At 54.9% G+C, this 57,671-nt stretch carries 45 protein-coding genes, 1 tRNA gene and 1 pseudogene (1 of these 47 running past the window's edge); 26 read left to right on the top strand and 21 right to left on the bottom strand.

The window, feature by feature from the left end:
- Nucleotides 1-1,100: the 3' portion of a S41 family peptidase gene (locus ACR0CW_RS11150; protein ID WP_155145562.1), read on the top strand. The gene continues 241 nt to the left of window position 1, outside the view; the window shows 1,100 of its 1,341 coding nt (coding positions 242-1,341); the start codon falls outside the window, past its left edge; the stop codon is at nt 1,098-1,100.
- A 45-nt stretch (nt 1,101-1,145) separates the two neighbouring features.
- Here ACR0CW_RS11150 and ACR0CW_RS11145 read toward each other — a convergent pair whose 3' ends face one another.
- The 3 genes from ACR0CW_RS11145 to ACR0CW_RS11135 all read right to left on the bottom strand — a co-directional run bounded on the left by ACR0CW_RS11145 (nt 1,146) and on the right by ACR0CW_RS11135 (nt 3,917).
- The gene (locus ACR0CW_RS11145) at nt 1,146-2,672 is read right to left on the bottom strand and encodes an MFS transporter (protein ID WP_480787841.1); all 1,527 of its coding nucleotides are present in this window, start codon (nt 2,670-2,672) and stop codon (nt 1,146-1,148) included.
- Between the two features lie 109 nt (nt 2,673-2,781).
- Entirely contained in the window at nt 2,782-3,144 is a 363-nt protein-coding gene (locus tag ACR0CW_RS11140) for a hypothetical protein (protein WP_480787840.1), read from the bottom strand.
- An 11-nt stretch (nt 3,145-3,155) separates the two neighbouring features.
- Nucleotides 3,156-3,917, bottom strand: coding sequence for a DUF6478 family protein (locus tag ACR0CW_RS11135; RefSeq protein WP_480787839.1), 762 nt, complete (start codon nt 3,915-3,917; stop codon nt 3,156-3,158).
- A gap of 247 nt (nt 3,918-4,164) precedes the next feature.
- Here ACR0CW_RS11135 and ACR0CW_RS11130 point away from each other — a divergent pair, with 247 nt between their 5' ends.
- The 4 genes from ACR0CW_RS11130 to ACR0CW_RS11115 are packed head-to-tail and all read left to right on the top strand — an operon-like array spanning nt 4,165 to nt 10,411.
- A complete protein-coding gene (locus tag ACR0CW_RS11130) occupies nt 4,165-7,260 on the top strand; it encodes an ABC transporter transmembrane domain-containing protein (RefSeq protein WP_480787838.1) in 3,096 nt (1,031 codons plus the stop codon).
- On the top strand, nt 7,250-8,149 hold the full coding sequence (locus ACR0CW_RS11125; RefSeq protein WP_480787837.1) for a CPBP family intramembrane glutamic endopeptidase: 900 nt from the start codon (nt 7,250-7,252) through the stop codon (nt 8,147-8,149). Before ACR0CW_RS11130 ends, ACR0CW_RS11125 begins: the two co-directional genes overlap by 11 nt.
- A 58-nt stretch (nt 8,150-8,207) precedes the next feature.
- A complete protein-coding gene (accD, locus tag ACR0CW_RS11120; RefSeq protein ID WP_170333767.1) occupies nt 8,208-9,140 on the top strand; it encodes an acetyl-CoA carboxylase, carboxyltransferase subunit beta in 933 nt (310 codons plus the stop codon).
- Nucleotides 9,137-10,411: a bifunctional folylpolyglutamate synthase/dihydrofolate synthase gene (locus tag ACR0CW_RS11115; RefSeq protein ID WP_480787836.1), complete on the top strand. Its 1,275-nt coding sequence runs from the start codon at nt 9,137-9,139 to the stop codon at nt 10,409-10,411. The genes accD and ACR0CW_RS11115 overlap by 4 nt, the downstream gene beginning before the upstream one ends.
- A gap of 53 nt (nt 10,412-10,464) precedes the next feature.
- Here the strand turns inward: ACR0CW_RS11115 and zapE are convergent, their stop codons facing one another.
- Nucleotides 10,465-11,523 carry a cell division protein ZapE gene (zapE, locus tag ACR0CW_RS11110; protein WP_480787835.1) on the bottom strand — a complete coding sequence of 353 codons (1,059 nt, stop codon included), beginning with the start codon at nt 11,521-11,523 and terminating at the stop codon, nt 10,465-10,467.
- Nucleotides 11,524-11,668: 145 nt separating this feature from the next.
- On the opposite strand from zapE, the gene ACR0CW_RS11105 reads away from it, so the two are divergent.
- Nucleotides 11,669-12,910, top strand: coding sequence for an MFS transporter (locus ACR0CW_RS11105; protein WP_480787834.1), 1,242 nt, complete (start codon nt 11,669-11,671; stop codon nt 12,908-12,910).
- Between the two features lies 1 nt (nt 12,911).
- Here the strand turns inward: ACR0CW_RS11105 and ACR0CW_RS11100 are convergent, their stop codons facing one another.
- The 6 genes from ACR0CW_RS11100 to mbfA form a co-directional block, all read right to left on the bottom strand.
- Nucleotides 12,912-13,532: an HAD family hydrolase gene (locus tag ACR0CW_RS11100; protein ID WP_480787833.1), complete on the bottom strand. Its 621-nt coding sequence runs from the start codon at nt 13,530-13,532 to the stop codon at nt 12,912-12,914.
- A gap of 155 nt (nt 13,533-13,687) precedes the next feature.
- Nucleotides 13,688-14,143 (bottom strand): YaiI/YqxD family protein, encoded by a 456-nt coding sequence (locus tag ACR0CW_RS11095; protein WP_480787832.1) that lies wholly within the window; start codon nt 14,141-14,143, stop codon nt 13,688-13,690.
- Complete coding sequence (sthA, locus tag ACR0CW_RS11090; protein WP_480741799.1) at nt 14,140-15,618, bottom strand: Si-specific NAD(P)(+) transhydrogenase; 1,479 nt, start codon at nt 15,616-15,618, stop codon at nt 14,140-14,142. Before sthA ends, ACR0CW_RS11095 begins: the two co-directional genes overlap by 4 nt.
- A gap of 3 nt (nt 15,619-15,621) precedes the next feature.
- The gene (fghA, locus tag ACR0CW_RS11085) at nt 15,622-16,455 is read right to left on the bottom strand and encodes an S-formylglutathione hydrolase (protein WP_480787831.1); all 834 of its coding nucleotides are present in this window, start codon (nt 16,453-16,455) and stop codon (nt 15,622-15,624) included.
- Nucleotides 16,456-16,557: 102 nt separating this feature from the next.
- Entirely contained in the window at nt 16,558-17,487 is a 930-nt protein-coding gene (locus tag ACR0CW_RS11080) for an AEC family transporter (RefSeq protein ID WP_480787830.1), read from the bottom strand.
- Between the two features lie 43 nt (nt 17,488-17,530).
- A complete protein-coding gene (gene mbfA, locus ACR0CW_RS11075) occupies nt 17,531-18,505 on the bottom strand; it encodes an iron exporter MbfA (protein WP_480787829.1) in 975 nt (324 codons plus the stop codon).
- Nucleotides 18,506-18,633: 128 nt separating this feature from the next.
- Here mbfA and ACR0CW_RS11070 point away from each other — a divergent pair, with 128 nt between their 5' ends.
- Nucleotides 18,634-19,251, top strand: a complete 618-nt coding sequence (locus ACR0CW_RS11070) for a TetR/AcrR family transcriptional regulator (protein WP_155145592.1) — start codon at nt 18,634-18,636, stop codon at nt 19,249-19,251.
- 12 nt (nt 19,252-19,263) lie between these two features.
- Here the strand turns inward: ACR0CW_RS11070 and ACR0CW_RS11065 are convergent.
- Nucleotides 19,264-19,348: transfer RNA gene (locus tag ACR0CW_RS11065), tRNA-Leu, on the bottom strand.
- A gap of 693 nt (nt 19,349-20,041) precedes the next feature.
- On the opposite strand from ACR0CW_RS11065, the gene ACR0CW_RS11060 reads away from it, so the two are divergent.
- The 13 genes from ACR0CW_RS11060 (at nt 20,042) to ACR0CW_RS11000 (ending at nt 38,227) form a co-directional block, all read left to right on the top strand.
- Nucleotides 20,042-20,536 (top strand): hypothetical protein, encoded by a 495-nt coding sequence (locus tag ACR0CW_RS11060; RefSeq protein WP_209016150.1) that lies wholly within the window; start codon nt 20,042-20,044, stop codon nt 20,534-20,536.
- Nucleotides 20,537-20,538: 2 nt separating this feature from the next.
- Nucleotides 20,539-22,551 carry a dynamin family protein gene (locus ACR0CW_RS11055; protein WP_155145594.1) on the top strand — a complete coding sequence of 671 codons (2,013 nt, stop codon included), beginning with the start codon at nt 20,539-20,541 and terminating at the stop codon, nt 22,549-22,551.
- A gap of 8 nt (nt 22,552-22,559) precedes the next feature.
- On the top strand, nt 22,560-24,353 hold the full coding sequence (locus ACR0CW_RS11050; RefSeq protein ID WP_480787828.1) for a dynamin family protein: 1,794 nt from the start codon (nt 22,560-22,562) through the stop codon (nt 24,351-24,353).
- 126 nt (nt 24,354-24,479) lie between these two features.
- Nucleotides 24,480-24,881 carry a hypothetical protein gene (locus ACR0CW_RS11045; RefSeq protein ID WP_480787827.1) on the top strand — a complete coding sequence of 134 codons (402 nt, stop codon included), beginning with the start codon at nt 24,480-24,482 and terminating at the stop codon, nt 24,879-24,881.
- Between the two features lie 23 nt (nt 24,882-24,904).
- Nucleotides 24,905-25,795 (top strand): hypothetical protein, encoded by an 891-nt coding sequence (locus ACR0CW_RS11040; protein ID WP_480787826.1) that lies wholly within the window; start codon nt 24,905-24,907, stop codon nt 25,793-25,795.
- 72 nt (nt 25,796-25,867) lie between these two features.
- Nucleotides 25,868-27,910, top strand: coding sequence for a dynamin family protein (locus tag ACR0CW_RS11035; protein ID WP_480787825.1), 2,043 nt, complete (start codon nt 25,868-25,870; stop codon nt 27,908-27,910).
- The gene (locus tag ACR0CW_RS11030; RefSeq protein WP_480787824.1) at nt 27,907-29,193 is read left to right on the top strand and encodes a dynamin family protein; all 1,287 of its coding nucleotides are present in this window, start codon (nt 27,907-27,909) and stop codon (nt 29,191-29,193) included. Before ACR0CW_RS11035 ends, ACR0CW_RS11030 begins: the two co-directional genes overlap by 4 nt.
- A gap of 340 nt (nt 29,194-29,533) precedes the next feature.
- Nucleotides 29,534-31,726: a serine/threonine-protein kinase gene (locus ACR0CW_RS11025; protein ID WP_480787823.1), complete on the top strand. Its 2,193-nt coding sequence runs from the start codon at nt 29,534-29,536 to the stop codon at nt 31,724-31,726.
- A 213-nt stretch (nt 31,727-31,939) separates the two neighbouring features.
- Nucleotides 31,940-33,010, top strand: a complete 1,071-nt coding sequence (locus tag ACR0CW_RS11020) for an FHA domain-containing protein (protein WP_155145604.1) — start codon at nt 31,940-31,942, stop codon at nt 33,008-33,010.
- Nucleotides 33,011-33,013: 3 nt separating this feature from the next.
- Nucleotides 33,014-33,799, top strand: a complete 786-nt coding sequence (locus ACR0CW_RS11015; protein WP_155145606.1) for a PP2C family protein-serine/threonine phosphatase — start codon at nt 33,014-33,016, stop codon at nt 33,797-33,799.
- A gap of 27 nt (nt 33,800-33,826) precedes the next feature.
- A complete protein-coding gene (locus tag ACR0CW_RS11010) occupies nt 33,827-35,089 on the top strand; it encodes a transporter substrate-binding domain-containing protein (RefSeq protein ID WP_155145609.1) in 1,263 nt (420 codons plus the stop codon).
- Between the two features lie 44 nt (nt 35,090-35,133).
- A complete protein-coding gene (locus ACR0CW_RS11005; RefSeq protein ID WP_155145610.1) occupies nt 35,134-36,243 on the top strand; it encodes a transporter substrate-binding domain-containing protein in 1,110 nt (369 codons plus the stop codon).
- Between the two features lie 412 nt (nt 36,244-36,655).
- The gene (locus ACR0CW_RS11000) at nt 36,656-38,227 is read left to right on the top strand and encodes a carbamoyltransferase C-terminal domain-containing protein (protein ID WP_480787822.1); all 1,572 of its coding nucleotides are present in this window, start codon (nt 36,656-36,658) and stop codon (nt 38,225-38,227) included.
- Nucleotides 38,228-38,246: 19 nt separating this feature from the next.
- Here ACR0CW_RS11000 and ACR0CW_RS10995 read toward each other — a convergent pair whose 3' ends face one another.
- The 10 genes from ACR0CW_RS10995 to ACR0CW_RS10950 form a co-directional block, all read right to left on the bottom strand.
- Complete coding sequence (locus tag ACR0CW_RS10995; RefSeq protein ID WP_480787821.1) at nt 38,247-39,407, bottom strand: glycosyltransferase family 4 protein; 1,161 nt, start codon at nt 39,405-39,407, stop codon at nt 38,247-38,249.
- 70 nt (nt 39,408-39,477) lie between these two features.
- Nucleotides 39,478-40,761, bottom strand: coding sequence for a lipopolysaccharide biosynthesis protein (locus ACR0CW_RS10990; RefSeq protein ID WP_480787820.1), 1,284 nt, complete (start codon nt 40,759-40,761; stop codon nt 39,478-39,480).
- 834 nt (nt 40,762-41,595) lie between these two features.
- Nucleotides 41,596-42,696: a glycosyltransferase family 4 protein gene (locus ACR0CW_RS10985; protein ID WP_480787819.1), complete on the bottom strand. Its 1,101-nt coding sequence runs from the start codon at nt 42,694-42,696 to the stop codon at nt 41,596-41,598.
- 156 nt (nt 42,697-42,852) lie between these two features.
- Nucleotides 42,853-43,944 carry a glycosyltransferase family 4 protein gene (locus tag ACR0CW_RS10980; RefSeq protein ID WP_480787818.1) on the bottom strand — a complete coding sequence of 364 codons (1,092 nt, stop codon included), beginning with the start codon at nt 43,942-43,944 and terminating at the stop codon, nt 42,853-42,855.
- Nucleotides 43,945-44,155: 211 nt separating this feature from the next.
- A complete protein-coding gene (locus ACR0CW_RS10975; protein ID WP_480787817.1) occupies nt 44,156-45,118 on the bottom strand; it encodes an NAD-dependent epimerase/dehydratase family protein in 963 nt (320 codons plus the stop codon).
- 242 nt (nt 45,119-45,360) lie between these two features.
- Nucleotides 45,361-46,488 carry a CDP-glucose 4,6-dehydratase gene (gene rfbG / locus ACR0CW_RS10970; RefSeq protein ID WP_480787816.1) on the bottom strand — a complete coding sequence of 376 codons (1,128 nt, stop codon included), beginning with the start codon at nt 46,486-46,488 and terminating at the stop codon, nt 45,361-45,363.
- A 7-nt stretch (nt 46,489-46,495) separates the two neighbouring features.
- Nucleotides 46,496-47,305, bottom strand: a complete 810-nt coding sequence (rfbF, locus tag ACR0CW_RS10965) for a glucose-1-phosphate cytidylyltransferase (protein ID WP_155145625.1) — start codon at nt 47,303-47,305, stop codon at nt 46,496-46,498.
- Between the two features lie 87 nt (nt 47,306-47,392).
- Complete coding sequence (locus tag ACR0CW_RS10960; protein WP_480787815.1) at nt 47,393-47,833, bottom strand: hypothetical protein; 441 nt, start codon at nt 47,831-47,833, stop codon at nt 47,393-47,395.
- Nucleotides 47,834-47,838: 5 nt separating this feature from the next.
- Complete coding sequence (locus ACR0CW_RS10955; RefSeq protein WP_480787814.1) at nt 47,839-49,953, bottom strand: polysaccharide biosynthesis protein; 2,115 nt, start codon at nt 49,951-49,953, stop codon at nt 47,839-47,841.
- Nucleotides 49,954-50,755: 802 nt separating this feature from the next.
- Nucleotides 50,756-51,925, bottom strand: a complete 1,170-nt coding sequence (locus tag ACR0CW_RS10950; RefSeq protein ID WP_170333710.1) for a polysaccharide biosynthesis/export family protein — start codon at nt 51,923-51,925, stop codon at nt 50,756-50,758.
- A 722-nt stretch (nt 51,926-52,647) separates the two neighbouring features.
- On the opposite strand from ACR0CW_RS10950, the gene ACR0CW_RS10945 reads away from it, so the two are divergent.
- The 6 genes and pseudogenes from ACR0CW_RS10945 to ACR0CW_RS10920 all read left to right on the top strand — a co-directional run.
- Nucleotides 52,648-53,274 carry a sugar transferase gene (locus ACR0CW_RS10945; RefSeq protein WP_480787813.1) on the top strand — a complete coding sequence of 209 codons (627 nt, stop codon included), beginning with the start codon at nt 52,648-52,650 and terminating at the stop codon, nt 53,272-53,274.
- Nucleotides 53,271-54,182 (top strand): methionyl-tRNA formyltransferase, encoded by a 912-nt coding sequence (locus ACR0CW_RS10940; RefSeq protein WP_480787812.1) that lies wholly within the window; start codon nt 53,271-53,273, stop codon nt 54,180-54,182. Before ACR0CW_RS10945 ends, ACR0CW_RS10940 begins: the two co-directional genes overlap by 4 nt.
- Complete coding sequence (locus ACR0CW_RS10935; protein WP_480787811.1) at nt 54,182-54,877, top strand: PIG-L deacetylase family protein; 696 nt, start codon at nt 54,182-54,184, stop codon at nt 54,875-54,877. The genes ACR0CW_RS10940 and ACR0CW_RS10935 overlap by 1 nt, the downstream gene beginning before the upstream one ends.
- 13 nt (nt 54,878-54,890) lie before the next feature.
- A complete protein-coding gene (locus ACR0CW_RS10930; RefSeq protein WP_480787810.1) occupies nt 54,891-56,072 on the top strand; it encodes a DegT/DnrJ/EryC1/StrS aminotransferase family protein in 1,182 nt (393 codons plus the stop codon).
- Between the two features lie 46 nt (nt 56,073-56,118).
- Entirely contained in the window at nt 56,119-57,273 is a 1,155-nt protein-coding gene (locus ACR0CW_RS10925) for a glycosyltransferase (protein ID WP_480787809.1), read from the top strand.
- A gap of 11 nt (nt 57,274-57,284) precedes the next feature.
- Nucleotides 57,285-57,671, top strand: a pseudogene (locus ACR0CW_RS10920) (N-acetylglutaminylglutamine amidotransferase); the annotation flags it as partial.

Genomic DNA, 57,671 nt, shown 5'->3' with positions numbered 1-57,671 from the left:
GCTACTTGTCGCCTGATGACGCTGAGCAGATGCGCGTTCAGACTCGCGGAGAGTTCGGTGGTCTGGGCATCGAGGTCACGCAGGAAGAAGGTTTCGTCAAAGTGGTTTCGCCCATTGACGACACACCAGCGGATGAGGCCGGGATCGAAGCCGGCGATTTCATCACCCATGTCGATGGTGAGAGCATTCTTGGCCTGACGCTTGATAAAGCGGTTGACCTGATGCGCGGGCCGGTTGGGTCCGAAATCGTCATCACAGTGGTTCGTGAAGGCGAGCAGGAGCCATTCGATGTCACCATCATCCGTGACACGATTAAGCTGACCGCGGTGCGCGCCCGTACCGAAGGCACCAGCGTTGTTCTGCGCGTGACCACCTTCAACGATCAGACCTATCCGAACCTTCAGGCCGGGCTGGAAGAGCAAATTGAAGAAGCTGGTGGCATCGACAAAGTCAACGGTTTCGTTCTGGACCTGCGTAACAACCCTGGCGGTTTGCTGACACAGGCAATCAAGGTGTCTGACGCGTTTCTGAACGAAGGCGAAATCGTCTCGACCCGTGGCCGCAACCCCGAAGAGGGTGAGCGTTTCAACGCGACACCAGGTGACCTGGCCGAGGGCAAACCGATTGTGGTTCTGATCAACGGCGGTTCTGCGTCAGCGTCCGAGATCGTTGCCGGTGCTCTGCAGGACCATCACCGCGCGATTGTTGTCGGCACCAAGAGTTTCGGCAAGGGATCGGTGCAGACTGTCATGCCTCTGCGTGGTGATGGAGCAATGCGCCTGACGACCTCGCGCTATTACACCCCTTCGGGTCGCTCGATCCAGGCGCTTGGTGTCAGCCCCGACATCATCGTTGAGCAGCCGCGCCCGACGCCGGAAACCGAAGAGGAAGAGACCAACACGTTCTCGCGCTCTGAGGCCGATCTGCGCGGCAGCCTGAACAATGACAGCCTGAGTGAAGACGAAATTCGTCAGATCGAAGAAGACCGTGCCAAGGCCGAAGCAACGGCTGAACTGCGGGAAGAGGATTATCAGCTGGCTTACGCCATCGATATTCTAAAAGGTCTGTCCGCCTTCAACCCGAACGGGCCATCGCAGTAAGACAAAAAGGGCCGCGCCACTGTCGCGGCCCTTTTCATTTCCAGGTCAGCTTTCGACTTTGTGCAGTTTGTTTTCGTCCAGCATCAGGGCCAGCAAAACGCCGATAGATACGGATACAGTCGCAAAGATAAACGCCATATTCATACCGCTGTCGAAGGCTGCATTTATCGCGTTTCGAACCTGTTCTGCCTCAGTGGTACTGAGCTTGTTTAAAACGTCCCGAGCAGAAGCTGTCGAAAGTGTGCCCCCATTGATCGCGCGTTGGTCAGCCTCGGACATGCTAATGCCCGCGGCACTCAGTCGTTCGCGCAGTGATGAAAGACTGGTGACATACATAATCGCAGTCGCACAGGCGACAGAAATGGCACCATAGACCAGATGAGTCATGAAGCTGAGGCCGCCAACCAAGCCCGCGCGCTCAGGCTTGACGGCACACACTGCTGCAGTCCCGGAAGGACCAACGGTAAGCGTCGCACCCAGGCCAATCATCGCCATTCCGGGCAATATCTGAAAATACCCTAACCCTGCAGGCAAGATCACCACGCTGGCCGCTCCGAGCGTTGCGCACATATAGCCCCAAAACAACAACCGCTTAGGACCAAAATCGTTGTAGAGAGTGCCAGAAATAATCGATCCGACCGCCAGCAATACCGTAAGTGGAGCCAATCCAAGCGCAGATTGAAAAACCGACCAGCCCAGAACCTTTTGCATGTATTGGGGAAAGTATAGCAAGCCAACAAAGGCAGCTGACACATTGAACATATTCAGACCAAGGGTGATCAGAAACTCTCGGTTCTGCATCATTTGGGGCAGCAGCAGCGGTTCCTTCACCCGTTTTTCGACCCTCGGGAACAGCAGGAACAGCACGGCACTTACGAAAAACAACAAAAGCAGCGGAACCGAAGTCCAGCCCCAGTCCGCGCCCACATCCAGCCCATAAAGCAACAGCAGAACCGCAAAAGACAGGATGCCCATTCCAGCAAAGTCGATGTGTTCACCTTGTTTGTGCGTCTTTTCGCGCTCCATAAGTATAAGGGCGGTCGCCATCGAAATGCACGAAAACACAACGTTGGCCAGGAAGAACAGGCGCCAATCTCCGAGATTGACGACAAACCCGCTGATCATCGGCCCAAAGACGTTTCCGGTGGTAACACCCGCAAGGATCAACCCCATGACCATGGCGCGGTGTTCCTCTCGGGATACTTTTGTTGCACCAAAGGCCAAGGTGCAGGGCCAGACGCATCCGGCACCGATGCCTTGCAGGGCGCGAGCTCCAACCAGAAAATCCAGACTGGGCGCAACAAAACACATAATGGACGAAAACAGGAATATCGAAAGGCCGATGATCATCATCTTCCGGTGTCCGAACATGTCACCCAACCGACCACCAGCAACCATGGTCATGGCAAAGAACAGGGCGTAAATGTTCAAAACCCATTGCGTGCTGGTGATGTCTGCGTCGAATGTGTTTTCGATGGCCGGAACCAGCATAAGCGCGCCCGTGAAATCGATACCGATACCAAAGGCAGTCACCATCAGGGCGATGACCTTTACAATGCTGCTGCGTTCCATGGGGTCACCCGAAATGTGCTGGATGCCCGTTATGATGCATTGTTCCGGCTAAAAAGATAGAAAAATCGGTCAATTACCGCTTTCTACCTAGTGTCATGTCCAACCCGGATCAGGGGTTGTTTTCGCCGTGAAGCCGGCGAAACGCGCGTTTCAACATATCCAGTTCAGCACGTAGCAGAGACAATTCAGCCCGCATGTCTTCTGCGACTGGTGAGCCAGAGATAACTGTGAAATCACCTAGTTTGTGGTTGGAACGCTGATCCCAAATAACAACGCTATGTACACCTTCGGACAACAGGCTCGAGGGGACCGGGACGCGCAGCGTCCATCCACCTTCGGCCTCTGCCAATTCAACATCCGGCAAGGTTTGATCCCGATAGCGCACTTCAATCTCAGGCGTATCTTCCGAGGCCAGATGCCCTTCCCAGATGGCATTTTCAAAGCGAATAGGGGTCAAATTCGTTTGTGTCATTTATTGAACTCTCACAAATCAGCCCGATGATGGCGACACAGGGTCAGGTCGCGCAGAACGATCCGGTTCATTCTTGGATCGTTTATGATGAGATCCAACCAGATTTTCTCGACCCGGCGTTCATTCAGATGGAGATGAGCCAGATCGAAATCTACCGACATAGAAGAATCAGAGTGGCTCAGTTCACGCAGCACTTGTTCAGTGTTGGGCCCGTGCTGAATGTTGAGGCGTGCGAACATGCCTGTTGGTCTTTCACACTCGATCTGGGCACTGGCGCGTATTAGATGCTGCCGTGTAAGGCCAAAAGTGGCTTCGGCAGGCAATTCAATGGACAGAGACAGGAACGAACCGGTGAATTCAAAAATCTCCAGTGCAAGACTGAAAGGTGCCAGATCCTTGTCCGCAGTGTTTCGGGTTTGCCGGATGGCGATTTCGCCAAGATCGCAGTCATGAAACAGGGTAACCTGCTTATCCATTGACGTTTTGCGCGAAAGTGATGCGTGGCCATGCTTTGCCAAAGGGCCTCGCCATAGATCTGGTCGCCACGCCCAGTCGGTACCAAGTGGTTTGGGAAAACTCGTCGATCCGATCAGGGGGCGGGTTAGTCTCCCATCCGCAACTTGGATCAACCGCTCCAGATGCAATCTGAATTGACGGGCTTCATCTCTCTGCCGTCGCAACAAATGCAGCGCGGTAAATGGCGCCGATTGCGCTGCTTTGCGCCAACGCCCCAATACCTTGCGGCTTACATATTGATCCAGAATCTTGCCCATGGCTCCAACGTTAGAAACTGCATCTGTTTAGTCAAAGATAACGGGTGGGATAAACCCATGTTTCGACTCCGACTTCAGAATTTTGTGATTTGTTAAGGTCACGACCAGAGGACGGGCTTTTATTCGAAATTTGTAGCTTCTGCCATTCTTGAAATAGTCGAACCCAGAGCTTACCGTCAGGCACCCGGTCGCAGTGGATCCCCCGCAACGTGCCGAAGATCACTCAAGTTCATGGCGAGGCCGGGGTATGGAACCCACTCTATTCGCGTTCATCTGGAAACACTCAAAAAAGCAGCAATTAATCCTGCTGTTACTGACAGTATTGTCGTTTCCGTTTCTGTACGCCTCGCTTGAACTGCCCAAGCAGATCATCAATGACGCAATCGGTGCACCGGGTGATACCGTCACCAAATTTGGCATAACTGTTACCCAGATACAGTATCTGCTGGTCTTGTGTTTCGCATTTCTGGCGACAGTGATTGCCAGCGGCCTGATGAAGATGCGCATCAATACGATGAAGGGCATTCTGGCCGAACGGATGCTGCGCCGGTTGCGATTCACGCTGATCAGCCGGTCCATGCGGTTTCCAAAGTCATATTTTGCCACCACCAGCCAGGGTGAGCTGGTGTCGATGATCACGTCCGAGGCCGAACCCATGGGCGGGCTCATGGGTGATGCCATTGCACAGCCGGTGTTTCAGTTCGGACAGATGATGACCATCGTCACCTTCCTGTTCATGCAGAGCGTTTGGTTCGGGCTGGCCAGTATTGCGCTGATCCCGCTACAAGCTTGGCTGATCCCCAAGCTGCAGCGGCAAATTAACCTGCTGAACAAGGAACGTATTCAGGAAGTCCGCCAGCTTAGTTCGGAGATTGGGGAAAGCGCAGCTGGGATCAGTGATCTGCGCACAAACGGCGGTTGGCGGTATCGTCTGGCGCAATTCAGCCATCGGCTTGGGACTTTGTTCGAGATCCGGTTCCGGATCTACAACAAGAAATTCTTCATGAAGTTCCTCAACAATCTGATCACTCAGATGACGCCGTTTCTGTTTTATTCGGTCGGCGGCTATCTGGCGATCACAGGTGAGGTAACGGTCGGAGCGCTGGTCGCCGCACTTGGAGCCTACAAGGACCTGAGCGGGCCTTGGAAGGATCTGCTGACCTATTACAACCAAGTACAGGACATGTCCCTGCGCTGGCAGATCGTGACCGAGCGTTTTGCCCCGTCAAACATGATCCCCGAAGATCTGTTCGAGAATGAGCCCGAGACGATCCCACACCTGAAAGGAGATATTGAGCTGCGGAATGTGACTGTCCGCGACGATGACGGCAAAACTGTTCTGGAAGATATCGACCTGACCATACCCAGCGGTGCGCGCGTCGCGATTCAGTCGACCCACGCCGCGGAACGCAATGCGCTGGCTCAGTTGCTGACCCGTGAGCTTTTGCCAACTCAGGGCGAAGTCGTTTTGGCTGGGCATAATCTCAGAGAATTGCATCAGGCGGTGATCGCTGCGCGGATCGGCTACGCATATTCCAGACCCTATCTGTTCGACGGCACATTGGGCGATAACCTGATGATGCCACTTCGCACCCACCCGCAACACGAAAGCGATGCAATCAAAGCCCCCACGCGACGCCAGATCGAGGCCGTTCGTGCGGGCAATCCACCGGACTCGCTATCGGATGAATGGGTTGATCCTGGCCTTGCCGGGCTGGATGATATTGACGAAATTCGCGACTGGTGGTTCCAGCTGGTTGAAGCAATGGGCATTGACGAGTTCATGTTCCGGCGCACTTTGCGCTCGCAATTTGACCCTGAACTGCATCCGGATCTAGCGGGCGAAATCGTTAGGTTGCGAAATACGGTTGCCGAGCGGCTGCAAGAGCGTGATCTGGACCAATACGTCTACCGATTTGATCCGGACCAGTTCAACCCGGCCGTACCTTTGGGTGGAAATCTGTTGTTCGCTTCGCCTTCGCGGGATATTTCGCCTGACATTCTGGCCGGTGATGGCCGGTTTATGGCGATGCTCAAGGCGCATGATCTGGATGATGATGCGATGGGAATCGCGAATGCGGTTCTCGACACGCTTCACAAGACATTTGGGCGTGATGGCACCGATCACCCGCTGTTTTTGCGGCTGGGCATGGCCAAAGACATGTTCCACCGGCTTCTGGATATTGAAGAGCGGCGCAAATCCAAAGGGGATGCAGACCTGAGCGATCAGGAACGTGCTTTGCTGCTGACAGTACCCTTCCTTCTGACGGCTGAACAAATTGGCCCAAGCTTCCCAGAGGAATACAAAGAAAAAATCCTCTCAATCCGGAAAAGCCAGGCTGAAAAGCTCCATGCGTCTCTTAACGGGCTGTTCATTCCTGTCACACCTGACGTCTACGTGCCGCGGCTGACTGTCATTGAAAACGCTCTGTATGGCCGGATTTCAATCATGGCCGGTGCCCACGCGGATGAGATTGAAGAGGTCGTAGCCGAAGTCCTGAACGAAGCCGGCCTGAGACGTCGCGCGGCCGCCATTATCTATGACCTTCCATCGGGCTTAGGCGGGAACAACCTGCCGACAGTGTTCCAAGAGCGGGCAGCGTTCTCGCGCGCAGGCATCAAGCGCCCAGACATTCTGATCCTCGATAAAGCTCTGGCCAGCCACGATTCCGAGAGCCGCCTGAGAACGCGCCTCAGACTGCGCGAGCTGCTGCCGGATTCGATCATGATCTTCATGGAGGATCATTTTGCGCATCCCGAGGCATATGATCTTTTTGTCGAAGTCAAAGATGGCCGCATTGATGGCATTTCACGTACACAGCTCGAAACCGAAGAGGAAACCTCAGACGACCTGAGCCGCAAGCTCAAAATCATATCTTCGACCGAGTTGTTTTCGCGCATCGACGCAAAAAACCAGCGTTTGTTGGCGTTTTCAGCCCAATGGTACGATGCTGCGGCCGGTCAAACCATTTTCGCACGCGGTCAAAACCCGGACGCCGCCTATCTGTGTATCTCAGGTCAGGCCAGTCTGAACTGGACACAGGGTGACGGAGAAAAAGGATCCATCTCGATCGTCGAACCGGGTCGGCTGATTGGTGATCTGTCCATCATCACCGGAGACCCGAGACAACTGGATCTTGTCGCGTTGACCGATTGTTCGTTCCTCAGAATCGGAGCAGAGGAACTGCGTGCCGTGGTCGAAAGTGATGCAACGGTGGCGGTAAAGCTGCTGGAAACCGTGGCGGGATACCTGACAGAACTTGCTGAAATCATGCGAGAATCCAACACACTGATACCTACGGATTCGGTCACTGCAACCACCGAGCAAGTCAATGAAGGATGAGCGAACGATTGGCGCTTATGCCAGCCATGAACAGCTGGTGGCAAAGGCCCGACCATATCCGGAACTCTGGCGCCTGTTGGTCGGTCTGGCGATTGTTGTTGCAACCTATACAATTCTGAACCTGATCTTATTTGGGCTTGCCGCCGGGCTGGGGCCAAACGGGTGGCAGACAGGCCTGCAGAATGGCTCATCACCGCTGGCTATGCTGGTATTGCTGGCAAGTTTTGGATTTGTGACCTTTGGTGTCACACTCGCTGCCAAATGGATGCAACACCGTACCCTGACCTCAGTAATCGGCCGGTGGTCAGCGACGATTCCGCAATTTCGTATCGTTTTGCGCGCCTTGTTGATTCTGGGCGCGGTTATTTTTGTTTTACCACCCTACGACTACGGCGCACCTCTGGTGCCGAACCTGGCGTTTTTTACTTGGCTGGCGCTGCTCCCGCTGTCAGTGCTGGCGGTTCTCATCCAGACGAGTGCCGAGGAGATTCTGTTTCGCGGCTATCTTCAACAATGTCTTGCCGCCCGTTTTCGGTCTCCGCTGATTTGGATGGGTCTTCCGTCCTTGCTGTTTGCTATTGGTCACTACGCACCCGCGGCTGCAGGTGACAACGCAATGCTGGTTGCGGTCTGGGCCTTCATATTTGGACTATTGACGGCAGATTTGACTGCAAGGGCAGGGACATTAGCACCCGCTATAGCACTGCATTTCTTTAATAATGCGGTGGCTCTTCTGGTCGTGTCACTGCCAGATAGCCTCAGCGGCCTCGCGCTCTATCACCTCCCATATGACATGACGGACACTGGGGTTCTCAGACAATGGCTCATCGTTGATTTCGCGGTGATGATTGTCAGCTGGCTGACAGTACGTCTTGCACTCAGGCGTTGATTGCATTTCCTTCCGTTGCGTCTTATTTGACGTCAACGCCGCATAACAAGGTTCCGACATGAACTGGATCACAAACTACGTCCGCCCCCGGATCAACTCGATCTTCTCGCGCCGGGAAGTGCCTGAAAACTTATGGCATAAGTGCGATGAGTGCGGAACGATGCTGTTCCATCGTGAATTGGCGGAAAACCAGAATGTCTGCACCCAGTGCGATCACCACATGGCGATCACGCCTCGTGATCGCTTCAAGCATTTGTTTGATGGCGGTATATTTACCGAAGTCGCGGTTCCGGCACCCAAAGATGATCCGCTGCAATTTCGCGACCAGAAAAAATACCCCGATCGCATGAAGGCGGCCCAGAAAAAGACGGGCGAGAAAGAGGCGATGCTAGTGGCAACCGGTGAAATCGGGCGTACACCCATTGTGGCAGCAGCTCAGGATTTCTCGTTCATGGGCGGATCGATGGGCATGTATGTCGGCAACGCCATCATCGCGGCTGCGCAAGAGGCGGTGAAGCTTAAACGCCCGCTGATCCTGTTTTCTGCCGCAGGCGGTGCCCGGATGCAGGAAGGCATCCTCAGCCTGATGCAGATGCCACGCACCACTGTTGCGGTGGAGATGCTGAAAGAAGCAAACCTGCCTTACATCGTTGTTCTGACCCACCCGACCACGGGTGGTGTGACCGCTTCTTATGCGATGCTGGGCGATGTTCATATTTCAGAGCCAAACGCCCTGATCTGTTTTGCCGGTCCTCGCGTGATCGAACAGACCATCCGTGAAAAACTGCCCGAAGGTTTCCAGCGCGCCGAGTATCTGCTGGATCACGGCATGCTGGACCGTGTGACCAAGCGGACCGAGATGCGGGATGAACTGATTACCATCACCCGAATGCTGATGGGGATGTCCCCTGCGGTCAAAGGCGATCTGCCTGCACCCGCAGCCGAAGAAACCCCGGCCGAGACCGCTGCTGAAGACGCAGGCGAGAAATGACCACTCAGACCTCGGACGTCATCCTTGATCGGATGATGGCGCTGCACCCCAAGATCATTGATCTGACCTTGGATCGTGTGTGGCGTTTGCTGGCCGCGCTCGACAATCCGCAAACCAAGCTGCCTCCGGTGATCCACATTGCCGGGACCAATGGCAAGGGGTCAACGCAAGCGATGATCCGGGCGGGTCTGGAGGGCGCCGGTCTATCGGCACATGCCTATACCTCACCGCATCTGGCGCGTTTCCATGAACGTATCCGTCTGGCGGGTGAACTGATTTCCGAAACCGACCTGACTGCAGTTCTGGATGAGTGCTATGCCGCCAATGGCGGTGAGAACATCACCTATTTCGAGATCACAACCTGCGCAGCGTTGCTGGCCTTTGCCCGCACAAAGGCAGATTACACGTTGCTTGAGGTTGGTCTGGGCGGGCGTCTGGATGCAACCAACGTCATCGAACAGCCTGCGGTGACGGTTATCACGCCCATCTCGATCGATCATGAGCAGTTTCTGGGCGATACACTTGGAAAAATCGCGGCTGAAAAAGCTGGCATCATCAAACCTGGTGTTCCATGCATCGTCGGGCCACAGCAGGATGAGGCACTGGAAGTCATCGAGTACACAGCCGCTCGTCTGGGTGCGCCGCTGCTTGTGCATGGTCAACATTGGCACGTTCACGAAGAAAACGGACGTCTGATTTATCAGGACGAAACTGGTCTGCGCGATCTGCCGCTTCCCAACCTACTTGGTGCCCACCAGATCCAGAACGCAGGCGCAGCTGTCGCTGTTCTGCGCCACCTCAAACTGGGTGATGACGCCTATGAAGCAGCCGTGAGCAAAGCCGAATGGCCGGCCCGGATGCAACGGCTGAAAACCGGTCCCTTGGTCGAACAGGCCCCTCAGGCTGAGCTTTGGTTGGATGGGGGTCACAACGCGGCTGCCGGGATCGCCCTGGCGGACGTGCTGTCGAAACTGCCCAAACGACCGACCCATATGATCTGCGGCATGCTTAATACCAAAGATGTCACGGGTTATCTGGCACCGCTCGCTGCACAGGCAGAAAGCCTGACGGCAGTTTCAATTCCGGGTGAGGCCAATACGCTCAGCGCAGAAGACACATCCGATGCCGCAAACCGGGTCAACTTGCCTTCTGATACGGCTGACAGTGTTGCAGATGCTTTAGCGGCGATCACTGCCAAGGATCCGCAAGCACGTGTTCTGATTTGCGGCTCGCTTTATCTGGCGGGCAACATTCTGCGCGAAAACGGATAGACTGCATCCTGCTGGATGGGTTCTGAAGCGTTGCCCATGACTGGGCAGTGTCTTTACTTGCCCCAATCCTTATCCTGCATCTCACGCAGGCGCGAGGCGGTACGTTCAAACTCAAAAGTTCCCTCACCTTCGACATAGAGCATTTCCGGCTCTGCGGCGGCAGAACAGATCAGCCGAACTTTGGCCTCATACAGCGCATCGATCAGAGTCACGAACCGCTTGGCTTCATTGAAGTTGTTCCGCGATAGGCGAGGAACATCTTCAAGTACCAGAACCTTCAGTGCGTCTGCGATCGCCAGATAGTCGCCCGGACCCAACATACGCCCACACAAGTCATAAAATGATGCCCGAGCGACCCCATTCCTGAATGCCGGCAGCACCACTTCACGGCCCTTGACCTGCAAGCTGAGCGGTTCTGCGGGCCCGCCAGCCAGATCATTCCAGACAGACCGGATCTTCTCTCTGGCTTCGGGTCCGATTGGGCTGAAGTAGACCGGCGATCCCTCCAGACGGTTTTGCCGATAATCGGTCGGGGAGGTCAACTCCCATATCACCAACTGCTCTTTGATGTGATGGATAAAGGGTAAAAACAACTGGCGGTTCAGACCGTTCTTGTAGAGGTCATCAGGATGCCGGTTCGAGGTCGTGACAATCACGACACCGCCATCATGCAGCATATCAAACAGGCGACCGACGATCATCGCATCGGTGATATCGGTGATCTGCATCTCGTCAAAGGCGAGCAACCGAACGGTTTTGATCACCCTCTCAGCAACCGGGGCGAGCGCGTCCTGAACGCCATCTTCTCGCGCCTTGTGCATTCCGGCATGGATTTCCTGCATGAAGGCGTGGAAATGAACGCGCCGGGCAGGGATATCACCCAACGTCTCGACGAACATGTCCATCAACATCGATTTGCCGCGCCCCACACCGCCCCACAAATACAAGCCTTTTGGTGGCGGGGGTGGCTTGCGGAACAATCCACGCTTTACCGGTGTGGCCAGAGCCGAGCGAATGCGTTCGAATTCAGGAAGAACAGCCTCTTGCGCGTCGTCCCGCGTCAGGGTGCCATCTGCAATGCGGGCTTCATAGAGCGAAATCAAATCCGTCATAACCGAGCCATAGCGCTAGCTCAGCGCCTTGAAAAGCAGACAATTTCGGCACGCATCAAAAATGGTTAAGCGTAACCGCAAAACTCCTGAATTGACGCGATCAGCATTCCGGATAATTTCTGTCCCGATATGTAACGGAGGCCCCATGCCGCAATCAGCCAGCTTGCTGAACCCTGTTCTGATCGTTGGATGTATCATCATCACGGTCAGCTTTGCCGTGCGTGCCTCCTTTGGGGTATTTCAGATTCCGATTGCGGATGAGTTTGGTTGGTTGCGAACCGATTTCTCTATGGCAATCGCGATTCAAAATCTCGCCTGGGGTATCGGGCAGCCGATATTTGCAGCCATCGCCGAAAAGGTCGGCGACAGACGCGCAGTGGTTCTGGGCGCGCTGACCTATGCAGCAGGGATGGTTCTGTCTGCCTGGTCGGTTACGCCATTCGGCCATCAGATGTATGCATGGCTGGTTGGCTTTGGCATCGCAGGTACCGGATTTGGCGTTGTACTGGCCGTGGTTGGGCGTGCGTCATCGGACAAAAACCGATCCATGTCTCTGGCAATTGTCACCGCCGCTGGCAGTTTCGGTCAGGTGATCGGCGCGCCAACGGCGGAATGGCTGCTGTCCTTCCTGCCGTGGCAGCAAGTCTTTGTTGTCTTTGCCGTATCGATCCTCGCACTCGTGCTGACGCTCCCTTTCATGCGTGCACCTACGCCGGTCAGCAAAGCTGAGTTGGAAGAAAGCATGAGCCAGATACTGGGCAAGGCTTTCCGTGATCCATCCTATGCGCTGATTTTTCTTGGTTTCTTCAGCTGCGGTTATCAGCTCGCATTCATCACCGCGCATTTTCCGGCTTTCGTGACTGAAATGTGTGGTCCGATCCAGCCCGGTGGCGTTCTACACTCACTGGGCATCACAACGACATCCGCACTGGGCGCAGTAGCAATTTCATTGGTTGGGCTCGCCAATATCGGGGGCACTCTGCTGGCGGGCTGGGCAGGCAATCACTTCCCAAAGAAGTATCTATTGGCGGCCATCTACACAGCCCGAACGATTGCAGCGGCCGCGTTCATCATGATGCCGATCACACCCATGTCGGTCATCGTATTCTCGATTGTCATGGGCTCGCTCTGGCTTGCGACCGTTCCACTAACCTCCGGTCTTGTCGCCCATCTTTATGGCCTTCGCTACATGGGTACACTCTATGGCTTTGTATTCCTCAGCCACCAGATTGGCGGGTTCCTCGGCGTTTGGCTGGGTGGTCGGATGTATGATCTGTACGGGGATTACACCATGGTATGGTGGATCGGCGTAGCGGTAGGCGCCTTCAGCGCCATCGTCCATCTGCCAATCCGCGAGAACCGTACGGCTGAGCCTGTTGCCGCCTGAGTCAGGCGGCTTCTTCAGGGCTCAACAACCCTTCGGCAACCAACCGGTCCGCCCACCCCTGTGGCCCATTAAAGTGATGGGTCTGCCAGCCACGCGCTTTGGCCGTTTCGATATTGTCGATACGGTCATCAGCAAACAGCAGTGTTTCAGGTGAATGCCCGCAATCCGCCTCGACCATCTCGTAAATTGGAGAATGAGGTTTCACGTTCTTCATCCGACCCGAAACATAAAGACGATCAAACTCATTCAGAAACGGGTAGACGGTCGTCGCATAGTCAAAATTCTGCACACCGAAATTGGTCAGGGCGAACACCGGAACGCCCTTTTCGCGCAGGGCACGTTGCAAACGGACTGAATGCGGAATCTCAGGCGAAGCCAGCTTGATCCAATCGTCATGCCACATACGGATTTCATCACGCCATTCCGGGTACTTGTCCGCCCAGTTGTAAATTGTGTCAGTGAAATGATGACCTTGATCGACCAGATCGTTCATACCGTGCAAGTCAACCTCCGAGAACATGGCCCGGCGGCGGTCTTCTCCAATCACACGATCATAATAGCGCTCGGGCTGCCATTCGATCAGAACATTTCCGATATCAAAAATCACGGCTTCAACGGGCATGGGGCATTCCTGTCTGCTCGGGTTTGATTGCGATAACTGAAGCAAGCTCTGTCGCCATATTCAAGGCGGAACCGCACCGCGCGGGCTTTACCCGGACGGTGCCATGCCCAACAGGAAAGGGGGCATCAGTGATACCTCCTGCGCTGGTGGGAGCCTCAGCTTCGCATTGCCGCGCGGATTTCCCGTTCCAGGGCATCCAGAAAGCGTGACCTGTCCGCTTTACCAAACGGTTTTCCACCACCGCCCGCACCCAGCGGATTGGCGGCGCGCAGGTCCGCCATCAGATCGCGCATTGCGAGCTGCTGCCCGATGTTGGCGGCTGTGAAGGCCTCGCCATTGGCGCGCAGGACTCGCGCGCCAGCTTCAACGCATTTTGCCGCCAATGGTATGTCGGAGGTCACGACCACATCTCCAGGGCCACAGCGCTCGGCTATCCACTTGTCCGCTTCATCTGCGCCTTCCGCCACAATGATGACCTGAACCAGCGGGTTCGCGGATGGCCGCAACCCGCCGTTCGAGACCAGAACCATGGGCACCTTATGTCGCGTAGCGACCCGTTCAGACTCGGCCTTGACCGGGCAGGCATCACCATCGACATATAGGGTCGTCACGCTTTCTTCGCCTCTTTCTTGGCGGGTTCGGCTTTGACCTCAGCCGGCTTAGCCTCTTTCTTGCGCACCTTGAACTCGTCCGGGATCGGCATCCGGTTGAAGGCATCCAGTCCGGCGATTTTATAAGCCTCGGCCAATGTCGGATAATTGAAGGTGTTCTGAACGAAATAATCGACCGTACCTTTGAGGTTCAGCACCGCCTGAGCAATATGGATCAGCTCAGTCGCGCCTTCACCAACAATCTGTACACCCAGAACCCGGCGGGTTTTCAACGAGAACAGCATCTTCAGCATGCCATGCTCCAACCCCATGATGTGGCCGCGCGACGTTTCGCGGAACCGCGCCACACCAACTTCGTATGGGATGCCACGTTCCTGCAGTTCTTCCTCGGACATGCCGCAGGTCGAAATTTCAGGAACGGAATAGATACCGTAAGGGTACCAGGGGCTCTCGGGCAAAGTGGGAGTCTCAAGGGCGTGACAAGCAGCAACCCGGCCTTGCTGCAGCGAGGTCGAGGCCAGCGAGGGGTGGCCGATCACATCACCCGTTGCATAGATATGCGGCACCGAGGTCTGATAGGTCTTCCGATCCACACTGATGCGGTTCCGGTGATCCGTCTCAATACCCACTGCATCCAGATTGAGAGCCGAGGTCGCGCCCATACGCCCGGCTGCAAACAGCAGCATCTCAGACCGAACGTGACGCCCGTTTTCCAATGTGATCTCGACGTGACTTCCTGCGTCTTCGATCTTTTCAACGGCTGAGCCCAGCCGCAAATCCACGCCATTTTCACGGATCTGGTGCGTGAATTCGTGGATGATCGTGTTGTCGATGAAATCAAGAAACGAGTCGCGTGGTTCGATCAGGGTCACCCGGACATCAAGGGCCGAAAACATCGTCGCATACTCTACGCCAATCACGCCCGCACCGACCACACACAACGAACGGGGTATTTCCGCCATCTCAAGGAAGTCATCTCCATCCACAACGGTCTTGCCGTTGAAGGGAACATATTCCGGCCGATAGGTTTTAGTCCCGGTGGCGATCAGGAACTTTGCGCCCGTCAGGCGCGTCGTCTCGCCTGAATCGGTAGCCACCTCAACCTCGTGCGGACCAACGAATTTGGCCAGCCCTTCCAGCGTCTCCACGTGGTTACGGTTGAACTGGTGCTCCAGCACATCGACCTCATAATCGAGGGTCATATGCAGACGCGCCTTGAGGTCCTCTGCTCGGATCTGATCTTTGACGCGGTAGGACCGGCCGTAAAAGCTGCGCTCACGCCAGCCCGACAGGTTGAGAACGGTCTCACGCAAGGTCTTTGACGGGATCGTACCGGTATGTACCGAAACACCGCCCAATTTGTCCTTGCGATCAATGACAAGTACCCGACGCTTGAGTTTACCCGCCTGAATCGCAGCGGACCGTCCCGAAGGGCCGGAACCGATGATGATCAGATCATAGTCGTATTTGCTCATGCATCAGTCTCCGTAAAGAGCATCTGCGTGGAAGGACACGTGGTCTTCCATGAAGGTCGAAACAAAGAAATAAGAATGATCATAGCCAGGTTGCAGACGATTTGTTGCTTGCTGGCGACGCTCGGCGATGGCCTGCGCGAGTGCTTCGGGGCGCAACAGATCGATGAACTGATCATTGGTGCCAGTATCGATCAGGATCGGCCCGTCAAAACCTTTTTCCTTCATCATCAGCGTTGAATCGTGCTTGGCCCATGCAGCCCCGTCATCACCTAGATAGGCAGACAGCTGCTTGCGGCCCCAGTCGGAACCTGTCGGGTTCGAGATCGGAGCAAAGGCCGAGACGGAGCGGAACCTGCCCGGCAGGTTCATGGCGAGTGTCAGGGCTCCATGACCACCCATCGAATGACCCGTGATTGACTGGCGCTCACCATCTATGGCGAATTTCTCGGTCAGCAAGGCGGGCAGCTCATCTGCCACGTAGTCCCACATATTGAAATGCGGCGCCCACGGCTTCTGCGTGGCGTTCACATAAAAACCGGCACCCTGGCCAAGATCATAATCATCATGATCTGCCACATCAGCCCCACGCGGAGAGGTATCGGGAAACACCAGTGCAATCCCTTGCTCGGCGGCCCAGCTTTGCGCACCGGCCTTGGTCATCGCGTTTTCATGTGTGCAGGTCAGCCCGGACAGGTACCACAGCACTGGAACCGGGCCATCCTTGGCCTCGGGCGGAAGGAACAGGCCGAAAGTCATGTCACATTGGCAGGCCGACGAAGCATGGCGATAAACGCCCTGCACACCGCCGAAACATGCATTTTCCGATAGGGTTTCCATCTGGCATTGTCCTTGCGTTAGGTCTGGCCCATGGCTAACGGTCCGCGGTCCCGGCGTAAAGTGCGCGGGCTTGTTACAGCGGCTTTTTTCGAGGGTGACACCCTAGTTTGCACTCACCCAGGCGATCACAAACGGTAAAGTGATGATGCTGGCGATGGTGGACAACAAAATTGCAGCCGAAGCGCGATGCGGTGCGATCCCATAATGCGCCGCCAGCATGTATACGTTACCCGCAACCGGCAGCGCGGCAGCAGCGATGGCAACGGACGCGGGGAAGGGTTCAATCGGGATAATCCAGATCAAAACGATCGCCACGCAAACCGGATGAACAATCAGTTTGCAAAAGCTCAGCCAGGCGGCAATCTGCACTCTTTCAGCAGACTTGGTGGCCAGCGAGGCGCCGATAGCGAACAAAGCACCCGGTGTTGCCGCCCCGCCAAGAATGGTCAGAAAATCATTGAGAGGCGCGGGTACAGGCAACCGCAGGGCTGACCAAATCAGACCCGACGAAATCGACACAATCATCGGGTTCTTCAGCAGGCCAACACCGATCAGTCGCATCGTGCGCAGCGTTAGGCGACCATCGCGACCGCCGTTGATCAGGATGACGATCAAGGACGAAAACACCACCAGATCGACGGCAAGCACCAACATAACCGGACCGATTGCCGCCTCAGTGAACAGCAGCGCCAACATAGGCAGGCCAAGAAAGCCGACATTACCAATAGCCGCACATTGCGCCTCAACCGCAGCCGTCGGGATGTCGAGACCACGAAGGTAAGCAACAAGCGTCGCCAAACCATAAACGCAAAGCGTTCCGATCAGATAACCGATCACCAGTCTTCCATTGAAGATATCGGCAAAGGGCAGAGTGGCCGCAAAACGAAACAGCATTGCGGACAGTGCAAAATAGAACACGAATTTGGTCAGGTAGGCAGTGGCTTCTTCACTGAAAAAACGACTGCGACCGGCCCAGTATCCAAGGCCGATGATCGCGAAAAAAGGCAAGGTGCGCAGAAAGATATCGACCATGGGCGAATTGGTAACATGAATTTACCGCACCGCAAGCAGGACATCAGCCACTGCCGATAAGAATACCTGCAGCCAGCACCAGTGAGCCACCCAGCACCACCTGGAATGCCGCGCGGAAGAACGGAGTGTCCATGAAGCGGTTCTGAATCCACGCGATCGCCCAGAGCTCGCAGAATACGATCAGGAAGGCGATGCTGGTGGCCGTCCAGAATTCTGGGATGAGGTAGGGCAGGGCATGCCCCAGTCCTCCGACAGTAGTCATGACCCCCGATGCCAGGCCGCGCTTTACAGGAGAACCCCGCCCGGACAACTCTCCATCATCTGACGCCGCCTCGGTAAATCCCATTGAAATCCCGGCACCGACTGAAGCTGCAAGACCAACAAGAAACGTGGTCCAGGTATCCTGCGTTGCAAAAGCGGTGGCAAAGATCGGTGCCAGTGTGGAAACGGATCCATCCATCAGCCCGGCCAGTCCTGGCTGGACCCATGTCAGCACAAACTGACGACGTGAGACCGCCTGTTCGGATTCCTGACTGTCGGGATCCAAATAGGTTTGCTCCAACTCGGCAGCGGTGGCCTGATGGCCTGCCTCAGCCACGGCGAGATCGCCCAGCAGCTTGCGGGTTGCGGTATCGCTGCTGCGCTCAGCGGCGGTCAGATAAAACCTTTCGGCATCGCGCTCCATCATTTCGGCTTCTTCGCGGATACGTTCGATGCCCAAATTTTCGATCAGCCAAATGGGCCGTCGCGCATAATATCCTGCGACATGCTCGCGACGGATCAATGGGATCACTGATCCGAACCGATGCTCATGTAACCCGATCAGAAGGGACCTGTGCTGATCCTCTTCAGCAGCCATGCCGTCGAACACCTTTGCACTCGCGGGATAGTCACTTCGCAGCATTTCAGCATAGGACCGATAGATGCGCGCATCGTCTTCTTCGGACGAGATGGCAAGCGCAATGATCTCCTGTTCGGTCAGGTCGCGAAAGTGTTTTCGCTGGGTGAAAAAACGCATTAGCGCCTCACTATATTAGAACGATTCCAATTTACCGAACGTAACGAAGCTTTCAACCAGAACCGAAAATCGTTGAAACTAAACCGAACGGTTTATAGATTTGGAATACGTCAAGCCAAGGAGACAACATGACCCAAGCCGCCACCATTCTGCGTACAGGCCGAAAATTCGATCAGGTCTTGCGCGGAGCCCGAGAGGTTTTCATGGCGGATGGCTTCGAAGGTGCCAGCGTGGACGATATCGCCCGCGCTGCAGGCGTCTCAAAGGCAACGCTCTATAGCTACTTCCCCGACAAACGGCTGTTGTTTATGGAAGTGGCTCAAACCGAATGCAGCCTGATGGCTGAACGTATCATCTCGATGATCGACGAGACCAAACCAGCGCGTGAGGTCCTGACAATCGCAGCGACTCAGCTGACTGCCTTTCTGGTGTCGGATTTCGCGCAGCAGGTGTTCCGAATCTGCGTAGCCGAAAGGGATCGGTTTCCTGAGCTTGGTAAGGCTTTTTATCAGGCTGGTCCCGAGAACGGTCAACGACAGCTCGCAGAGTATCTGGAAAAGGCCGTCGCCAATGGCGAACTGGTCATCGAGGACATTCACATCGCTGCGGAACAGTTTTCTGAACTTTGCAAAGTCCGACTGTGGGGCAGAGCAGCTTTTGGCATCCAGTCAAGCTTTTCGCAGGAAGAGATCGATGAGGTCGCCCTGCAGGCGGTGGACATGTTCATGGCCCGCTACGGGACCTGATATACAAATCTTTGGTGCGGGTGGAGGGACTTGAACCCCCACGCCTTGCGGCGCCAGAACCTAAATCTGGTGCGTCTACCAATTTCGCCACACCCGCAACCCGGCGCCAATGACCCCGGAATGTGGCGCTGCATAACAAAGCTTCCAGACAAGTGCGAGAGGTAAATTGCGGTGTGATGGAGTTTATTGACCCCTACATCGCAACAATACATCGCATCCACTCAGGGAACTTCTGGCTCGAGCTAGCGAACAGCAGCTAGCACTCTCTCGAAGCGCATCGAAACAACCTACATGATTTATTGGAATCTAGGCGCACTCATATCCTAAAAAACCTGTCAAAATCTCATTAGGAAGGGGCTGCCACAAATTGCCTCTATTGTTGCCAATTAAGAGACATTAAAATTTATCTGCCAGATTCTTTTAGCCCGCTTACGTTGAGTAATGTTGAATCAACAACGTTCCGCACAATGCCCTTCAAAACCCTCGAAAATTTCACTCCAGATCAAAATGCGCTGAAGAACAACTAAAGGGAGAGTCGTATTGGTGTCGACTATGTATTATTAATGTTTATTATCATGTTTTTAGATGGAATATGAGCTACATTGCGCAGCCGGCGTATAAAAGGTCAGACGCTCGTCCGATCGATGCCGACATTATCGAGCACTCTCCCATTGGTTGAGGCATTAATAAGTAAGTGCAAACACAATTGCGCCACAATTCAACCGCCAAAAAATCTTATTCACGTCAAAATAACACCGCCTTATAGGTTGTTATTTCTAGCAAGGAGTTAATGAGTCTTTTCGCCGCGAGGCATTGTTACGAGTTCCTGCTCAACTCCAACACAAGGGTCTCCGTCGTGACCGAACAGATCAACTCCGCTGCCGCCGAGCAAGACGCTGTCTTTCTTGCACGTGAGAGCTTTATCGGCGAGCTCAAAACTCTGAACAAACAACACCCTGATACGGGCTTTGGTATCGCGCTCAAGACGCATTCAGGCGAACAGTATCTGCTGGCCAATACCCGGATGCCGCTGCCATCCAGCAAATCCGATGGCTTCCCGACAGGTCGGCGCGTAGCCTGCCTTGAGAATGGCGACCGGTTCAGCTCAATCGAAGTTCTGGCTGACTCACAGGCCTACGAATCGATCTCTCCGCGCAAAGAAGCCGCGATCCTGGGTAACGCTCTGGATCTGATTGCGCGGATCGACACACTTACCAGTATTCCGGCTGGACGTCTGTCTGACGTTGCAGAGGCACAGATTCCCGCTACTGGTACCGGAGGCTAAACATGGCGCGTAACGATCACCTTCTGTCTGTAGGGAACGAAACACTTGCGCCGATGACATCGGCCATGTCTTCGCTGACGACGCAGATCGACCAATTGACAGAGGTGGCGGATGCGCGCTCCTCGGCCCGACTTGCAACGCTCAAGACGCGGATGGAGAATTTCACTGCCAGCGTCACGATGGTGGGGCAGGTCAAAGCCGGCAAATCCTCGATTGTGAATATCCTCGCGGGTCGCCCGGGCTTGCTGCCATCGGACGTAAACCCGTGGACCTCGGTCGTTACCACGCTGAACATCAACACCCGCACACCGGGTGATACCAAGTCTAAGTTTACTTTCTTTGAGCAGGAAGAATGGGACAACCTGATGGTTGGCGGCGGCCGCTTGGGTGAGCTGGCCAACCGCGCCGGCGCCGATGACGAAATGGACGATATCCGGCGTCAGATCGGCGAGATGAAGGCCAAGTCCGAAGAACGGCTGGGCAAGCATTTCGACCTCGTGTTGGGCCAAAGCCACCAATACGACTATTTCGATGAAGAACTGATCCAGCGCTATGTCTGCCTGGGTGATGAAGACGACCCGGACATCGACCCCAAGACCGGACGCTTTGCAGATGTGACAAAATCTGCGGAACTGTACATGGATATTCCGCAATATCCTATTTCGCTGAAACTCTGCGACACGCCCGGTGTGAACGATACCTTTATGGTACGCGAGCAGATCACACTGCGCAGCCTGCGCGGATCAGAAGTATGTATTGTGGTTCTGGCTGCCAGCCAGGCGCTGACCACCATGGACATGGCTCTGATGCGGATCATCGCGCAGTTTGAAAACCGCCAGATCATCCTGTTCGTAAACCGCATTGATGAACTGTCAGACCCGGTTAATCAGGTCCCGGAAATCCGTGATCGCATTCAGGACACGCTCAAGCAGAACAATATCGATGCCAATACCAGCATCGTGTTCGGAAGTGCCCTTTGGGCCGAGGCTGCTCTGACTGGTAATCCTGATGTTCTGAACGAGGAATCGCGTCAGGCGTTGAACACTTTCTATCTGGCAGCCGGGTTTGGTGAACAGGCGGCTTCGCTGGACAAGATCTGGGCGCTATCGGGTCTGCCCGATCTATTGCTCGCGATGAACGAACGAATCGCCGAAGGAGCGGGCAATCGCTTGCTGGATCGTGTGCGTCATCGCGCGCGTAACATCGCGAGCCAGATTCGCGCCACGGCTGTTGCCAAGAACCTCTCAAGCGGTGAGGGCGTCGTACGCGATCTGGATGGCGTATCCCCCGAAGACGCGATTTCGGCAGTTTCCGCTGAATATGAAAAGAAAGTAGCCGAGCTGACTACAGCATTGCGCGACAAAGTGCTCGAACGGCTCGCTTCGGCTGAAGCAAACTTTGTCAAACGCGCGACAGACTCGCTGATTGCACATCTCGAGCAGAACGGCGAGCAGGGCACCTGGCAATATGATCCGGCCGGACTTCGCACCCTTCAGAAGGCCGCATATTTCAGCTTTGCACGGTCAATGCGCAAAGACGCAGGTGCGCTGTATTCCTCTGCAGCAGGTGACGTTGAAGCGCTGTATCACAAGCTGTTGGGCAACCACCTGGGTGAGTTCAGCATCGAAGCGCCGATCGTTCCGCGCGTGCCGCCGCCACTGGGGATCGGGCGTACAATCGCGCTGGATCTTCAAAGCACCTGGTGGCGCCGCTGGTGGCAAAAACGCAAGGGCTTTGAAGCGTATGCCGCTGATTACAAGCGACTGATTGCGTCCGAGGCGAATTCGATCACCAAGGACATCGAGGAAAACCAAATCGCAGCCGTACTTGAAAATGTACGTGCCATTCTCTCGGACTTCATGCGTGAACAGAAGGAGACACTGCTGAGCATCTCGCATTCGGCAGAAAAGGATCCCGCACGCAATGCAGAGTTGATGGCAGGGATGCAGCCCACGAAATCACGTGATGAGATCCTGGGTGACATCCTCAAAGACCTTAGTAACGAAGCAGCATAAGAAGAGTTATGGTAAAAGATTCTACAACCCGCTTCGTCTCTCCTCGGGCATGGGAGCGTATCGAGCAGTGGTCCCGCCGCAAGCCCGTTTTCGCGCTTATGGGAGAATTCAGCGCTGGTAAATCCACGCTGATGAACTTTCTGTTGCGCACGCAGGCCCTGCCAACGCAGGTTACGGCAACGCAATTGCCACCCGTTTGGTTCAGTTGGGGCAATCAGTCCGCGTATGTCAAAGGCCACGATGGCAGCACTCGCAATATTGAGCTGGATCAGCTGGATGAAATCGGCGTCAACGATGCACAGTTCATCCGCATCTATCTTGAGGCCGACATTCTTGAAGCTGTTGACCTGATCGACACGCCTGGCATCTCGGATCCCAAGATTTCGACTGATGTGTGGCGCCGAGCGGTTGGCCAGGCAAACGGGGTATTGTGGTGCACCCACTCGACGCAGGCGTGGCGCGAAACCGAACGTGCAACCTGGGTGTCGTTGCCTGAACGCCTGCAGCACAATTCGCTGCTCCTGGTCACACGTGCGGATGCTTTGGGGCCGAAAGATCGCCAGAAAGTGCTGCGCCGCGTGAATCGCGAAGCAGGTCATCTGTTCAATAGATCGATCCTGTTTTCGGCGCGTGATGCGATTACCGCGCGTGACCAGACAGGTGATGCCGAACTTTGGTCGCGCAGCGGCGGCGGCAAAATGATCGACAGTTTCCTCGAGATCACCGAGCAGATCATGGACAACCGCGCCGATCAGCTAGCCCGGTACCAGATCGACAAGAGCCTGTCCGAAGCGCCCAAGGTTCAACCTTTGCGGCCAAAACAACAAATGGATCAGGCGGCCCCAGCGCCAGTCGAAGCAGATCAGAGCGCTCCGCTGAAACTGATGAACCCGCTTGAGGATACTGAGACCACGATCAGTCCGGCAGACGAGGATGATGTCATCACCAGCTTCCCGGTACGTCCAGCCCGGGTCGAGCGGAGAAGCGAAGAACCCGAACGTACCCGTATTGACTCGGATGAGGCTGAACGGCTGCGTGCGGAAATGGCTCCTGAAACCAACCTCGAGGAAGACGCTGCAACGGGCACATCCGAAGATGAGCTGCGAGCTTTCTTCAAGGATACAGCGAACGATCCGTTGGAATTGTCCAATCTCGGACAATCCATGTCTGATAGTGACGAATTCGATCTCGATTATATCGACGACGATGACGATCAGGACGAGGAAGTGCTTCTTGAGGCTGAAGATGCCCCAGCGCTGTCTGAACCGACGAATGAGACGGAGTCGGATGACCTGCTGGAGTCGTTGGCCAGCAAACTTGCTGATCAGCCAATAGCGATTGCAGAAGATACTGAAGCTGAGGAAACGCCTGTTTCCGAAATCGAAGTATCGGTTTCCTCAATTACGGCATTGCTAAGCGAGCAATCCGAAAACAATGATGAGTATGAGCCGGAGCCAGTGTCAAACGCACTGAATGGGGCTGAAGTCGTGTCGATGCCTGACGTGACACCCGAAGCTGAAAAACCGGAAACTCTGGCCGAAACCAGCAAAACCGAAACCGCGTTGGAAGAGCTTCTGAACGTGCCTGCAGGGACACCGCTAAGCGCGGCGGCCATGTGGCGCGAGATTGCAGCCAACGAAGATCTGCCTGAGGACTCTCAGGGACTGAAAACCGTGTTCAAGGCGTTTCTGGAAGAGTTCGATCAGATTGCACTGGAGCACAACGCAAAGCAGACGAAGGAGGCCCTTCGGGCGCTTCCGAATGCCAACAAGAACAGTGGAGCGGAGTGGCATGTCTTGTGACCGTCCGCCTCCTTTCCGGCCGCATGTCGATTTTCATTTGCGGTGTCGGATAATGATGTTAATCAGCGGCGCGACGGTTATAACCCGTTGCGCCTGAAGGATTTTTATAGGGTTGCAGGTTTTTAGATGACAATCGAAGCTGCGTTGACAACAGCAATGGAAACCATCCCCGACTGCATCGCAGCCGGATATGTGGATATGGAAACCGGAATGTTGTTGGGAACCAAAACCACAGAGCCAGAGAGTGATGAAGTTCTGGATACTCTGGCAGTTGCGGTGGCCAATCTGTTTCAGGGTCAGGGTGTGAAAGCATTCGAAAAACTTCTGCGTGCAGCAGGTGTTCAGGATTCGGAAAATCCGGGATTTGGGGAAATCGCCGTGTTTTCGAATGATCGGCTGCACATCTTTCTGCGGACCAAGGAGTATCCTGAACATGTGGTCTGCTACATCTGCCGCGACAGCGCAAATATCGGGCTGGCGCTTACGAAATCACATCTCAGCCTGGGGCCGGTTGCGGCCGCAGTTTAGACGGGACCAGAGGGGGTCACGGGATGATGGATACAGAAATACTCGACATGCTCGAAGACATCGGGCGGTCAGCGCGACCTCGTTTGTCGCCCGCGATTCAGCTGCCGGGGGAAACGGCTGATGCGCGACGGTCAGATGTGCTGCGCGTGATACGCGGCACTATTCTGCCGCGCCGACTTGAGTTTACATCGCCAAATGGCAACTGCCTCGCGGTTGAGGTCAACAGCTCTCGGGTGACCGATGTATTTGGTGCCAGCACCGGTTCCGTACCGGATTTCGAAACCGAGCCGCGCGAGGCTTTGACGGAAAAGCTGGCCCAGCTTGTTTCGAATATCGCCGCCGCGCCTGGCCCGCTCCAACTGGTGTCTGTACGCCCGGATACTGCGCTGGAAGCAGATGATGTGGGCATCACCTATTCAGAGATCGAAAGCGCCTGTGCTCAGATCGAATTGCCTGCGGAACCTCGGGTTTCGATCGTTCCGGATATCGAGGACGTGGCATTAGACGCGCCAGATTCCGAGCAAGAACCCTCGGCGATTGAACAAGCCGCTGTTCCTGAAGGTTCGGGTATTGCGCAACGCTTCTTTGACGGTGCCGAGCGTTTTGCCTTGGGCCGTTTCCTTTCCGCCAGCGATAGTGGCGCCACGCAACTGGACGGCGCATGTACCGAGGGGCAACCCCTGCATCCGGATCAGGCATTGTTGCAGAACTTTGCCAAGGATCTTGCCGGTTGGGACGCTGACAGCGCAACAACCCTCACACATCCGCAGTTGATCGTGATGCGCCCGGCAGGCGGACAAGGTGCCGGACTTGCCCTGCTGCGCGACGGCAAAAACGTTGCTGCTGCGGTACATGAGGCACGCAAGCTGGGCGCCGTAGTTAGTCTGTGGAAATCCATTCGGGAGACGGCCTGATGACCGTCTCCCCAAAACATTCATTATTTCTGTTGAGTCGATCCTTGAATACGAGTGCTTGGGGTAAATGTTATGAGTGAATCTGATCGTCGTGAGTTAATACGCATCGCAAACGACATGAATGAAGTGAGCAATGACGAAACCCGTCAGTTCATTTCGCGCATCGTCGATGACCTGTCAAATCTGAAACCATCGATCGCTTTCGTCGGTCAGATCAAGGCCGGGAAATCCCGACTTATCAACGGCTTCACCGGTCAGGCAGAATTCCTGCCTTCTGATGTGAACCCTTGGACCACAGTCATTACCGACATGCATTTCGGTCATCCCTCCGGCCGCAAGGCCGGGGCCGAGTTCCATTTCTTTGACAACCGCCAATGGCAAGCCCTCATCGCCGAAGGCGAAGAGCTGCGCAACATGTTCCCCGATGATGAGGACAGCTATAAGCGCGAGATGATCGAAGAACAGGTCGAGGCGATGAAAACACGTGCCCGCCTGCGTCTTGGTGACAGTTACGAGCAGTTGTTGGGCCAGCAACACGACCTGGAGGAACTGACTTCGGACGACCTAGCCCGCTATGTGTGCGCCGGTGATGACCCCTCAGATGAGGAAGAGCATGATCCGGGTTCGGATCGCGGTCTTTATAGCGATATCACGCGGAAGGCCGAGGTCTATTTTGACATTGGTCACTTCCCCTACCCGCTGACCGTGACCGACACACCCGGCGTTAACGACCCCTTGTTGATCCGCGAAGAAATCTCTCGGCAGTATCTCAAGGAATCTGATTTCTTCGTCGTCGTCCTTTCGGCGCATCAGGCCCTTTCGCGGGCTGACTTGAAGCTGTTCCGGCTTATGCAAGCGCTTGAACTGGGCCAGATCGTCGTTTTCATCAACCGCGTGGATGAACTTGGCGGCGGTGCAGAAGATGCCGGCAAAGTCCGTGCGGATGTGCTTGATGGCTTGGAAAAGGCGCTGGGGAACTCGAACATCGATGTGCTGATGGGCAGTGCGCAGTGGGCGCACTATGCGTTGACCGGCGATGAGACAGGCATCAATCACGATGCAGTTCTGGCCTGGCTGCGTGCGCATCCAGAACAGATGAAGCAGTATCTGGATGGGGTCGAAGAGATCAAACAAGGCCCCGGCCCTATCAGCCGCGAGGCGGTTCTGCGCTTTGCAGCAATGATCGCTTCGGGCCTGCCTGATTTACGTCGACATGTGACAAACGCTCTGACCGATGGCCCGCGCAGTGAACAGTTGCGGATGGCATGGCAACATCTCAACAGCTTTGCTCAGGGTGAACTCGAGCGCAGCACTGCACGGCTGCGCGTGCTGGAGAGCGAGGATGACTCGACTGCTCAGAATGCAGATGAGAATGACAAGACCCTTGCCTCGTTGCGCGAACTGGTAGCTGACAAAACAAACGAGATAACCAAGGATATGGACGATGTCCTTGCCAACTTGCGCGGCGTTATGGACGACACCGTGTCCGAGGCGGTTTCTAACGTTGTTCGCGGACCAGACGGTCAATCGCCCCTGCTTGCCAAAGGCGGTGCGACCGAACTGAACTTCACCCCTCTGCGGGAACGAATGCGTGAGCTGGTACAGGGTGCGACACAAGTGGTGCGCCAGCGGATGCTGAGCGAGCTTTATGCGATCGATATGCAGAGCAATGCCGCACTGCGCGCACTGCCTGGCTGGCAGGAACCGGCTGACAACCGCATGAACACGAGTGCTGTGCGGTGGTTCCGTCCGGACACGACCGCTCTGACCCGAGGCATTACGGTGGAATTGCGCGTCAATTGGCTGTCCCGGCTGATCTCGCGCAACAGCGTGGTTTCGCGCGCTGAAAAGATGATTGTGCAGGAATTCGAGATGATCGGGGACGATCTGGTCGATACTGCACGCGGTGATCTGATGGAGCGTTTGAACACGGTTCTGGATCATTTTCTGGCTCTGCTTGCAGGCCATCTTGAAAACCGCACCGGCTCGGGCGAAACATGCGCCCGAACCGAAGCGCAGGCCGATTTCGACCGTGCGCGCCGCATCGCAGATGAGCTGGGATCGGCATTTGGATCAGAACACGCGGAAGATATACAAGCGGAGGCTGCCGAGTGATCGAATTTCCCGGAACCGAGCAGGAGGTGCGGCAACTGGAGCGTTTTCTGAACGCGACCGAAAAGCAGCCGTCCACGCCCGAATTGGATGATATGCGCACACGGGCGCTGGCCCATGCCGAGCGGTTGTCGAACGCCGTCTCTATCGGTTTTGCCGGCGAGTTTGGTGCAGGTAAATCCAGCCTGGCCAATATGCTGGCTGGCGCAGATATCCTGCCGACCGGCCCTCAGCACCTGAAACTGCCGCTGGTGATCGTCGCTTATGCCGACACCCCGGAAACCACAGTTGGCTGGTGGGACAAAGAACCCAAAGTCTATTCTGGTATCGCGCTTGAGAAGGCCGCCGCTGATAATCCCGACTTTATTTCCGTAGGGCTGAATACCCCTGCCCTGCGCGAAATCTCATTGTTTGATCTGCCGGGTACCGGCGCCTTGGACGAGACATACAAGCCAACCCTGGACCTGTTGAAATTCGTCGATTGCGCGATCTGGTGTACCAACGGTGCAAACGCATGGCGCGAAACTGAACGGCACCTTTGGGCTCAGGTTCCGGAAGAACTGCGAGCCAACAGCCTGTTGGCCGTCACCCATGCCGACCTTCCTCATGTCAGCGATGCCTTGGACCGGGTTCTTTCGCGCCTTGAGAAAGAAAAGGCCGGCATGTTCCGGTCAGTTGTGCCGATTGGCACCCCTGTCGCCGTGCGCGCCATGGCGAAGGAGCCTGAACCCGATTTTGCACTTTGGGAAACCTGTGGCGGTCAGAATCTGGCTGAGCAGGTTCTCGAGGCCGCATCGGATCGCCGTCAAAGTGATCTGGATGCAGCCCGCAAAGATCTGTCGGAACATTTCATACCGTATCTGGATGAACTGACCGGCGACAAATCTGAAGAACCGGAACCCGACAATCGTTCCATTCAGTCGAGCCTTGGCTCGGCCCTTCCGCCTCTGAACAATCCTATCCTAGAGGATTGGCTGGCCGCCATCGCCAGCATCTACGAAGACCTTCGCGATTCCTCGGATATCGAACCGGCAGCCTTCCTGCAAAGCTGTCAGGAAATTGTTGAGGACTTCGCCGAACGCCTGGAAAGTGGTGCTGAAATTGACCCGGAAGCAGATTGGATTCCCGGCGAATTCGAAAAGGCCACAGACCTGCTGTTATTGCTTCAGTTCGAGAGTGGTGATGCCCCGCTCAAAGATGCAATCGGCATACTCGCTCAGCTCAGCGACAACCTTGCGTGGGCCGGAAGCACAGTCGAATCTGCGCAGACAAAAACCGGGACATGATCAGTTCACGCATTGATTGAGCCGCAGTGCGGCGAATCGAATCCATCGGAATCAGATTCGCATTGTTTCGAATTCGTAGACCAAACGAACATATCGGGGGCAACTGCCCCCATTTTTTTGGCCCATCATATCTATATATGGTTTTTATACCTTCCACAAAAACAACATATAGATGTTCGCAAAAAACGATCCTTAGTGAAGCCATGAGGCGGCCCCAATAAAGTCAAATTTGAAACGTCTAACCGTTCTCAAGTGTCCTGCGGTTGTGTCTGGTTATGAGTTCGCGGGTTTTTAACCCTGTTAAATAAGGCCGCAAAACGAGTAATATGGGCGGGTAGAAATGAGCCATAACCAGGCTGTCGGTGCATCGCACGACGAACCACAGATTCAAGGTCTGCAACCAGGTGCAAAACTGTTGCGTGGCCAGTATGAGATCCTTCGCTTTCTGAGCAATGGCGGCTTTGGGATCACCTATCTTGCACGCGATAGCCTAGAGCGTGATGTCGTCATCAAAGAGTGCTATCCGGGCGCGCTTTGCCGTCGCGACGGGGATCATGTCGAACCTGCTGATCCGGCCTACAAAGAAGATCTGGGCGCGATTGTTGACCTCTTTATTCAAGAGGCACGCAACCATGCACGCCTGGTTCACCCCAACATCGTCGATGTGCATCAGGTCTTTGAAGACAACAACACCGCTTATATCGCGATGGATCTGATCCGCGGTTGCGACCTGTTGGATTACATGGACGATCCTGAGAATGAATCCGGTCCGGATTTCATTGTTCAGGTAACCGAAAAGATGCTGTCAGCGGTGTCGTTCATTCACCAGAGCGGCATGCTGCATCGTGATATTTCGCCCGATAACATCCTGATCGATGAAAATGGTGAACCTGTCCTCATCGACTTTGGCGCCGCCCGCGAGCAGGCCGCCAACAAGACTGCGGCGCTTCTGACGCTTCGGGTGATCAAGGACGGCTATTCCCCGCACGAGTTTTATGTTCGCGGCGCTGAACAGGGACCCAGCAGTGACCTCTATGTGCTGGCTGCCACATTGTATCACGCCATCAGCGGCGAACGTCCGGTTGACGGTCAATCCCGCCTGACTGCATTCAACAATGGTCAGCCGGATCCCTACACTCCACTGGTTGGTCGGTTCGAAGGATACCCCGAGGGATTCCTTGAAGCTATCGACAAGGCGATGGAGGTTCACGCGACCGATCGCCTGCAAACTGCGCTGGATTGGCTGCGCATGTTCCGCGGCCCCGGCGTCATGTTCGACTCGTTCGCTTACCGTCCGGTTTCGGTGATCGTTGGTATGGATCGCAAGGATGAAGAGGCCGAGCAGGCCCGCATCAAAGCGGAAAGCGAGAATGCCGAGGCGGTCGTGACAGCGCTTTTGGCAGGCAACTCCGATCTCGCATTGGGCAACGAAGACAAGAAAGACGACGAACAGGCCAAGTTTGCTGCCAGTGAGGACACCCCAGCTGCCGTTGATACGGTGGTGCAGAGTGGATCAGGCGGCAGCGGCAAGATGATTGCTGGTGCAGCCGTTGTGGCGGTGGCACTCGCTGCAGGTGGCTTTTTCGTATTGTCGGGTGACAGGTCCGAGTCCGAAGCCCCGGCAGAGACAGCTGAGGTAACTCCTGCACCTGAAACGCAAGCTCCGACCCCCGAGCCTGCTGAACAGACGGCAGAGGCTCCGGCAGAACCGACACCTGCGGCAGCGGAAGAAACAGAAACTGCCCAGAACAATTCAGCAGCACAGGAACAGCCTGTCGAGCAGGCACAAAGCGAACCTGTCGAGCAGCCTCAGACTGCGCCTGTCGAGGTTCAGCCGGAAGAAACGGCAACCGCAGCTGCAGAACCTTCTGCGGAAGAAGCCGCGTCAGCCGCAACTGAAACTCCGGCCCCTGCCACGCCCGTGAATCTGGCTGAGAACCAGGTTGCCTTTGGACACTGGGACGTCGAAATCCCATTTGCAACGGCCAAGCGGCGTGCCTCGACCGGCAGCACTATCGCGATTACCGGCGTCGATCCTAACCGGGACATGTCCGTCATCGGTGACTGGGTCAAGCGCGGAGCAGCTATCTATACGCTGAACGGAAAACCGGTTCGTGCAGATGCAACCTTTGCTGCACAGGTACTGGACGACCTCAAGGTGGATCCTGACGGTTATATTCGCGTCGCGGCGCGGTATCGCCCCATCGGTGAGACACGGGCCAAGAATGGTCTGCTCGCCCTGCCTGCAATCCGCATGTTCGGTCTTGAGAACGGGTATGGCCTGACCGTGCGCAATACCTCTGATGCAGGTTGGCAGACCGTTGTCACCAATGTGCCTGCTGCGCATGCCGGTGGGCTGCAACAAGGGGATATCTTGCTGCGGGAAAACAACACCGACACGGTCATCGATAGTCCGGAAAGTCTGGATGAGGCGTTGGCCCAGCTTGTTTCCAATGATCAACCCGAAGCGCGACTGACTGTTTTGCGCAACGGGGCCGAGACAACTGCTGTCATGCAGTTAGCGCAGGAGTAGTCTGACCGGTTCAATTGTAATCCGCCAGTGTGTGTTTTGCTGAGGGTGGCTGCCTGAACAGCCATCCTGACGGGGACCGGCCCGCCGCGGAAAGTAAGAGTTCTCTGGTTTTTTCAATCATCAGTACCACTGCGCAACTTGCGCGCAGAGGACAGTAGCAGACGCGTGGGTTCTCAACCCCCATGCCCAGAATTCAAAAAAGGTGTCGACACCATGTTCAAATATAAAAGCCCTCTCAGCCGGCTTCTCGAAGGTGCCGGCAAAGCCAAAGAAGCCGAAACCGAGCAGCCCAAAGAAGAAGCCGCAGATCAGCAGGAACCAATTGCGGATTTCAATGCACTGCGTCAGGCGTTGGCCGGTGGTAATCTGTCATCCGATTCATACGAAGAATCCGATGAGCTTATCCCCGAAGAAAAGATGCCTGACTTCGCCGAGCGCGAAGAAAAAGCCGAAGAAGGCGAGATTGCCGAAGCTGAAGAAACTGTTGCTGAGGCACCGGCCGTCGAGGCAGAAGCTGTCGAAGAGGAACAAGTCGTCACCCTGCACGTGGCACCGACCGAGACCGCTGAAAGCACCGAAGAAGAAGATATGTTGGCTGCCGTCGCGCAGGCATCTGCAGACACAAGTGAAGAAATAGCTGAGACCCCGGCAGAATCTGAAACACCGGCAGAAGCTGAAGCGCCAGCAGAAGCTGTCACCGCTGAGCCTGAACCGGTTGCCGAAGCACCCGAAGCCCCGGTTGAGCCAGTTGAAGCTGAGCAGGTCGCAGCAGAACCTGAGCAAGATACACAGCCAGAACCGCTTGCAGCGCCAGCACCCGCCGAGGATCGCCGGTCGCGCGTCAAAACCACTTTCCTTGGCTTCGAACGCGCGGACACGCATGTTCAGGATCTGATGGAAAGCGCCGAACCGGTCGCCAAGACCGAAGCGGCACAAGAAACCTTCCCCGTAGGTTGGCTGGTCGTGACCAGCGGTCCGGGCCGCGGCTCCAGTGTTACACTGACCGAAGGGCTGATGCAGATTGGTCGTAACGATGATCAAGCCATTCAGCTCGATTTCGGTGATACGGGTATCTCGCGCAGCAACCATGCTGTGATTGCTTATGACCCGGAAGATCGCAAATGCTATCTAGGACATGGCGGTAAGGCCAACCTTGTGCGCCTGAATGGCAAACCCGTGCTCAGTACCATCGCACTGAACAGCGGAGACCTGATCCGTATCAGCGAAACCTCTCTTCGTTTTGCAGCCTTCTGCGACGATGGCTTTGATTGGCGGGACGCATAATAGATGCTGGCGACTCCGGCATATGACATTGCACTGATCCTGAACCAGGGTCAGCGCGAAACGCAGGAAGATGCGATCGCCGCTCGTGTCTTTGATGCTTCGAACTCGGGTTATGTTGTGGTGGCCGATGGTATGGGTGGCCACGAAGCGGGTGAAGTTGCATCAGAGCTAGTTCTTTCCGCCTGGAGAGAAGTGGTCGATACGCAGATGGAAGATCCCGATGCTGCCGAAGGCGCATTGATCGATGCTCTGCCGATGGCTGCGATGCAGGCCAACGCCGCAATTGCCAATCACGGTGACGAACAGAGCCAGGGTTTCAGCATGGGGTCGACCTTGTTGGGCATGCTGCTTCTGGGGCAGCGGGTGTTCTGGATTTCGATCGGTGACAGTCCGATGTACCTATATCGGGACGGCACACTGACCCAGATCAACGAAGACCATTCAATGGCACCCGAGATCGATGCGCAGGTCGCCAAGGGAATTTTGTCCCCTGACGAGGCACGGTCACACCCCGACCGCAATCAGCTGACGTCGGTGATCATGGGTGCATCCATTCCCAAGGTCGATTGCCCCGAGGAGCCTCTGGTTCTGAATGCGGATGACATTCTGATCCTGGGCAGTGATGGGCTGCAATATCTCAGCAATGACGAGATCCAGTCGATCCTGAACGATCATGCGCAGTCTTTGTCTCAGGACATCGCCGATACCCTGCTGCAGGCGCTGCAGGCCAAGGAGGATCCCGACCAGGACAATGTTTCAATCGCCGTCGTCAAGCCGGCAGGACAATAACTAAAAAAAGGCAAAGCAACAGGACTCATGCGAACACACCTGATCATATCCAGCCTGGCACTTGCTGCCGCGACGGGGGCAGCCTCGGCGCAAGAGGCTTGTTCAACATATGAAATCCAGCGCGGCGACAGCCTGCGGGAACTGGCAATCCAAGTCTATTCGACCGAAGATTACCGGATCATCTATGATGCAAACCGCGACGTGATCGGGTCCAACCCGAACATCATTCGGGTTGGCGACGTTCTGGAATTCCCCTGCCTGGAAGACGTGGGCCGCGCTATACCTCAGGGTGATACTGAAGCCGAGCGCATGGCCGCGGAAATGGCTGCTGAGCTGGTCAAAGCCGCTGAAGCACGCGCCGAGCAAGCCATTGCAGATGCCGAAGCGCGTGTTGCGGCAGCCGAAGCCGAGGCCAAGAAGACCAGCGAAGAGGCCGTGATTGCGGCCAAGGCAGAGGCGAAGAAGGAAATCGAGGCAGCACGCGCTGAAGGTGCCGCGCTGATCCGCAATGCCACAAGCGGCGAACGCCCCGAGATCCGCGATCGCCAGCTGCTACTGATCACTGGCGGCAACTACGCCCCGTTCACCGACGAGGCCCTGCCACATCGTGGTCTGTATACCCAGTTGGTTGAAACCGCCATGTTCCGGGCCGCGCCAGAGCAGGCCTATAAGATCCAGTTCGTCAACGACTGGTCATCGCATCTGGATCTGCTGATGCCGACTTTGGCATTTGACGCTACCTTCCCGTGGTCGCGACCGAACTGTGAAGAAGCAGAGGCCCTGTCTGAAAAAGACCGCGTGCGTTGCGAAACTTACAACTTCTCAAACCCGTTTTATGAAGTTGTGGACACCTTCTTTGCCAAGGAAGGAAGCGGTTACGAAGAAACTCTGACCTATGCTGACTTTGCTGGCACCACGATTTGTCGTCCTGAAGGCTGGTCGCTGTCGCACATGGATGCGGTCGGCCTCTATGAACCAGCTATCACGATGCTTCGCCCGGTTGAGCCTGACGAGTGCTTCCACGCCGTCATGGATGGCCGCGCTGACATCGTCGCGATTGAGGCGCATCTCGCGGTCGAAGCCATCAGCCGCCTCGGCTACGAACATCAGATCATCGAAAACCCCAACCTGGCGGCGGTAAAGTCGCTTAACGTCATGACCCACAAAGATAATCCAGATGGGGAAGCGATCCTAGAGACGCTTAATCAGGGTCTGGCGATCATGCAGCAATCGGGTGAATGGCGCGACATCGTGTCGACCGCCCTGCGTCATCAAATGGAAAATGGCTAAGGCCCCAAGAGGCCTGACAAAACAAAAGTCTGGAGGAAGTGGACATGTTTGAATTGAAACTGAAGAAAGCAGTGATGTCGGCCGCAGCCGTTACTGCGCTGAGCGCCGGTGCAGCCGCTGCACAGGAAGCTTGTACAAACTATACGGTTGTCGACGGTGACACGATGGCTACGATCGCCATCGCGGCTTACGGCACATCGAACTACCAGCCGATCTTTAACGCGAACCGTAACATCATCACCAACCCGAACTCGCTGGAGCCGGGCTTGGTACTGGCCCTGCCTTGTGAAGACGGTAGCCTGCCAAACGGCCGTTCGGCCCAAGAGATCATCGCGGCGGAAGAACAGCGTGCTGCAAGCGTCCAACGTTCGAGCGTTTATCAGCCGCCGATCAAGTTGGTCACCGGTAACGGCTGGGCACCTTTCGCGGATGAATCGCTGAACGGCGGTGGTGCGATTACCCGTCTGGGTACCACAGCGCTGCAGCGTGGCGGTAACGCGCGCGACTACTCGGTCAGCTTCGTAGATGACTGGAACTCGCACCTGGAAACCCTGCTGCCGCTCGGCGCGTTCGATGTATCGATGGCATGGAACATGCCTGACTGCACCAACCGTTCGTATGAGTGGTCTTGGGAAACCGAAGTACGCTGCACCCAGTTCGACTCGTCTGTTCCGGTGTATGACATTGTTGTCGGCTTCTACACCCTGCCAGAGAGCAACTACGCCAACGCAACAACCTTCGACGAGCTGAAAGGTGCAACCATCTGCCGTATGGACGGTTGGTTCATCCACGATCTGGAACAAGAAGGCCTGCACAACGGCGAATCCATGACCCTGATGCAGCCGATCACCGCGCGTGAGTGCCTTGATGCGGTTCTGACCGGTACCGCGGACATCGCCACCTTCGAGGTTCAGCTGTTCTCGGACACCATGTCGGAAATGGGCCTGAACCAGAACGACATGATCGAAAACCCATTCGTGACCTCGCTGTCGTCGCTGCGTTTCATCGCACACCGCAGCAACCCGTTCGGCAAGCAGTACCTGGCCATGCTGAACAAGGGTCTGAACGAGATGCGTGAATCGGGTGAGTGGTACGCCATCGTTTCCGACACCCTGCGCGAGCATAACGAAAAACTGATGGCAGCGTCGAACTGATCCCTCGGTTCACCTGTATAATCTGGGCCGGTCATTTGACCGGCCCTTTTTTGTTACTGGGTCGGGTTCAAATCGGCTGATCCAGACTGCCAGCCGGACCTTTCTCCACAAATGAGTTTTGTGGTCCAATCGGCGTTAAAAACGCTCGCCCGACAGCTCAGGCTCAACATCTACTTTTGTAAACAATGTCCAAAATTATCCCTTTCCGTTTACGAATGTCTCCCTAAGCCACCCGCCTCACTCACCGTGGTCAAAGTTAGTTTACAAGCCCTCCCTACCATCTGTTAGGCTGTAAATGCGCGGCTGATTTAGTTGGGCCGCATTTGTATTTTAATTGTCTTCTGGCGTGCCTCCACGGTCTCTGGCGCGATCCGGATGTAAGTGGTTCGGCCAGCGTTGTGAGGTTCGGGAAATGAATATTCTGTCGTTTAAATCAGGTCATGACGGCACGGTTGCCGGTATCGACAGTACCGATCAGAAACTGCTGTTTTCCTACGAGGCCGAAAAGAACAGTTTTCCCAGATACACCCCGGTAACTCCCGACACCTTCATTGACGCGGGGCTTTGGTTCAAAGACCTGCCAGATGTTCTGGCCCTCAGTGGCTGGTCAAGCAATGGATCGGATCATGTCACAACGTCGGGTGCAGGATATTTTGGTGTAGGCCCTGGGTCTGAAAGTATCGGCAAACGCACGTTTTTCGGAAAGTCGGTGGACTATTACTCATCGACTCATGAACGCGCGCATATCTGGTGTAGCTACGCCCTCTCACCCTTCCAGCAGGGTGAGCCATGTTATGTCCTGCTTTGGGAAGGCGCGTTGGGTGATTTCTATGAGATCGACGCTCAGCTCAATATTCGCCATCTGGGTCAGGTGATGACATCTCCGGGCACACGATTTGCCTTTCTTTACGCGCTGGCCGACCCGGACTTCCCGATTTCAGGCGGCGAGCTGCGGCCTGAAGATCCCGGACGGTTGATGGCGGCTTGCGCATTTGGTGAAAACGGCCCAGCGGACGAAGACGAACAAGCGCTGATTGATCAGATTCTGTCCATCAACACGGCAACTGATCCATTGCGCAAAAGCTCCTTTGTGAATTCGCCCTTTTTCAATATTGGCACTGACAGCCAAAAGCTGAAGAATCTTGCGACCAAACTCTCAGATGCCATTTTTGATCGTTTCCACCAGTTCGCGGAAAAGAACCTCGATCAAAGCTACCCGCTGCTTATCGCTGGCGGCTGCGGATTGAACGGACACTGGAACACACGCTGGAAAGAAAGTGGTTTGTTCCGTGAGGTGTTCATCCCGCCGACCACTGGTGATTCAGGTTGTGCAATCGGTACTGCCGTCGATGCTATGCGCCACTTTACCGGTCGCGCCAAGCTGGATTGGTCGGTCTATTCCGGTCAGTCATTCTGTGACGACAAGGTCGATACTGATGGCATCACCATGTCAGAGCTCAACCTCAAAGTCGTTGCGCAGGCCCTGATGGATGGTCAGATCATCGGCTGGACGCGCGGGAATTGCGAAATTGGACCACGAGCCCTTGGCAACCGTTCAATTCTGGCTGCGCCATTTTCCAGCGAAACGCGGGTCAGACTGAACCGCATCAAAGGACGAGCACTGAACAGTCCCGTCGCTCCATCAGTGCTGCAGGAAGACGCCGTCCAGCACTTTGATCTATCCGGTTCTTCACCTTACATGCTTGATTTTCATCGGGTCAAAAACCCGGATCTTGCTGCAATAACACATGTCGACGGGTCAGCACGCGTGCAGACTGTCGAGCGTGATCAGAACCCATTCTTCTACGATTTATTGAATGAGTTCAAAACGATCTCCGGTGTCGGCGTACTATGCAACACCTCTCTGAACTTCAAAAACTCGGGCTTTATCAACAAGACCAGCGATTTGGCGCACTATGCGCGCCAGGTTGGACTGGATGGGTTTGTTGCGGGGAACACCTATTATAAAATCGATGCTCCCTGACGCCTCGTTCTGTCAATCGTCAGGACAGCAACCGATCATAGATTTCGCAGACACCTTGGACGTGGATTGAAAGACCGAAGTTTTCGTTCGCATACGCTTGCGCGGTTGCCGAGATGCGATCGCGCAGCTCCTTGTCCTGGTGCAGTTGCTTAACGGGCTCAACGAACGCGGCCGGATCGAACGGATCAACCAGAAAGCCGTTTTCCCTATCCCTGATCGCTTCGATATTGCCACCATGGCGTGTCGCGACAACGGGTGTTCCCAGATACATCGCTTCGATGAGAGTGCGGCCAAAAGGTTCGTCCAACGCGGTTACCAGATTGGCATCCATCGCCGCCATATAGCCATCAATCGGTTGCCTGAATCCCATCAGATGAATGCTATCCGTAATGCCCGCTTTTGCAGCTATATCGAGGCAGGATTGCTTCAGTTCTTCGTCTCGTTCAGCAACGCTGCCAAAAAGGAAGCCGTGAACCGGTACATCAGGCATCGCCTTCTGAATGGCTGCAATGACCTTAACGAAGTGATCAGGGCGTTTTCTGGTGACGAAATTCCCGAAATAGCCCAGCAAAATGGCGTTATCCGGCAAGTTCATCTCGGCAAGAACCGCTTGGCGGCTGGTCTCACGATCGGGCGGGTTTGGATTGAAATCAAATGGGCTGCGAACCACTGTAAATTTCTGATCAACCGATCGAAGCGGTTTGCTGGGTTTTGCAAACTGCGAGACGCTGATGATGTGATCAGAAAACAATGGCGCCAGCTTGTTGATGCCAAACGCGGTTGGATCCTGGCGATGATGCCAAATGTGTTTCTTGCCCCCCAGCTTGGTCGGCAACACCCAGTTGGCATGCATCCGGCCTTCGTTCGTGTGCACGATGTCGGGGTCAATGCGAGACAAGGTCGACACTAGACGGCGCATGCTGGAGATCATGTAAGCCCCCGCCCCGCAATCCTTGGAATAGCTCAAGCCCCCTGGCGACATCAGGCTGGGTTCTTCCAAAACCTCAAAATCCAGCCCAAGCGATTGCGCATAGTCTGCAGCAGGTCCAGCCTCATAGTGGATCAGGATGTGGGGTTCGTATTTGGACCGATCCAGCGCTGCTGCCAGCTTCATTGCTGAAACATGGCTACCGCCGATTACTGTGTCACCCTCAAAGGGGAATAGGATTTTCTTAGGCATTGGTATCTCTGGAAGCTCGTAAAACAGTTACTCGGTAAAACGGTGATCAGGTGTCGGAAGCTTTGATATGTCATTTGTTCCTCGCCAGATATGCCCGGATGGACAGGATACATCCCAGCGTCCAGACGAGATTGAACAGCACATGTGTTAACGCAATGCCTTCGATCCCCAACCAATAAAGCAGCGGCAGGAACGAGATTGCAAAAATGCAGGTCGAAACGAAAGTCGTTCTGACCAATGCGCTATCCAATCCCATACTCAACAGTGCCGGGTTCAGAACCAAGGCGCCAAGATAAAGGACCGCGGCAAACATCAGGATGGTCATCACCGGCGCTGCCTCACGGAACTCAGGGCCAAACAGCAAAACCGCGATTTCCGGCATCTTCCACGCCAATGGCAAGGATACGATCAGAGAAACACCAAACATTGCGAAGGTGACATAGCGCACAAGACGCCAGAATTTTTCAAATTCAGCACTGGCCCAAAGGCGTGTCATCTCAGGATATAGAACCTGTCGAATAGGGGCGCCAAGCCGCACGACATTTGTCATGATGCGCTTGCCGACCTGATAGAAACCCACTGCGGTGACATCCAACATTGCGCCAGCCACGATCACATCCAGTCGTTGTGTCGATTGTCTGAGAATTACGTTGAAGTTTGAGTTCCAAAGAAAGCGCAGAAAACTTGGATTGTCTGAAAACGCCTGAGACAATTTTAGCTTCATAAAGGCCTGCAGGCTACGCTTTCGTAATTCATTCAATGCGAGGAAAAAGGCCACCAGCCCGGTCAGGACCTGATGCATCAGCATCAGCGCAAGAAATGCCCAGATATCGAGGCTGAGCATGTAGGCAATCACGATGCCAACAAAGCGCAGACCAGCGATCACCATGTCGGAAATCGCAAGGACATCGAACCTGTCAAAAATACGCAGTACCGCGATACCTGTTGGCCGAAGCGACAGGAACAGGCCGATCGCGACTAGTGAGATATACGATGCACCGATACCTTCTGGAAGCCCAATCAGCGGCGCCAGAGTGGGTGCTAACAACAGGGCAATTGTACCTGCCAGTAATCCACCAAGGATATCGATAACGACTGATAGCTTGACCAGATGACGAAAGCGCGATGTGTCATCCTGTGCGAGCGCTTCGCTTCCATACTTGATCACCGCTTGCCAGGGCTCCAACCTGAAAAGGCGGTCCAGTATCTGCACATATGCATCGACAAGAGCTAGAATCCCAACAGCCGCTGGGCCCAAGGCCCGCGCCGTAATGATCAGGCTGGCAAGGCCAAAGAAGGCAACAAGGATTTGGGACAAGAACAGCCATGACATGTTCTTCGCAATTCGCTTCACCAATGATTTGGAACGAGAGCCGGTCATAATCTCAATCTGAAACGTTCTGGAATACTAAAACGAACATCCCAGAACCGGGTCGGTAATTAACCCATGGCACCAGGTACAGTTTAAACACCTTTCTGTTTCTAAAACGTCCTCAGATGATTCTGATTGTCACTATTCTTATCATTTAGTTTGCTGAAATTATATCGCTGCACAAATACACAAATTGATTTTGGCGTCCGGAATTAGCTTTCATAGGTAACCAAACTTTGACGGTTTCGACGTCGCATCAGAGGGTTTGCCTAACTACTCTGCACCAATAGCCAGCAGATCGGAGCCACAAATTTATAAGAACAAGCCCCTAAAAACCTGAAAGTTTCTAGATGGTGAATTCTTCAATGTATCGCAGTGTCAGCAACAATCTTCCAATTACCAATGCATTGTAGTCAATCCCGACTTTGATCGAAAACTCACGAGACTAAATCGCCAAATCGGAAAGCTGTTTCCAAAACCTTGGATGCCGCGCCGCGCGATCGTTTGCCCGAAAACACCATGGATCGCTTTGGTGGCACATTCGAAAGTTAAGCCTACCCACAAAGAAAAATGACCAGCACCCCATATGCTGGTCATTTTCAGAGTGAGTGGTCAGGCTAAGCGCCTCACCGGTCTTCATTCAAGTTAACCTTACGCTAGTCGATCGCCCCCATTCTGGGTATTAGGGGTATCCCGTAGGTCAGTGGATTTTCTTTGCTACAAGAAGGTCAAATTTCGTATTTGTACGATCTTGATGACCGCATGATCACCCAAAACTGGTCATTTGCTCATATCTTATATGGTTAATTTGAATGGTCAGAGGGTCTCACCATCCGCCAGCAAACCCATCTTGCCCAGAAGGATGGTGTTTATCCTTCTAACGTCGAAATCGGACACAGCCCTGTCACGCGATGCCTGACCCATTTTGACGATCAGCTCGGGGTTCTCAACAAAGCGCGCCATAGCCTCACACAGTTTGTCTGGGCTGCGAACCGGGATCACATATCCGGTTTCTCCGTCAATGACCGGATCTGCACATCCCGGCGCGTCAGATGTTATCACCGCTCGTCCCGTCGACATGGCTTCGAGAGTGGCCCGCGGAATTCCTTCACGGTAGGCTGTCGGCAACACAAATACGGAACAATTGGCCAGATACGGTCTGACATCTGCCGTTTCCCCCAGATACTCGACAATGCCCTCACGAGACCATTCATCGATATCTCGCTGACTGACGGAATCGGGGTTTGCATCCATCGGCCCCAACAGCTGGCACCGGGCCTCGGGATGTCTGCGTTTCAACTCCCGCGCAGCCTCGACAAAATCGAAGACACCTTTCTCACGCAAAAGACGCGCGATCATCAAAAAAACCGGTGCCCCGTTGGGGGGATTGGAAAACGCATAAGAATCAAGGTTCACACCAGAGCCGGGCACGATGCTCAGCTTCGTGGCATTGTTGATCAGCCTTCTTTCGCGAAACTCTTTCTCATCGGCCTTGTTGTAGACCAGAACCTCGTCGACACTTCTGAGCGCGCTTCGGTACAGGAACGAGGACAGTGTCCTTACCACACGACGTTTCAGGGTTAAGTTGTGGGTACTATACACATAACCCAACCCGGTATTCATCGCGTATATACGCGGGACACCCGCAATCTTGGCGGCGAGGCATCCGTAAATGATCGGCTTGATTGTGTATGGGAAGACAATATCCGGCTGGAACTCTTTGAACACCTGCACCAACGCACGCAATGTTCGTAGGTCCCTCACAGGATTCATACCCGCGCGGGCCAGCGGAAACTGAACGAATTCAACCCCGATCTCCTTCAATGCGCGTTCCGTGGGTTCATGCCGCTCCGGGCCGCACGCGATCACTTCTGCCCGTTCGGACAAATCCCTCAGCAAATCATACCGGAAATTCAACAACGAAGACGTGAGGTTGGAGACAACCGCTATCTTTGGCCTCGTTTGGTTCGAAGATATCTCGTGAGATTTCAGTGTCTGCAACAAGACGAACTCCCATTGATGTCCCGCGCTCTGCGATCCGCAGGTTTATCCAGAAATCTGGTTGATCGGCGGTCACAATGCATGATGAATCTGCCTGATCGTGTTGTCTTTGATGACATCATCCCACACCGCCAGAATGTTGTCCGGGGCAAGCCAGCTCAGGTTTTGTGCAAAGGACTGCCGCATCCTGTTCAGCGTTTCCGGTTCTTCACAAAGCCGGATCACCGCCGCTGCCAATGCATCGACGTCTTCAGGTGGCACCAACAGCCCATTGTCATCGTGCCGGATCAGCTCGCGCGGACCATAGGGGCAATCGAAGGAAACAACGGGCAACCCGGTGACGGTTGCTTCGGCGACTACGTTGGGAAAACCCTCAAATCGCGATGGGAACACCAACAAATCCGCACCTGCCATCCAGGCACCCGGCGATGAACTCGCACCCGGCAATGAAACCGCATCCCCAAGGCCAAGCTGGTCTCGCAAGTCTTCCAGCGCCGTTCTTTCAGGCCCTTCGCCATAAATTGTAAGCTTGGCCGCGGGATTGGCCCGGAGTATCTGAGGCATCGCTTGCAGCAAAAGATCAAATCCCTTTTGACGATCCAGGCGACCAACGGCGACAAGCTGGCTTATTCCCTTTCCTAGCCGGTCTCGGATGCCCTCCAGCGGGGCACACGGGTTCGGAACAACTTGCGCTTTGCGCTGTAGGGATCGGGGCAAATCCTGACTGGCACGCTCGGTCTGCATCACGATGGTTCTGGCCCGATGCGCCAGAAGATTTTGCGCGTGGCGCCATATTGGATGGGCATTCTGGGCCTTGGGATTATTCCGTTCTGAAATGATGATGGGAACCCGCCACCCCAGTACTGCAGCCAACGCCAACACGTTGATCTTGGTAAGAAACGTAATCACGAGGTCCGGTTTCACTTCACGAATGACCTGACGAATATGTTGCAGCCGCGCCCACTGCCCACGGGCCTTGGGATCGTCACTGGCCACCATCAACGTCACATCGTCCGGAAAAGAAAAGTAAGATCCCCCTTCCGGCATCGTCAACCCGGCGACATAGACATCGTCGCCCATACCGGATCTGTGCGCGGCGACAATGGAAACGATTTTTTCGGCACCACCCGCGCCGAAACCACCCTGAATAATCAGAATTTTCACTTCGCTCTCCTCGAGATCTTTTGACCCTTTTGGGATAAGGGCGCTGAAGCGGCGCACAACGTGAACTGCCGGGGCTTTAACGGGTTCGGGCTGTTCATGCGTCCTTCGACAATGAGACCTTTTAATTCTTCCAACGCCGCACGGACGCGGTCATAGGGCAACCGGACCCGGGTCATTTTGTGATTTGCAGGGATCAGGATCGATACGGCTGTCATGCGCTCTGCCCTGCTAAAATCTTGGACCTCATAACATTCCGGGACCATTCAACTGTGTCCCGCAGGCCTTCCTTCAGCGCTATCTTTAGCGCCCATGGATACCGGGATTTTATCAGCGAAGGATCGTTCACGAGCTTCATCACCGGGCCGGGTGGCGATCCATATTCAATCAGTTCGGCTGGTGCCCCTGTCAGTTTGGCAAGGTCCTCCACCACATCTCTGACCTTTGTCGCCATGCCAGTACCGATGTTTATAACCGGACCCGCAGCCGACGGATTATGTGCAAGCAACAGAAGGGCGCAGACCACATCGTTGACATGAATAAAGTCACGCACATCATCCGGTCGTTCGATATGCACGGCCTGGCCACGCAGCAGATTGTCGACAAGGTAGGGAACAAGCTGAGTTCCGGTTTGACCCGGTCCGTATGTCAACGACAGTCGCGCGGTAACTGCAGCAAATGGCAAGCGCGGTCGCAACATTTCGAGGTACTTTGTGCCTGCCAGCATCGACGCCCCGTAGCTGTCGCGCGGTTGTTCACGTTGGGCCTCAACATAGGGCGCAGGGTTATCGCCATACTCCGCATTTGTGCCCAGACGGATGAAAGATCGCGGGGGGGATATGCAAGCTGTGGCAGCTTTCAAAACACCTAACAAAGTAAACAGGTTTTCCCGCACACTTTCAAAAGAACCCTCTAGTGCTGCATCTGCCTGCACCTTGATCCGCGCGGCTGCATGAAACACCACCTGGGGCTGACAGGTCTCGAAGATCGACTGCACATAGGCTGCATCCGTCAACTCTGCGCGCATCACTTCTACAGACGAGCTCACGTCCGAAAGCTTCTCGAGCGAGGAGGAAGGACGCACCAATGCAGTGACGTCATCACCACGCATTAAGCATGTTCTGACTAGGTGAGAACCAATAAAACCCGTTGCTCCGGTGATCAGAACACGCGTCATCGTTCAACTCCAGCATCCGACCTACAAAAGGCCGGTGCAACAAGGCTTACACTTAACCAAATGCAGCCTTTCGAACGTGACGCTATGTAGAGAAGCGCAGCGAGCCTTTCCTGCATCTCGCACAGATGGACCCCCATCTGGGTCGAAGTTCTTAGAACCACCAAAACGGAGTCGGCCACTTCCCGATTGCCTACCGTTTGCCCATAATACACTAACAAAAACCGTCTCCTAAAACACACGACCTACTGGGCCGCGACTGTGCAGTCACTGAAATCTGCTGGTGACGTAAAATCTTCAAAGATACTGATCTGCTCAGCAGTCATTTGCGTCATATCTGCCGAGGCGGCATAGGCCTTGTGCCAGTCTACGGTCATTTCAATACCCGTTTGCAAATCCAGACGCGGATGCCAGCCTAACCGGCTTTGTGCCTTGGTACTGTCCAGACGTAATGTTCGCGCCTCGTGCGGTGCATCACCATATTTGTCAGGGAAACTGAACTCGGGCGCGCCTGCCCCCCAGGCGCGCCGGACTATATCCGCCAATTCCCTAACATCCACCGTGCCTGAAACATCAGGTCCGAAATTCCAGGCGCCGGCAAACGCCGCACCGTTACTCAAAATCTTATCGGCGACCTGCAGATAACCCGATAGCGGCTCCAAAACATGCTGCCACGGGCGGATGCTGTCAGGATTGCGAACCACAACTGGCAGGTTTCGCTCCCAGGCACGGATGATGTCAGGCACAAGGCGATCTTCGCTCCAATCCCCGCCACCAAAGACATTACCTGCACGAACAGTCGCCAATTGCGGGCCATCCGGATCGGCAAAGAACGAATGGGCGTAAGACTGAGCTACAAGCTCGGTTGCGCCCTTGGACGCACTGTAAGGATCCTTACCCCCCAACGGGTCGTTCTCACGGAACCCCCGAATCCCTTCGCGGTTGTCATAACATTTGTCGCTGGTCACCACGACCACCGCCTTCAGCGACGGCATTCTGCGAGCCGCTTCCAGAACGTGAACCGTGCCCTGCACATTTGTCGCGAATGTCTCAACCGGATCACGATAAGATTTTCTTACCAACGGTTGCGCTGCTATGTGAAAGATCACTTCGGCATCCACATCCTGCAACGTCATATTCAGCGCCGTAGCATCCCGGATATCGGCGAAACGGCTATCTGTAATCTGTTCGATACCGCATGCTGCATAGAATGACGGACCTTGCTCTGGCGGCAAAGCCAGACCGGTCACATGCGCACCCAGCCGGGTAAGCCAGGCAGACATCCAACCGCCTTTGAAGCCGCTATGCCCTGTCACGAGGACACGGCGACCGGAAAAGCGGCCGCCGAATATCTGATCGGAATGATCAGCCATGAATGCCTCAGATTGCTATGGCCGGGTACTCGGCGGATGGTTTTGTATTGAACTGCAGCCATGGCGGGGTCTCGCCCTCACACAGAGCGTCCAGAGCGTTGCGATCCCGAATGGTATCCATCGGACGCCAGAAACCATCGTGGCGATAGGCCATCAACTCACCATCCCGGGCCATCTGGCTTAGCGGTGATTGCTCGAGTGGCTCCATATCGTCGACCATGTAGTCCATTACACCCGGTTCAAACACAAAGAACCCGCCATTGATCCAGGTTTCGCGACTGCGCACTTTTTCTGTGAACGCATCCACGCGATCGCCTTTCAGCTCAATGCTCCCGAAACGTGCCGGAGGTTGAACCGCCGTAACGGTCGCGAGCTTGCCGTGGGATTTGTGGAAATCGATCAGGGCGTTGATATCGATGTTTCCCAGACCATCTGCGTAGGTGCACATAAAGGTCTCGTCCGGGTCCAACCATTCCTTGAGGCGGCGAATGCGCCCGCTGGTCATCGTGTGGGTCCCGGTGTCGACAACAGACACATTCCAGCCACCCGGTGCAGACGGCACAAGCTTGAGCTCACCTGTGTCTAGCGAAACAGAAATATTGTTCGCAATCAGGTGATAGTTGGCAAAAAACTGCTTTAACATCAGAGATTTATAACCGGCAGCAACAACAAAATCGCGGTGCCCGAAGTGGCTGTAGATATCCATGACACGCGCGATGATGGGGCGGCCTCCGACCTCGACCATGGGTTTCGGAATCGAGACCGTTTCCTCGGCCAGTCGAGACCCAAGTCCCCCTGCGAAAAGTACCGTTTTCATTTGTGCCACTCCCTCAAAAAACCTTTTACTAAAATCTGCACATCTGCGCCGGTGGAGCGCATATTGGTCGTACGGTAACGAGCGGGCTCAGTTGATTGGGCATGGTCGATCTACCTCACCTGCTGTTTTCAAGTATATCACACCCTGATCGTAACGGTTATCTAACCCTGAATTTCGCCCCAGGCTGCGCCCGTTTGTTTCCGCATCGCGCAACAATGACTCTTCCAGCGCTGAATCATATCCGGGCAGGAAAGCGGCGAGAAGATTGGAATCAATCAGGGCCTTCAATTCAACCGCGCCGTTCATCTTGTTCTGTTTCGCCAGATCTGGATCGGTAAACACCTGTAAACCGGGTGCCAGATAGGGCGCACCCAGAAGTCGGGCGAAATGATCTGCATGAGAACGGGTAGTAGCGATACCGCCAATATGGTTTGACCCAGGCATTTTTATAGCTCGCTCCGAAGAGCTTTGGTTACTCGTAGCTTTTCCGGCCCTCGGAAGGGCCGGAACTTTCAACAACTTATACAATAATTTTAGCGACCGGCCGTGATCGTTTCCAATGCATCCGGTCGTGCAAAGCCACCGACCAGGCTCTCAGTTGGTACAGGTTTGATGTTCGGTTTACCCGGACGCGCGGTCAGTTCTTTTGCATCGATTGGCCGCAGACCGTTGGCACCGTAACCCGGCACCAACTCTTTCAGCAGCTTCTTGACACCCAAATCGTTCCCGTCATGTGCGGCCTGTTCCAGTTTCAGGATCATGGCGCGCAGACGGGCTGCCGAGACACCCTCGGGGATTGCCGAGGCAACACCAGGAATTCCGCTTTCGCGGTGATCTTCGGTGACGTCGAACAGTTCTTCGAACAGTTTTTCGCCCTGACGGATACCAATGAACTTGATGTCTACATCTTCGTAAGGAACCAGACCCGCAAGCCGGATCATGCGCTCGGCCAGATCGACAATCTTGACCGGGCGACCCATGTCCAGAACAAAGATCTCACCATGGCTGTTCTCTAGGGTCAGGCCTTTGGCCGCGGCAACCAGAGTCAACTGGACCGCCTCACGAATGGTCATGAAGTACCGTTCCATTTTGGGATCGGTAACCGTCAGTGGACCACCTTCGGAGATCTGGCGTTGGAACAGCGGGATCAGCGACCCGGACGACCCAAGAACGTTGCCAAAACGGACTGAAAAGAAACGCGTTTCTTCGTCAGTCTCATTCGTGACACGGTCTTGCGCCTGCACATAGAATTCAGCGACCCGCTTGGTCGCGCCCATGACGCTTGTGCTGTTGACGGCCTTATCGGTCGAAACCTGAACCATCGCGATGGCACCCACGTTGCGCGCTGCATCAGCCACGTTGCGGGTTCCGATCACGTTGGTCAGAACGCCTTCGCATGGGTTCAGTTCAACCATCGGAACATGCTTCAGTGCTGCGGCATTGAATACCAGCTCGGGGCGATGGCGTTCAAAGATCGCATTCACCCGTCCCGCATTCCGAATATCAGCCACGTAAATACGGCGGGCAACATCAGGGAAGTTCTGACCCAAGTCCATATCGATCGAATAGGCGTTGTATTCGGTGTTTTCGATCATCACCAACTCAGCCGGTTCGAATGATGCGATCTGACGGGTCAGTTCGCTCCCGATGGATCCACCCGCACCGGTGATGAGCACACGACGCCCCTGGAACATCTCGCGCAGCATCGAACGCTCAACCGCCTTTTGCGGGCGATCCAGAATGTCTTCCGGATTGACTGTACGGATGCCGTTGTTCTCGGTGCCCAACTCTTCCAATCCGGTAAGACGGGAAACAGTGATGCTGTTAGCTTCTGCCCAGCGGGTCAGCTTGCGAATACCATCACTTTCAAAATGGGTTACCGGTTCAGTCAACAACAGGCGCTGCGGCAGCTCATCATAGTACTTCAGCCGTTCGATCGCCGCGTCCGCATCCAGCAAAGATCCGATGATCTTTACATCGTGGAAATACAGGCCTTGCGTATTGCGCGCATCATCGATGATGCCGACCGGCTGATACTTGGATTCCGTATTGCGCAGCGAGCGGACAAACAAGTCGCAGCTTGCACCTGTACCCACGAGGATCACAGGAATCTTGCCATCGCCATCGGTCGATTGCGATTGCGTCATACGGGTCAGTTCGGTGCTGCGGGCAAGCACGCGCAGTGTTCCAAATGCAGGCACAACAAGCAGGAACTGAATGAAGTAAACCGCCAGAGGAATTTGCGCGGTAGCCTGAACGGCAGACCCCAGCAACGCCAGTGCACCAACGGAAAGGGCCGAAGCGCGAACGATCAGGGTCACGTCACGCAGAGATGTTGAACGTGTGTGACGCTTGTAGATGCCGGACATGGGCAAAATCGCCAATGCAATAAGACAGGACATCAGCACCAGCGGCACCAAAACCGATCCAAACTGCGCAGGCAATGCACCGCCATTGGCCAGAACAACCGCCATCACAACCGAAATTGCGGATGCCGCAACATCACCAATCACAAGCCGGCGATTGGCGCTCAGTTCAGCGAGTTTCTGCTTCAGCTTCGGCCGAACGCCCGCGAACAATTGTTCGGGTTCAACCAAGTTGTCTTTTTCAAGTCCACTTTTGAGCTTAACCAATTCTTGCTCGTACATACTCAGAACTCCGGCGTAAAATTGCCCCAAACCACTCGACTCAATTGAATCGGCCCAAAACCACAGGCCCAATCCTCAAAGCCACACTACTGCACCGACGCAAACCACGCGCCGGCTGCTGATTGTTATCGTCTAAAAGTCCCCCTACGGTTCAGGCACGTTACAATCTGCACCCAGAACCAAGACCCCCTTCTCACTCGTACACACCAAAATACAAAAACAACGCAGCCAAACATGCGGCCTTGTCAATTTACTATGCGTCAACGCTATCACACCAATATGGGGATAAAAAACTATTTTTCATGCCGACGACACCGTTCGGACAAAGAAATGCCTTTTTTCCGAGCCGGTACGCCAGTTTTTCATCATGAACCAAGCTTTCCTTCGCGCCCGTATTTTGACTGATTCCAGCAACCTGCGCCGTTAAACACCCCCTTTGTTTCTTTATGCGCAACAGAACATGCCGCCAAAGGCCCCAAGAAATCAGACGATTCGTTGCGCTTTTTCGGCTGCGCAGCCACCCAAGGTATCCAAGTTCCAGGATCTGTGGCCGTACAACGAGGCCATGTTTTCGGCAAAAATTAGTCCATCTAACTAACACGAACATCCTTTAGACCGGGGCGTTCAACTTTTCTTGCAACGGTGTCGGGAGCTGATCGATAGACCCATGTAGTTGCTCATTTTGCAGCACTCATGATGATGGGATCCACCGAACGGGCCAAATACAAGGACAGAGCGCAACTCGTAACCTAAGAGAGCTCACTGTCTTGAATTGAAGCCCGGGACTACACGAATCCGGCGGTTAGTTGGATGTCACGATAATCGATCTGATCACTTCGACCGTATCGCCGGGCATCAGTCGATCAGCCGCCTGGAAGCGTTGCACCTGCCCGTCTTCACCACGGGTCACGGCAAACTCAATCACCGTTTCACTGGCAACGTCGTCATCACTCAGAAAACCGGCTGCGGCCAATTCCCCGTGCAAGCTGGACGCTGTCGCCAATCGGGTTTTTAACGAAGCCAGTTCACTCTCAACCCTGTTCAGTTGAACAAGCGCATCAGAACGGGCATTGTCATCCAATTCCAATTCGTCCCGTTCAGCCCGGTTCAGTTCCTGCCGCGCGGTCATCAGCGCGATTTCCTGATCCAACCGTTTGGTTTCCAGATCGTTCAGCATATTCGTCATACTTGTGACGCGGTTCGAAACCGTGAGCCCTTTTTCCTTAAGCGCTGTCAGGTTCTCAAGCTCACGGCTGATGTTCTCAATCTGCGCATTGCGCAACTCAAGCTGGATGGTCAGGCTTGAAATCTGTTCCTTCAGCATGCTCTGCAGATCCCGAATGCGATCACCCAATCCTTCGCGGGCATTTAAGGTTGCAGCCAGAATTTCACCTTCCAATCCTTCGGGGGATTCTGGTGCGCCTTCTTCACTTTCGTTCTGCTCAAGACTGGCCAGATCGGCCAGCAGTCTTTTCTTTTCGTCTTCCAGTTCCTCGATCTGGGTCGACAAGAGCCGTATCTCGCCCCCCATTCTGAGAATCTGATAGTCGTTGTTTGACGTAAACTGGATTGGCGGACGAATGGGACCACCCGCCAGAGCAAGCAATTGCTGTGCCGTCATTCCAGCCTGATAGTCGTAGGCACCCGGAGAGTTCACATCACCCAAAACGTAAACCGGCAGATGACCCACAACCTCAAGCGCGATCTTTGGCGGCTCGACCATACCGATTTGGCGACGCAGCTTTAACTCGAGCGTCTCAGCCAGTTCCGCGGCGGTCTGACCTTCGGCCGCAACCTCTCCAACTAAGGGAATCATCAGTGTTCCGTCGCGCGCAACCGTATATTCGCCCGACAACCCATCCCAACGAAGATATGAGGAAGAGTTCAGATCCCAGCGCATGGCGCGTAGTGAAATTTTATCCTGATGATGCAGACGATAACTTTCTGCCGCCACAACGGTGGCAGATAACACGAGCAGAAGCCCCGCATACAATATCCTGAAACAGCTCAACAAACCCTGTCTCCCAAACTCACTACAACAAACATCACGGCCCGGATTCTAGAATAACGAAGCCGATAAACTCAAATCAAATCCAACACACCGCCCAAGGCATCACACGCAATCGGGCGGCAACTGCTAAACGTATACACACATTCACCCGATGGGCGAACTACCTAAAGGATAGTGGTTGCCAGTGTTTCTGACAAGCAAGCGCTCAAAGTCGGTTGGTGCAGAAGCTCTGGTCAGTCAATGTAACTGACGTCCGAACTATCACCTCTGAATGAACCCCAGAATGATCTGCGCCTGATCAATCTACATGACGCCACAAAAGTCGGGGGCATCATGCGGAACAAGAATTGCTGTGGTTCTTTTTTGGATGGATCACACGACCCGCTCACTCATTATCGCATCTGGCAGGACAATCAGAGATTCACGCAAGAATCGTTGCTGAATTCCACCCGAAATTTTCCGCAAGTTAACGTTTGCAAAACCCTTTTCGCCCGAATCTAGATTTGCGCCGCAGAATTCTTGCAAATCAAAATGAACTGGCACAAATTGAACTCATATTCTCCACCTGATCGCGAGGTATGGCCTCTGGGTGGGCGAAGTTTTTTCGACGAGCGACGCAAACGTTCGTAGTTGTTGTGTTTATAGTGAGTCGCGGTGTTCCGCGATTTGGGTTGGATTAAGTTGTGAACAGGTTTCTTGAAATCCTGATATGCCTGACACTGGGCGTGCTGACATTGCCCTTTTTTCTGATTGGCTGCGTCATAGTATTTTTCTCGGTGGGTACGCCGCTGATGTTCTCTCAGATCAGATCAGGCCAGGGCGGCCATGGTTTTCAACTGTTCAAGCTGCGCAGCATGAAAGAGACCCGCGATCCCGAAGGGAAGCTCCTGCCAGACTCAGCGCGACAAACCCGGGCGACTGCTATCATCAGGCGCTTGCGGATCGATGAACTGCCCCAACTGGTTTTGGTACTTCAGAACAAGATGGCGTTGGTTGGGCCCCGCCCATTGCTGCCGGCAACGATCAAAGATTTCGGGTCTGCAGGACAATACCGCTGTTCTGTACGGCCGGGACTGACAGGATGGGCGCAGGTCAGTGGTAACACCAATCTCAGCGACACCGAGAAACTTCAGCTTGATCTTTGGTATGTCGCCCACCGCTCACTGGGTCTGGACTTGCGCATTCTGGGCGAAACGCTCGGGGTCGCAGTGCGCGGAGAGCGTCGTCGCACCGACCGGATCGCGACGGCAAACGAATGGTTAAAGGACCATAAATTCAAGAATTTCAATCTGCAGGAGATACCCGCGTGAAGATCGTATTTGTAGGTGCAGTTGAATCTTCCCTCGGGGCTCTGGTTTCGATCTGTGCCGCAGGTCACGTACCGAGTCTTGTGGTGACGATCCCTCCACACCTGGGCTCGCGGCACTCTGACTATGTCGATCTGTCCCCGGTTGCGCGCAAATACAATGTGCCGGTGCTGTTTACCGAGAAGACGAACTCAACCGAAACCATAGACCAGATTGCCAGCTTTGAACCTGACCTGATCCTGGTCATAGGCTGGTCTCAGATTTGCGGCCCTAAATTCCGTGCAATACCGCGTCTGGGATGTATCGGATTTCATCCTTCGGCCCTTCCGCGGCTGCGCGGGCGCGGGGTCATTCCATGGTCCATCCTGATGCAGGAAAGCAGCGTGGGGTCTTCGCTGTTCTGGCTGGGCGAAGGGGCTGATGATGGACCTATTGCGGCACAGGCGCGATATGCAGTCGATCCTGAAACCGTGACGGCGCGTGAACTTTATGACCGCGCCTTGCGGGCAGTGTCTGGCCTGTTGCCACCGCTCCTCACGCAGATCGCCGACGGAGATATACCAGCAGAACCTCAAACGACAGCAGGTGTCAGCCTCTGTGCCAGGCGCCGGCCCGAGGATGGGTTGATCGATTGGTCACGCTCTGCGAAGGAAATTCACCGCCTGATCCGCGCCTCGGGGCCACCCTACCCCGGCGCATATTCATTTGGGTCTGACGGTCAGCGCATCGTGATGACAGCCGCAAAATACACCGAACCCGATGGATATTACATCGGCCTGCCCGGCCAGATTCAGGCAATCGACGATCAGGCCTTCACCGTGGCCTGCGGCGACGGCCGCTGTCTTGATATTCTGGAGTGGTCCGGAGCCGAAAAGCCGCCCGCATTGCATTCAAAATTAAGGAACGCCTGATGATCGCCACTGACTTGTTCAACGCAGGTAAAGGACCGGTCCTTGTTGTCGCCCCTCATCCCGATGATGAGGTCCTTGGCGTTGGTGGTACTATCGCGCGCCTTGCGGATGCTGGGCGCGATGTCCACGTTGTGGTGGTGACACGGGGAGGCCCACCCAAGTTTCCGCTCGAACAGGTCCAACGCATCGCAGCCGAAGCTAAACAGGCCCATGATCTGCTGGGTATCAAACAGACCCATTGGCTGGAGTTTCCAGCCGCCGAATTGCCGGAACTGCCGCACTCGGCCCTGAATGCCAGCCTCGGAAAATTGGTGAACGAGCTGGGCCCTGAGCTGATCTTTGCCCCGCACCCCGGTGACATCCACATGGATCATCAGCTTAGCTTTCTGTCGACACTGGTGGCCAGTCGGCCGCATCAAACATATTATCCCGCCACAATTGCAGCCTACGAGACGTTGTCTGAAACAAACTGGAACGCGCCCTATCTGACGCCGCCCTTCGTTCCGAACGTCTTTGTTGATATATCTGAAACTATCGACCGCAAAATCGACGCCTTTGCGCTGTTTGCAAGTCAGGTCAAACCCGCCCCACATGAACGATCCGTCGAAAGCCTGCGCGCCCTTGCGACGTTGCGTGGAGCAACCGTGCACCGTCCCGCTGCCGAAGGTTTTGTTCTGGTCCGGTCGGTCATTTAGCAGGAGAAACGCGATGCAGAAATGGCCCGTATACGATCAGGAACAAATCGACGCCGTTGCGCAGGTGCTCGCCTCCGGCAAGGTCAACGCTTGGACAGGCCCTGATGTTCGCGCATTCGAGGATGAATATTGCGCCTATACCGGGGCCAATCATGCAATCGCCATCGCCAATGGTACATTGACGCTGGACGCAGCTTTGCACGGTTTGAATCTGCAGCCGGGTGATGAGGTCATCGTCACTCCGCGGAGTTTCATCGCCTCAGCCAGTTCGGTCATGCTGTATGGTGCTGTTCCGATCTTTGCCGATATCGATCCTGACACGCAGAACATCACGCCGGAAACGATCGCTCCGCTGATCACAAAACGGACAAAAGGGATCATTCCGGTCCATCTGGCAGGTTGGCCATGTGACATGCGGGGCATCATGGATCTGGCGCAAGCTCATGATCTCTGGGCCATCGAAGATTGTGCTCAGGCGCATGGGGCGATGATTGGCGAGACGCATGTTGGTACGATTGGTACCATCGGCTCATTCTCTTTTTGTCAGGACAAGATCATCACCACTGGCGGCGAGGGTGGATTGCTTGTGACCAATGATCACGACCTGTGGTCGAGGATCTGGAGCTACAAGGATCACGGCAAGGGCTACGACACCGTGTTCAATACCCCTGCCCCACCGGGATTTCGCTGGCTGCATGATTCCGGGCCGGGAACCAATCTGCGCCTGAACGGCATGGCAGCCACCCTTGGACGCATCCAGTTACAGCGTTTGAACGACTGGCGGGCACATCGAACGGCAAACGCCCATTTGCTGCACGATGCCATGAGCGCATGCCCCGCGTTTCGTGTGCCGATGCCATCAAAAGACATCACACATGCCTATTACCGGTTCTACGCCTTCGTCAGGCCCGAAGCATTGGCAACCGGGTGGGACCGTGACCGGATCATCGCCGAGATCACAGCAGCAGGTTTCCCGGCATTCTCAGGCAGTTGTTCCGAGATATACCTTGAACAAACCTTCCAAAAGAACGGCATCGGACCAGAAAAGCCGCTGCCAGTTGCGCGCGAGCTTGGCGAAACCAGCCTCGCCTTTCTTGTCGACCCGGCACGATCCCAAGAGGAGGTTTCACGCATGTGCGAAGTGATCGTGGATGTGGGCAACCGTGCCCTCGCCCCGCAAATGGCAGGACAATAGAGGCGTCGATGAAACCAGTCTTAATATATCCTGCGGCGACAATCCGATGCCATCTGTATCGGATGGTGGAGGTGCTGGAATGATCCTGCATGTCACCACGGATTTCTCGGGTCAGGGCGGTGCGCAGGCGATGCTTGCACGTTTGCTCTCGAAATCCCGGGAAAAAGCGGTTGTTGTAGCATTGACCGAAGTGTCGGATCGCTGTCGAAACATGGCAAACAATGATCGGGTCGAATATGTCTCGCTTCGCGCGCAATCACCGCTCGCGCTGCCCCGTGCGATCTGGAAAATCCGGAAGTTGATTCAGCAACATAAGCCCGATGTCGTTCTGTGCTGGATGTATCATGCGATGGTCGTGGGTCTGATAGCGGACAAATTGAGTTCCGCGCACCCTCCGGTCGTCTGGACAATCCGTCAGGCACTGGATGACCCCGATGCTTTCACCCGCAGCACACGAATTGCAGTAAACCTGTCCAAAACACTGTCCCGTTTCACAGACGGTATCATCTACAACTCGACCCGGGCGCTGGAACAACACGAGAAATATGGGTTTGCGGATACCCATTCTTCGGTCATTCCAAACGGGTTTGTTCTGCCCAAAACGGCTCAGGACCGCTCCGGTCCTGTTCGAACATTGGGTGTTGCTGCTCGCTTTCACCCGCAAAAGGACTTTGGTACATTCTTTCGTGCTTTCGCTGACGCCCGTCGCAAGATTCCCGATCTCAAGGCAAGACTTGCCGGTGATGGGGTCACATCAGACAATCCCGAGATCCGTGAGATGCTCTCTACCAACGATCTGCCCCCGGACAGCGTGACGTTGTGTGGCGATCTGAGCGACATGACGGATTTCTACAACAGCATCGATGCTCTGGTTCTGTCGTCCAGAACTGAAGGGTTTCCGAACGTTATCGCCGAAGCCATGAGTTTTGGCCGCCCGGTCGTTACGACGGATGTCGGGGATTCAGCGCTGATCGTTGGCGACAATGGCTACGTCGTTCCGATGCGCGACCCTGATGCAATGGCCGATGCGATGGTACAAACTGCGAACTGGCCGGCGGAAACCTTTCAGTCGAAAAGCAGGGAAGCGCAGGATCGCATCGCACGCAGATACTCACTGACGGCTATTGCGGATGCCTATGACTGCGCGCTGGCCAAGGCGATCTCAAGACGCGGACACCCGGTTGTCCTGAAAGCCGAGTAAGGAAAGCGGATATGTGTGGCATTGCTGGATATCTTGCGTTTCAAGGCTTTGAGCCGGACAGCGCCAGACGCACGCTCAAAGCCATGTGCGACAGCATTCAGCATCGCGGACCGGATGCCGAAGGCCTGTTTGTTGATGGGGGTTCTGGTGTTGCTTTGGGCCACCGTCGGCTTTCGATCGTGGACTTGTCGGAAACTGGCGCCCAGCCAATGGATTCACCAAGTGGTCGCTTTACGATCGTCTATAACGGCGAGATTTACGGATTTCTTGAGCTGCGCCAGCAGTTGATTGATCTCGGGGTATCTCTGCGGGGAACTTCGGATACCGAAGTTTTGCTCGCCGCGATGGATTTGTGGGGTGTACATAAGGCACTAGAGCTTTCGCACGGCATGTTTGCC

This window comes from Ruegeria sp. CH6 (assembly GCF_056537005.1).
This window is presented reverse-complemented; position numbering and strand designations above follow the sequence as displayed.

Bases quoted from the DNA above. Each gene is read 5' to 3' on its own strand.
- ACR0CW_RS10930 (WP_480787810.1), top strand. From the start codon at position 54,891: ATGCAGAAATGGCCCGTATACGATCAGGAACAAATCGACGCCGTTGCG.
- ACR0CW_RS10995 (WP_480787821.1), bottom strand. From the start codon at position 39,407: ATGCCTAAGAAAATCCTATTCCCCTTTGAGGGTGACACAGTAATCGGC.
- ACR0CW_RS11105 (WP_480787834.1), top strand. From the start codon at position 11,669: ATGCCGCAATCAGCCAGCTTGCTGAACCCTGTTCTGATCGTTGGATGT.
- rfbF (WP_155145625.1), bottom strand. From the start codon at position 47,305: ATGAAAACGGTACTTTTCGCAGGGGGACTTGGGTCTCGACTGGCCGAG.
- ACR0CW_RS11025 (WP_480787823.1), top strand. From the start codon at position 29,534: ATGAGCCATAACCAGGCTGTCGGTGCATCGCACGACGAACCACAGATT.
- ACR0CW_RS11100 (WP_480787833.1), bottom strand. From the start codon at position 13,532: ATGCCCGTTGAAGCCGTGATTTTTGATATCGGAAATGTTCTGATCGAA.
- mbfA (WP_480787829.1), bottom strand. From the start codon at position 18,505: ATGCGTTTTTTCACCCAGCGAAAACACTTTCGCGACCTGACCGAACAG.
- ACR0CW_RS10935 (WP_480787811.1), top strand. From the start codon at position 54,182: ATGATCGCCACTGACTTGTTCAACGCAGGTAAAGGACCGGTCCTTGTT.
- ACR0CW_RS11080 (WP_480787830.1), bottom strand. From the start codon at position 17,487: ATGGTCGATATCTTTCTGCGCACCTTGCCTTTTTTCGCGATCATCGGC.
- ACR0CW_RS11015 (WP_155145606.1), top strand. From the start codon at position 33,014: ATGCTGGCGACTCCGGCATATGACATTGCACTGATCCTGAACCAGGGT.
- zapE (WP_480787835.1), bottom strand. From the start codon at position 11,523: ATGACGGATTTGATTTCGCTCTATGAAGCCCGCATTGCAGATGGCACC.
- ACR0CW_RS11125 (WP_480787837.1), top strand. From the start codon at position 7,250: ATGAAGGATGAGCGAACGATTGGCGCTTATGCCAGCCATGAACAGCTG.
- ACR0CW_RS11045 (WP_480787827.1), top strand. From the start codon at position 24,480: ATGACAATCGAAGCTGCGTTGACAACAGCAATGGAAACCATCCCCGAC.
- ACR0CW_RS11005 (WP_155145610.1), top strand. From the start codon at position 35,134: ATGTTTGAATTGAAACTGAAGAAAGCAGTGATGTCGGCCGCAGCCGTT.
- accD (WP_170333767.1), top strand. From the start codon at position 8,208: ATGAACTGGATCACAAACTACGTCCGCCCCCGGATCAACTCGATCTTC.
- ACR0CW_RS11135 (WP_480787839.1), bottom strand. From the start codon at position 3,917: ATGGGCAAGATTCTGGATCAATATGTAAGCCGCAAGGTATTGGGGCGT.
- ACR0CW_RS11040 (WP_480787826.1), top strand. From the start codon at position 24,905: ATGATGGATACAGAAATACTCGACATGCTCGAAGACATCGGGCGGTCA.
- ACR0CW_RS11130 (WP_480787838.1), top strand. From the start codon at position 4,165: ATGGAACCCACTCTATTCGCGTTCATCTGGAAACACTCAAAAAAGCAG.
- ACR0CW_RS11035 (WP_480787825.1), top strand. From the start codon at position 25,868: ATGAGTGAATCTGATCGTCGTGAGTTAATACGCATCGCAAACGACATG.
- ACR0CW_RS11115 (WP_480787836.1), top strand. From the start codon at position 9,137: ATGACCACTCAGACCTCGGACGTCATCCTTGATCGGATGATGGCGCTG.
- ACR0CW_RS11060 (WP_209016150.1), top strand. From the start codon at position 20,042: ATGAGTCTTTTCGCCGCGAGGCATTGTTACGAGTTCCTGCTCAACTCC.
- fghA (WP_480787831.1), bottom strand. From the start codon at position 16,455: ATGGAAACCCTATCGGAAAATGCATGTTTCGGCGGTGTGCAGGGCGTT.
- ACR0CW_RS10925 (WP_480787809.1), top strand. From the start codon at position 56,119: ATGCCATCTGTATCGGATGGTGGAGGTGCTGGAATGATCCTGCATGTC.
- ACR0CW_RS10975 (WP_480787817.1), bottom strand. From the start codon at position 45,118: ATGACGCGTGTTCTGATCACCGGAGCAACGGGTTTTATTGGTTCTCAC.
- rfbG (WP_480787816.1), bottom strand. From the start codon at position 46,488: ATGGCTGATCATTCCGATCAGATATTCGGCGGCCGCTTTTCCGGTCGC.
- ACR0CW_RS11070 (WP_155145592.1), top strand. From the start codon at position 18,634: ATGACCCAAGCCGCCACCATTCTGCGTACAGGCCGAAAATTCGATCAG.
- sthA (WP_480741799.1), bottom strand. From the start codon at position 15,618: ATGAGCAAATACGACTATGATCTGATCATCATCGGTTCCGGCCCTTCG.
- ACR0CW_RS11010 (WP_155145609.1), top strand. From the start codon at position 33,827: ATGCGAACACACCTGATCATATCCAGCCTGGCACTTGCTGCCGCGACG.
- ACR0CW_RS11140 (WP_480787840.1), bottom strand. From the start codon at position 3,144: ATGACACAAACGAATTTGACCCCTATTCGCTTTGAAAATGCCATCTGG.
- ACR0CW_RS11050 (WP_480787828.1), top strand. From the start codon at position 22,560: ATGGTAAAAGATTCTACAACCCGCTTCGTCTCTCCTCGGGCATGGGAG.
- ACR0CW_RS11000 (WP_480787822.1), top strand. From the start codon at position 36,656: ATGAATATTCTGTCGTTTAAATCAGGTCATGACGGCACGGTTGCCGGT.
- ACR0CW_RS11020 (WP_155145604.1), top strand. From the start codon at position 31,940: ATGTTCAAATATAAAAGCCCTCTCAGCCGGCTTCTCGAAGGTGCCGGC.
- ACR0CW_RS10955 (WP_480787814.1), bottom strand. From the start codon at position 49,953: ATGTACGAGCAAGAATTGGTTAAGCTCAAAAGTGGACTTGAAAAAGAC.
- ACR0CW_RS11055 (WP_155145594.1), top strand. From the start codon at position 20,539: ATGGCGCGTAACGATCACCTTCTGTCTGTAGGGAACGAAACACTTGCG.
- ACR0CW_RS11145 (WP_480787841.1), bottom strand. From the start codon at position 2,672: ATGGAACGCAGCAGCATTGTAAAGGTCATCGCCCTGATGGTGACTGCC.